The organism is Hymenobacter ruber, from assembly GCF_054783255.1.
This window is the reverse complement of sequence record NZ_BAAGQX010000004.1, coordinates 1771715-1828335: the sequence shown is the minus strand read 5'-3', so window position 1 is coordinate 1828335 and position 56621 is coordinate 1771715. Positions and strand designations below refer to the sequence as shown.

The window sequence follows — 56621 nt, the reverse complement described above, 5'->3', positions numbered from 1 at the left end:
GTGGTGGCGAGCAGCAGCTTATTGCGCCGCACGCTGGTGATGACGCCGCTGAGGGTGGGCCGGTCGGTGGCCGAACGGCCGGGCACGTTGCCAAACAGCGAGGCATTTTTGCCCACCTGAAACAGGTGCAGGCCCTGCTGGCCGGCGGGCCGCTCCAGCTCCAGCACCACCTTGCCGCCGAAGCCAATTTCTTCCTGCGAAATGGTGACGGGGTACCAGGTGAGGCCGCGCTGCTGCCGCTCCTGAATGCTGGCCTTGGCGTTTTTGAGCTTGAATTGCTCCAGGTCTTCCTGCTGCTCCAGCTTCATCAGGGCTTGCACCTGGCGCAGCTCTTTTTCGATGGCGTAGGGGTCGACGGGGGCGAAAGTGGGGGAGGTATCGGACAAAAGAAATCGGGTTGGGTTCGTTGTGAATGGTAACAACGAAATGGGGAAATGAGTGGCCAAAAGCGCTGGAAAGAAGCAGGAGTTTATTCGTCGGCTACTTTGCGAACATAACGTTTCAGTTCTTCAAGGTCTTGAAACGTGGGGCAAACTACTGAAGCGAATTCTTGGACTGCCTCTTCGCTGTCAGCATACATATCTACCTGAAATCCCTCTTCATCAAAGTCCATATGGTCAGCCAAATTCGGAGAACTGCTTTCAATAATCAGCGCCACTATATTAATAATAGAAATTAGTCCTACTGCTGGGCTATATTTTTCAAAAAGCGCCTTATAGGCTGTTAAGTCTGGCGAGTCAAAATCAGCCACAATCTGATACATCTGCTCTGGTGAACCATGCAATTTGCCATTCGCAAACATGATGCTGAAAGGGAAATATTTATCCATAATTTCTCAAGCTTCGGCCAGCAGCAATTTGGCTGGAATAATTGGCACGCTGGCAAAAGCATTGCCTGGCAAAGGTCGGCGTCTGCGCATAAACTTCGTGATTACCCCAGCTACCCTAACGTACACCATCATGACCCATCCCGAAATTGCCCGGCTCCGGCTGCTGAACCAACGCATTGCCGGTCGCAAGTGCGCCGACCCAGCCGCCGTGGCCCGCTGGATGGGAGCGCTGCAAGCCCAGGACTACGGGCAAGCCGTGTGGGCGGTGGGCCTGCGCATGCAACTTCCCGCGCTGGCCGCCGTGGAGCAAGCTCTGGCCGACGGGCAACTCGTCCTCACCTGGCCCATGCGGGGCACCATACACCTGGTGCCGGCCGAAGACGCCGCCTGGATGGTGCAACTGTTGGCGCCTCGGGTGCTACGCGGCCTCACCGCCCGCCTGCGCCAACTGGAACTTGACGAGGCCACCGTCGAGCGCAGCAAGACGGTGTTTTACGACGCGCTGTGCGGCGGCCGACGGCTAACTAGAGCCGAGATGATGCTGGCCCTGGAACAAGCCGGCATTAGCACGCAGGGGCAGCGCGGCTACCATTTGCTGGGCCACACGGCGCAATTGGGGCACATCTGCTTCGGGCCGCTATTGGAGCGGCAGCAAACCTTCGTGCTGCTGGACGAGAGGGCCCCGAATGCGCGACAACTCAACCGCGCCGAAGGCCTGGCCGAGCTAGCCGGGCGCTATTTCCGCAGCCACGGCCCGGCCACCGTGCACGACTTCGCCAACTGGGCCGGCCTCACCCTCGCCGATGCCCGGCAGGGCCTTGAAGCCGCGCAGCCCGGCTTGGTTTCAGAAAAAGTGGAAGCGCAACTGTATTGGGTTGCCGCCGGTGAAACCTCCACCACTTCGGCGGCCAATGCCGTGCAGCTGCTGCCGGGCTTCGATGAGTATTTGCTGGGCTACAAAGACCGGCGGGCGGTGCTGGCACCGGAGCGCGCGGCAAAAGTAGTGCCCGGCGGCAACGGCGTGTTCAAGCCCATGGTGGTGATGGATGGGCAAATAGTGGGCACCTGGCGGCGGGCCGTTAAAAAGGGGGCGGTGGAGGTAGTGGCGAGCTTCTTCGGCGAGGTGCTGGAAGCGGACGCTGTGGTCGATGCAGCCCGGCAATACGCCGGGTTTCTGGGTTTGCCGTTGGGCGGATTCCGGGTCGAAAAGGGCAGTTAGTCACGCTGAGAATAAATCCGCCCGGCAAGCAATTGGCAGAGCCGGTACGTCGTCCGGGCCATGCGCAGACTCGCAGCGTCCGCGCTACAGTACCTCCAGCTTCTGCCCTTGAATGGCCCTGGCCATCAGCTCCGGAAACCTGGCCGGGGTGCAGGCGAAGCTGGGAATCTCCAGTGCCGCCAGCTGCTCGGCCACGCGCCGGTCGAAGCTCGGGGCGCCGTCGTCGCTCAGGGCTAGTAGCACCACGATGTTGACGCCGGCGGCTTTGAGGGCGGCGGCGCGCTTTATCATTTCCTTTTCATTGCCGCCTTCGTAAAGGTCGGTGATGAGAACGAGGATGGTATCGGTGGGGCGCGTGATGAGCTGCTGGCAGTAGCTGAGGGCCAGGTTGATGTCGGTCCCGCCGCCGAGCTGTACGCCGAAGAGCAAATCCACCGGGTCGTGCAGGTTTTCGCTCAGGTTCACCACGGCCGTGTCGAAGACGACCATGTGCGTCTTCACCGCTTTCAGCGAAGCCAGCACCGCCCCGAACACGCCCGCATACACCACCGACGAGGCCATGGAGCCGCTTTGGTCTACGCAGAGCACAATCTCCTTCAGCGCCTGCCCGCGCCGGCCGAAACCCACCAGCCGCTCCGGAATAATGGTTTTGTGCGCCGCCTGGTAGTGTTTGAGGTTGGCTTTGATGGTCGCGCCCCAGTCGATTTCGTGGTAGCGCGGGCGCGGGTTGCGCACGGCCCGGCTCAGGGCGCCCTGCACGGCCTGGCGCAGCGGGTTGCTGAGCTTTTTTTCCAGCTCGCGCACCACTTTGGTGATGACCTCGCGGGCGGTGGCCCGGGCTTTCTGCGGCATCACCCGGCTCAGGGACATGAGGGTGCCCACGAGGTGCACGTCGGCCTGCACCGTGCGCAGAATCTCGGGCTCCAGCAGCAGTTGATTCAGGCCCAGGCGCGTCATGGCGTCCTGCTGCATAATGGCCACCACCTCGGTGGGAAAGTACTCCCTGATATCGCCCAGCCAGCGGCTCACGCGCGGCGCCGAGCCGCCCAGGCCGGCCTTGCGCTCGGCCTTGTCGCCGTCGTAGAGGGCGGTGAGCACGTCGTCCATGCGGCCGTAGTCGGGCGGCATTTGCACGTTGTTTTCCGCATCGGCGGCGCTGCCGAGAACGAGTTTCCAGCGGGTGGGGGTGGCGGACATATGGGAGATTAAAACTTAAGTGGCTTACTAGAAGAAGCTGCGGTCAAGTCTTTTGCCCCAACCGTGCATGTCGTCTTTTTAAAAGGCGAGCAAAGAAATTTTTCAATCGGAGGAAGGTGATAGCCCTTTTCAATCATAAATCGGACGATATGCATTGTTGGCGCAAGTGTGCATTCGCTATAACCAACCACCCCAGCATACAGATTTCCGCGGCCAACCTCAATTGTTTCATCAATGCAAGCAAGGAGTTTGGGAGAAAGAGCATAATAAACCTCTTTTAGTCGTTGAATCTGTGAGGGTGCGAGGTGAGTTTCAGCTTGGTCTACTAAAATGGATTCCGAATAAAAATCCACTGCCTTTTCTTCCCATCTGCTTAAATCCGGGTTGCTGGTAAAATCCCAGAGGCACGATAAAAGAGGCTGAACGTCGGTTAGGTTAATATTTTCGGCGGCGAAAGCCGTTTCCAGACAGCAAATGCAATAGGCAACCCTGCCCGTGATTGAAACTGTGCGAAGCTGTTGCTCCAATGGGCCCACCAGTGTCAGTTCGGGTCGCCCGAAAACGGTTTTAAAAAAATCAAACATGATTAACTCCTAACATTATTCCCAACTCAAACGCCCAGCAACACCCGTAGCCCCGGCAGCACCCGCGCCCCGCGCTCCCAGTCAAAATCAACCTCCGAGGCCGCTACCGGCGCGGCGGCATCTGAACTGGCAATTTCCAGAATCTGGCGCCGCTCGGGCAGCGAGAAGTCGGTGAACGCCCGGCGCAGCAGGGGCACGATTTCGCGGAACGTCTCCTCGTTCAGTTCACTCAGCCAGGAGTCGAGCAGGTCGAATAACTCGCGATGATGGATAAGCAGCAGGCCCGAGCCGCGCAGAAAGCCCTCAATCCAGGCGGTAGCGTAGTCGGTGGGCTGGGCGGGGGCCAGGGCCAGGCCGAGGGCCGTGGCGGTAGCTTCCGGGCCGGCTTGTTGGGCGTCGAAGAGCAGGCGGGCAGCGGCTCCGGCCAGCAGGCCGTTGGTGGCGGCGTGGCGTTGCACGGCGGCCAGAGCGGCGTACCAGTCGGCTTCATGGGCCTCGTTTTGCAGCAGCCTGATAGCCTGGTGGGTGGCTTCGATGCGGGCTAAAAGGGACTTGGCCGCCTCGTAATCCAGGCCGGTGCAGGCGGCGGGGAGGCCGATGCACAGGCGCGGCACTAACTGGTGCACCACCTGGGCCACCTGGGCGGTATCGGTGCGGCGCACGTTGCCGTAGCGCAACACCTGGGCCAGCGGGGGCAGGGCGGCCAGCAGGTGGGTCACGTCGCGGGTGTCGGCCCCGATGGTTTCAAGGCGCGCCACCAGCGCCGGAATGGCCGCCCCGAGGTCGGCGTGCAGTGCCTCTTCGAGCAGGGTGCTCACGGCTTCCAAAGTAGTCGCTTCGGCGGCGCGGGCGGTGGCGCGGGCAGCGGCGGCGGCCAGCACGGTGTTGCCCCAGCGGCCGGCCTCAATCACGGCCAGGGCCATTTCGGGCTCCCATTCCAGCGTCCAGATTTCGTGGAAGGTGCCGCTTTTGCCGGCCACTTCCTCGGGCTCGCCCCAATTAATGTCGAGCAGGCGCAGGCGGTGCAGCAGGTGGCTGCGGTCGAGCTGGGCGGGCTGGCGCAGGTCGAGGTCAAGCGGCTTGGCAATGGCTTCGGGCTTGAGACGCAGGGACTTTTGCTGCTGGGCCAGGTCCTGCTGCAATGGCGTCGCGGGCAGCCCGGCCGGCACCTCGCCCAGCTTCACGCCAATCACCAGCTCCTTGTGCACCAGGGCCAGCGGTTCGGCATAGCCCCCGCCCAGAATAGCCACGGCGGCTTCCTGCAGCTCATCAATACCTGGCAGCGCCAGCCCGCGCACGGCAGCCAGCGCCGCGGCCAGCCGCACGCCCTCAATGGCGTGGGCCGAGGAGGCGTCCACGTCCTGCCCGCGCAGCAGGCGGGTGGCCTGCACCATCCAATGCGTAAGGACTTCGGCCCGCGGCTGGGCAAACAACAGCTCGTACCAGGCCGGCGAGAGCACGCCCGCGCCGTAGCCGGAGCTGAATGACAGCCGCTCATAGGTCCACGGAATCCAGGTGGTTTCGGTGGCGACTTTCTTCAGGCCTTTCAGCCGGGCTTTATCTTCCTTTTTGAACAGGTCGGCCTGCAAAACAGGGGCGTGCCAAGCGCCGCACACCACCGCCACGCGCGGGTAGCCCTGGGCCAGCGTGGCGCGCAACGTTTCGCGCATGAATGCCTCGCGCAGCAGGGTTTCCTCGGTTTCGGGGTGGCGCAGCTCCTCACGCAGGGCGGTCATCATATCCAGCACCACGGCGAAGGTGTCGGCGTTGCCGGGCGCGTGTTCGAGGTGGGTTTCCCACCACTGCTCGGAGTCGGTATAGCCGGCCAGGCGGGCGATGTAGGCGACGGGGTCAGTGTCGGGCTCTACCTCAAGCGAAACCTCCCCCCCTGACCCCCTCTCCAAAAGAGAGGGGGCACCGGTATTGCTTTGGTCAGGTTCAGCATAATAATCGTTCTCGCGAGCCGGTGTTCCCCCTTTTTTGGAGAAGGGGTCAGGGGGGGAGGTTCCAGCGGGCGTCAGTTCCGCCACCTCATCCCGCATCCCAAACCGCAACGACATAGGCAAATCCATGCACCGCATGTGCGCCCCATTACGGGCGCACCACTGCACCGCCTGCCACTCCGGCGAGAACTCCGCGAACGGCAAAAACGAAGCCTGCCCTTGCTGTTTGGGATTATATACCAGCAGCGCCACCGGCGGCACCAGCTCCGGGTGGGTGGCGGTGGCCAGAGCGGCTTCGGCATCGGCGGGGCACTCCAGCAGCACGATGTCGGGCCGGAAGACTTCGAGGGCGGCCACGAGGCTGGCGGCGCTGCCGGGGCCGTGGTGGCGGATGCCGAACAGGCGGAGGTCGGTGGGCATGGTAGGTAATTAAGAAGCCTGTCCCGGGGCCTGCCACTTTGGCAAGACCTCGCACAACTGTTCGGCAAATTCTTTGGTCAATCTGTTTGGACCGCCTTCATCCGCAAAATGTTCTTCAATAAGTCGAGTGATTGCGGGGGAATAGCAAATTTTTGGTCGAAACCGCAAAAGCGTATTTACCCTCATCACTAACTTCATCAACTGTTTTGACTTTCGTTGGTGCCCTATCACTGTCACAGCATCACACATTCCTGGAAACCAGTCAATAATATAAACCTTTGCGCCGGGTTTGAAATGTTTGGTACCAGTTCGGATTTCTTTTCCCTCAGGACCATATAGGCGTTCAGCAACGACATTAGCTACCGCTGTCCAGTATAATTTAGGCACGGCGTCAAATTCTGGAGTCATCACCGAATAGAAATGCGTTTAAATTTTCAAGACAACCTTTTTGTAGATAAGTGACTGCACTTCCGTTTTTAAATTCCCCAACATATTTGGGAAAATTAACCCAGTCAGGCACTTGGAAATGTTGTGCGCCATGGCTCTTAGTGGAATAAGTGTATCGGCCTTCGATAACTCTAATTAATGCAATGCCATGCGCTTTCGCATATTTGCGGGCCCCCTCCTGAAAATCGCTAGTTGAGAATAAAATCCCTTTTTGCGCACCTATGGCCCGCAATTTATCATACAGTATTTGTATGGCTTCTCTCTTTATTCTAGATGAATATCTTTTGCATTCCACAAGCACTTTGAAATTAACTCCTAGGTATTCGAATTCTGCAAATACATCTATTTGGTATTCACCATCGGGCCCTTTCAGCTTTATATCGTGTGTCGCAACAAAGGATTTCAAAGGTTCTCCTTGCTGAATTAAATAATCTCTCACTAATTCTTCGAACTCACGTGGTGAGATGTCTGCGTTTATATCTTCTGGCACTATCATAGTCAACCCAGCCTTACTCCACTACCTCCCGGCACGCCCTATACAAATCCTTCCAGCCCTCGCGTTCCTTGGCTACGGTTTCGAGGTATTCGAGCCAGACCACACGGTCGGGCGCAGGGTCTTTGATGACGGCACCGGTGAGGCCGGCGGCCAGGTCGTGGGCGCGCAGGGTGCCGTCGCCGAAGTAGGCGGCCAGGGCCAGGCCGGAGTTCATCACGGAGATGGCCTCGCCGGTGCTCAGGGTGCCGCTGGGCGACTTCAGCTTGGTTTTGCCGTTGTCGGTCACGCCCTGGCGCAGCTCGCGGAAGATGGTGACGAGGCGGCTGATTTGCTCCAGCGCGGGGGCCTCCACGGGCAGCTGCAGGGCCTGGCCCTGCTTGGCCACGCGGGTTTGCACGATGTGGACTTCCTCGGCCAGGGTGGCGGGCAGGGGCAGCACCACGGCGTTGAAGCGGCGGCGCAGGGCGCTGCTGAGCTCGTTCACGCCGCGGTCGCGGTCGTTGGCCGTGGCGATGACGTTGAAGCCCTGCCGGGCCTGGATTTCGGTGCTGAGCTCGGGGATGGGCAGCACCTTTTCGGAGAGCATGGTGAGCAGCGTGTCCTGCACGTCGGAGGGGATGCGGGTGAGCTCTTCGATGCGGACGAGCTGGCCGGTTTCCATGCCTTTGTAGAGCGGGCTGGGCACTAGGGCAGTCAGGGAAGGGCCTTCGGCGAGCAGGCGGGCGTAGTTCCAGGAGTAGCGGAGGCTGTCTTCGGCGGTGCCGGCGGTTCCCTGCACCAGCAGGTTGGTGTGCCCGCTGATGGCGGCGGTGAGGTGCTCCGACACCCAGCTTTTGGCCGTGCCGGGCACGCCGAGCAGCAGTAGGGCGCGGTCGGTGGCGAGGGTGGCGACGGCAATTTCCATCAGCCGCCGCTGGCCGATGTATTTGGGCTCGATTTCAAAGCCGTTATCGAGCTTGCCGCCCAGCAGATACGTGACGACGGCCCAGGGCGAAAGGTGCCAGCCGGGCGGCTTGGGGCGGGTTTGGTCGGTGGCTTTGAGAGCGGCCAGCTCTTCGGCGTAGAGGTCTTCGGCGTGGGGGCGGAGCAGGGTGGGGCTCATGGTTTGGTTGGCATTTGTAGAGACGCGACACTTCGCGTCTCGTCGTTGCTGATGTTGTTTAAACTGTGTGGGTTTCGGTCGTTCAACGACGAGACGCGAAGTGTCACGTCTCTACTCGTTCAGCGACGATTCCAAACCGGCCTGGAAGCGCAGGGTATCGACAAACGTATGGAGCTGGGGCTGAAAAACCGAGTGGGCCTGCTCGATGGCTTCGATCTGCTGAATGGCCCAGGCGGCATCGGCCGGTGCGAGGCTGGGGGCCACGGTTTGGGGCAGCAGCCAAGCCAACTGGCGTAGGTTGTAGGGCGGCGCGTTGAATTCGTAGAGCACGGCCGTTTTGGTGAGTTGGCGGGCAATGGTTTCGAGCACGGCGGCACTGAGGGCACGGGGCCAGGGCGCGGGCACGAAGCTCAGGCCCAGGGCCCAATCGTCCTGCTGGCGGCGTACCCGTTCGATGGTAGGCGCGAGCAGGAGCGTGCGTTGCTCGGTCGCCGGCAGCAGGGCGGCCAGCCGGCCCCAATCGATGCTGCGGGCGCAGCTGGCTTTTTCCAAAGCGGGCAACTCCTCCTGCCACAGCTTCAGGAAGGCGCTGGCAAAAGCGGTGTCACGGTGCAGCAGGGTACTGTGCGCCCAGCTGGGTAGCAGGAGTAGTGCCCACTCGGAGGCCAGCGCGGCTGCGAGCAGTTCGCCGGGCGTGAGGCCCAGGTGGGCGGTCCAGCGCCGGGGTGGCAGCAGCCCCACTAGGTTGCCGAGGCGGCCGGCGGCCGGGCCCAACGTGGCTTGGTTGCCCGCATTGTTGCTGATGCGGTACTCGAAACGCCCGTTTTTTTCTTCAATGCCATCGAGTAGCCAGGATTTGTCCCAGGCGGTGGGCAGGGTGATTTCGAGCGTGGGTTTGCCCAGGCCCAGCAGCTTGCGTTTGGCCGTGATGAGTGGCGCGGCGCGGGCCCAGAGCCGCTCGGTAAGCGCCGCGCCGGGAATTTGCACCAGCAATTCAGTTGCCAGGCGGCGCACATCCTGCCCCCGGGCTTTTAGGAGGACTTCGAGCACGGGCTCCGCATCGGGGTGCAGGTGCCGGGCCAGAATATCAAGCAGGGCTTCCTGCATTTTGGCCGGCTCGGCGGGCAGGGCGGCCAGGAGCAGGGCACGGGCTTCGTCGGGCGATTGGCTGAAGCGCTCCGTGAGCCAGGCCAGTCGTTGGGGCGTCGTGCCGGTTTCCCAGATACTCACGCCGGTATCTGCCTGGGCAATGGCGGCCGTTTTATCAGCCAGCTTGGCCCACTCGGGGTTTAGGCCAGCCAGCCAGTGGCCGCGCGCGCCTAGCACCGGCCCCAGCGCGGCGCGGGTTTCGGCGGAGCGCGTGGCGTGGTGCAGCAGCGGCACGAGCAGTGCTGGCGGCACCAGCAAGTCGCGGCCGGCCAGGCGGGTGAGGTAGTCGGGCAGCAGCTCCAGGTGCAGCGAGTTGACCAGCATCTGGTGCAGGTGGCTGCTGCCTCTGGGGCCAACGGTCGGAAGCAGCTCGGGCGGCGCGGGCGCGAACTGCGGCCCTGTGGGCGCGGCCGGTTGGTAACCGGCTTTTTGCATCAGGGCCAGCGTGCCGGCGGCAAGTAGCAGCTGTTGTTCGGGTGTTTCAGCAGTAGTCGGGAAGGTGGGAATGGGCTCGCCGCTTTGCCGCGTACCGAGCAGGGCCACGCGTAGAAGTTGAGCCGATTGGGGCCAGGTGGAGGCGCCGTTTCTCGCTGCACCCTCCGGCCCCATTTCCATTGAATAGAGAGAGTCTGCTAATTCTTGAGCCGCGTGCGTAGATTCTTTTTCTTCGTCGGAAAGGGAGCCAGGAGAAGAAGCGAATGGTGAGGCGCTGGAAGCCCAGCTGCTGAGCGGCCGAAATGCCTGCCCGTCCCACTCGCCAAAGAGCGAAATCGGCTGGCCACCGCTTTCGGCCAGCAGCTGCCAGCCAAAATTTTCATCAACCAGGCGCAGCGGCAAAACGCCGGGCTCAATGGCGTGGTGCAGCAGCCAGCGGCCGTCGGGCAGGGGCGCGGGCAGCACCTGCGTGAGCGTGGCGGGCCATTCGCGCAGCCAGGGCTGGCGGGCGAGGGCATGGGCATAGTCGTCGAGCAGCTGGCTGATGGACTGGCCGGCAGGCACCACGCCCGCAGGCACCGTGCCATCAAACCTGACATTGACCGGCGCGGCCCGTAGCGGCAGCAGGCCGGGGTAAAAAGCCAATTCGCCCAGATAAGTGCCGTGGGGAATAAAGGGCGTGCTGAAAGGCTGGCCACCGAAGGAAAACTCCAGTACCAGCGCCGTTTGGCCAGTATTGCGGCCGTGGAGCCAGGTGCGGCGGGCCGTCAGGCGGTCCTCGTCCCAGCGAAACTGGCCCAGCACGCGCCAGGAGTCGGCCACGGGGGCGGCGGTGGCGAGCAGGTCCTCTTTTTTCAGGTTAATGCCGACTTGCTGAAGCACCTCGGCGCGGGCCTCGGAACCCAGCCCCTGCAGGTTAAGAAAAGCGCGGGCCAGCAGGTACAGCTCGCCCAGGCGGCCCAGCAGGCGCGTGGGCCAGTCGGCGTGGGCGTGGCGCAGGGTGGCCAGCTCGCGCACCGTGGCAGCTAGGCCCGGTAGTTGGTTATCAACCAGCCGGGCGGCCTGGCTTTCCCAGAAACTGGCCGGCTGTTTGTCGAGCGAAGCCAGGCCGGCGCGCATCAGGTCTTCGAGCCAGGCCACGAAGTCTTCGGCCCCGGCCCCCATGCGGGCCAGGCGCTTGGGGTCGACGGCCGGGGTGGTGGAAACAGCTGTTCCGGCGGTCTCGCCATCCGGCAGCGTTTCCGGATAAGCAGCGCCCGGAGAATCGGCACCAGCAAGCAGCTCCGCCTTTACAGCGGGTGTTTTGGGGGCTTTAGCAGCAGGTTTTTCTGCCTTTTTCTCCTGCGTTTGCTGGCGCTTTTCCAGCCATTCCTCCAGCCAGGCGGGTGGGGTGCTGCCGCCAAAAAGCTCCGGCTGGCGAGCCATGAGCAGCAGCAGGCCCGCACCGTGCTTACACGGGAAAACGCGGCTGGGGCAGCTGCATTTGAAAGCCGGTTCCGTCAGGTCGATGCCGGTGCGGTAGGGCTTGCTGCCGCTGCCGGCGCAGTCGCCCCAGGCGGCCGTATCGGTGCGGCCCAGGCTGGACCATTTGGCGGGTTTCAGCAGCTCCTGGCCTCGTTTGAGGGTGCCGGGGTCGGTGATGAGGGCGAGGGCCTGGGCTTCGGAGTAGGAAATCATGCGGGGCGGGGCAGGTCCCAAATGTATGTAGCACATGCTTCAGCTTGCGCATCCCGACGCAATTCAAGCACGGGCAATCAGGCCATGGCACAAGCTAAAGCACGTGCCACTGCCTACGCGAAAAAATCGCCCGGGTCGGCCTGGCTCAGGTACTTGCGCAGCAGCGCCAGCGAGCCGAAATACGGCAGCACGCAGGCCAGAAACTGGTCGGCCAGGGCCGGGCTGCTGGCGTAGGCCACAAACGTCTGGCCGCTTTCGGCAAATTCTATCTCATCGAGCAGCGCGGGGCAGTGCTCTTCCACAATGGTTTCGAGGTGCTCGGCCCACGAAGCCGGCGTGCCGCCGAAGCCGAAGTGCTGAAACAGCGCGTAGTAGTCCTCCAGCCCGCCCACATCGGCAAAAATCACCAGCTGGTATTCGGGCGAAATGGGGGGCGGGGCGGGAGCGAGCTGAAACGGAAAGGTGGCCGACATGCCCCGAAAGTACGCCTACTTGCGCCGCCGCAGCGCCACTACCAGCCCCACGCACAGCACGGCGAGGCCCGCAATGAGGGCATCGCGCACGAAATGGCCCTGCTTGGCTTCGGCCACTTCGGCTTCGAGGTCGCGCTGGCGGGCCAGCTGCTGCTTTTCGCGCTGGCGCAGGTTTTCGGTTTCGTTGCTGAGCTCCGAAAGGCGCTGGGCCGTGAGGTTGCGGTCGTCGCGCGAGCTGGTTTCGAGGTGGGTGGTGGTGGCGGCCAGGCGGGCCGACGTGGTAGTGGCCGCTTGGGCGGTGCGGTTAAGCACGTCCACAATCTGCTGGTCCTTGTCCACGATGCCTTGCAGGGCATCGACCACTTCCTGCAGGTCCTTTTTGGAGGGCTTGTTGCCGAACAGGCTGTGGCGCTGGGCGCTGGCTTCGCGGTAGCGGTCGGTCAGGGTTTTGCGCTCGGCCAGCAAGCCGGGCAGGGGCGAATCGGGCGTGAGGGCCGGAGTCTGGGCAGCCGTGGCTACGCTCAACATAAGGCCGCCACCGAGGGCCAGGGTGCGAAACAATTGGCGGCGGGTGGTTATTTGCAAACTGTCAACCCAGGAAAACAACAAGGAAGTACGCATGAAGGAAATTCAACTAATGAAAAAAGGCAGCCTCTTATTGCTCGGGGCGCTGAGCGTGTGGAGCTGCGAAACGGCCCGGCCGAAAACGCCGCCCACTTACGGCGGTGCGGCATCGGAAGGGCTCTACGAAAAAGGCGGCAGCGGCGTGCTGCCCTTCCTGATTCAGGCCACCAGCCAGGACGAAACCTACGGCTTTACGGCAAACAACCCGGTGCGGGTAGGAGGCGGGCGCGAAGCCGGCGTGCGCAACCAGCAGCGCTACCTCAATGCCCTGCTGGGGCCCCGGGGCGAAACGCTTCAGTACGAGCACGAAGGCAGCTGCTGCGCCTTCAAAATCGGGGACGGCGGTATTGACAACGAAGGGCAGCTCGACGTGTACTCCATCACCTGGAAAGGGCAAAAGCAGCCGCTTAAACTTTACCTGAACATGTACGAGGAAGGCCCGCTGGCATCGCCCGTGGGCCTGAGCGCGGCCCGCTAACCCGGCCGGCCAGCGGGGCTAAGCTCAACCAAAGTGCGGACGAGCTACGTAGTAACCAGCGCGCCGGCAAGGGGAGGACCCCGCCCCGCCGGCCGCCCGGTATGAAAAATATTCTGGCTATGCTCTCGCTCCTCACGGCTGGCTGCGGCACCTGCGAAGAGGTGAATCTGACTCCCGACGAGCGCGCCTGGTTCGCCCCGTACCCGGACGGCACCAAAGTCACTTTCCGCAGCAACCGGGGCACCACCAACACCATGCTGATGCAAAAGCGGCAGGAATGGCACGAAAACACCAACTGCAATATGCTGGAGGCGGGCGCGTTCCAACCCATTTTCGTGCAGGTGGTACTGCAGCCCGCCACCGAATACGACCCCCAAAACAAGGGCTTCACGTTCAGCATCCATAAAACCAGGCCGAACCAGCCCGGCGACCTCAAATTCTCCGCTGCGGGCCTCGACTATCCCCGGCCAGCCGGCCTGGGCGTGCGCCCCAACGAGCTGACTTCGGAGCCCTGCACCCTGAGTACTTCCGGCAAAAGCTACCCGGCCGTCTACGTTTTCCGCGAGGGCCAGAACGCCAAAAACTTCGGCAACGGCCACCTGCGGGCCATTTACTGGGACAAGCACGACGGCCTGATTCGCTACGACCTGGCCGATGGCGAGGTGTTTGAGCTCGTGGGGAAGTAGCTGCGCGCTAGCTACGTAGGCTCCTGCTGAGGCGGGCAGCCTACGGCCGTGGCGGAATTGGGTAAAGGTTTTTCCGTGCGAAATCGCGCCAATAGCGGTACTTTTAACCTACCTGCCGCTACCTATGTCCTCCCCGTACTACCTCCGCCTTGCTGCCCTGGCGGCCGACCCCGCCGCCGCACCCGCCGACCAGCTTCCCAAGCTGCGCAAGCTGCTCGAAGCCGTGCTGCGCAACGACTGCAAGGCCCGCGAGGTTCCGTTTATCGACCTCAACCAGGCCATTGGCCAGGCCGCTTACACGCACGAACTGCCCGCCGCTCTGCGCCAGCAGCTGCAGGCCCTGCGCCTGGCCGCCAACCTGGTGGTGCACGAAAGCTACGCCGGCACCCGCGCCGAAGCCGCCAACGGCTTTGCTGCAGTAGCGGCGCTGGTGCTGCACCTCACCGGCGCGGCCTACGCCGGCCCTGCGCTGCCCCAGCCCATTGCCGAAGCTGCCGCGCCCATCGAATCGGCTGAAATTGCCGTTGATGCCGGTGCCCATATTCCCGAAGCCGCCGCCAGCACCACCTGGCGCGTGCGGGTGCTGCACGCCGACCTGGCCACCGGCGCGCTCACCGTCGAGATGGCCGCACCCGCCGATGGCCGTCCCGCCGGCCCCTTCGCGCTGGTGTTGCCGGCAGCGTATGAAAACGTGCTGCCGCTGGCCGCCGCGCTGCACCCCACACTGCACCTCATCGGGCCGGTGCTGCTGGCCGATGGCAGCGTGCGCGCCCGCCGCGTGGTGCTCGAGCCCGACTACCTCATCAGCGTTACCACCATTGCCGAGTGTGCCCAGCGCGACGGCACCATCCCCGAATGGGCGCTGCTGAACGCGTTTCTGCCCGATGACATTTCGCGCCCGCTGGTGCTCGGAAACCTGGTGAACCTGCTGCTGGACGAAGAGGTGAGCCACGCCGGCCGGCAGGAAGAATCGAAAGCACGGCGGGAAGCCGCCAAAAAACGGCAGCAACTGGAGCGGCTGGCCAGGTTAGCCGGCCACGCAGTCGCCACTGCTGATGCGGGAGCTGACGAGAATGAAGAAGCAGAAGCCCCAGACAGCGAGCAGCCAACCGCCAAAGAATTCGACCTCGAAACCTTCTTCAAAGGCCGGCTTTTCCGTTCGGCGCCGCTTTCGCTCAGCACCTTACCCGAGTTTCAGACCCGGACCGGCGTGCCCGAGCTGCTAAACGACCTGCGCCGCCACCACCGCACCCTGCGCGAAACCCGCGCCCTGGGCTTTGTGGCTGCCAGCCGCACCGGCTACCAGCAGGAGCCCCTGCGCCTGGCCGACTGCTTCCTCGAACCGACCTTTCTTTCGGCCACCTACGGCTTGCAGGGGCGGCTCGATTTGCTGCACGAAAGCAGCACCGGCTATGACCTCATCGAGCTGAAAAGCTCGACCAAAGTGCCCCACGCCGAGCCCTGGACCAACCACGCCGCCCAGGCCCAGCTCTACCGCTTGCTGCTCGAATCGGTGTTTGGGGCCGATGGCGAAACCGCCGGCCGGGGCCGCACCAGCATCCTGTACTCCAACGCGGCCAGCGGCCAGCCCGCCGTGCGCCGCGTCGACCAGGACCAGGATTTGATTGACCGCCTGCTCTCGGCCCGCAACCAGCTCGTGGGTACCGAGTTGCAGCTGGCCCGCGCCACCGGCCCCCGCCAAACGGCCCACCTGCTGGCCCCCGTGCTGCATCCCAACCTCATGGCTCTGCCGCCCTTCGGCAAAACCAAAGCCGAAAAAGTAGCCAACGCCTGGGCCGCCGCCGACCCCGTGGAGCGCGCTTACTGTCTGGAATTAGCCCGCTTTTCGGCCCGCGAAATGCGTCTCACCCTGCTTGGCGACGAAGCCCGCCCCGGCGATGCCGGCGGTCAGGCCGGCCTCTGGCTGCTGCCCCAGGCCCGCAAGTACCAAAATTTCAGCCTTCTCGATGACCTGGAACTCGTCGAAGACCACAGCGGCGCGCCCGATGATGCCCGCGACGGCCTCGGCCCACACCTCATTTTCCAGCGCCCCGCCGGGGGGCGCGAAGTCAACTTTCGCGCTGGCGACACGCTGATTCTGTATCCACGTCGCCGTAGCGCCCGCGAAACTGCTGCCGCTGAGGCTTCCGAAGAAACAGCCGTTTCCACCTCAGCCGAAGGCAGTTCGTCAATTCACCAGTCCACCAGTCCACCAGTTCACCAACTTAGCGTCCTGGATGCGCAGGTGGTGAAAGTCGTCCTTGCCGAAGACCTCGGGGCTGATGGCCGCGTGGTGCTCAGCGTGCGCAACCGCCGCATGGCCCCGCGCTACCTGCTGGGCCACTCGCACTGGGCCCTGGAGCCCGATACCTACGACACCTTCCGCCGCGAGTGGGCCGGCCTCTCGTCCTTCCTCGGCCTGAGCCCCGAGCGCCGCAAACGCCTGCTTGCCCGCACTGGCCCGCGCGAGCCGGAGGGCTGGAGCCCTGCCGCTGCGCCTGCTACCACGGCCCCCGAAGTAGTGGCCCGCGCCCTGGCCGCGCCCGACTGGTTCGTGCTCTGCGGCCCGCCCGGCACCGGCAAAACCCGCAGCGTGCTGCGCGAGCTGGCCAAAAACCTCTATAAACAGGACAAGCAGGTGCTGCTGGCCGCCTACACCAACCGCGCCGTGGACGAAATCTGCGAGCAATTGGTCGAAGCGAAATTGCCTTTCATTCGGGTGGGCTCGCGGCTGGGCACTTCCCCGCAGTATCGGCCGTACCTGCTCGATGCCATGATTGCCGACTGCGCCAGCCGCCAAACCGTGCGCGCCCGCCTCACCGGCACGCCGTTTTATGTTGGCACGGTGGCCAGCCTGCTGGGCAAGCCCGAGCTGTTCATGCTCAAGCAGTTCGACGTGGCCGTGGTGGACGAGGCCAGCCAGGTGCTGGAATCGCCGATGCTGGCGCTGCTGGCCAAAGTGAAGAAGTTCATCCTCATTGGCGACCATCGCCAGCTGCCCGCCGTGGTGGCCCAGGAGCCCGAAACCAGCGCCGTGGCCCCCGAAGTGGCCGATTTGCTGCGCGAAAACCTCGGCCTCACCAACCTGCGCAACTCCTACTTCGAGCGCCTGTTCCGGCGGGCCGAGGCGCAGTGGCCGCACGCCCACGGCACCCTCGCCGACCAGTACCGCATGCACCAGGAGCTGGCCGTGCTCGTCAACCAAGACTTTTACGAAGGCCAGCTGCGCTGCCCGTTGCCCTGGCAGGCCGCCCCGCTCGACCGCGCCGCCTGGCCCGCGGCTTCCGATGATTTTACGGCTGCGCTGCGCCGCCAGCGGGTGGTTTTCGTGCCCACCCAGCGCCAGCCCGAAGATTTATCCATGAAGGAATCGGCCCAGGAGGCCGAGCTGGCGGCCCGCGCTGCTGCCTACGTGGCCCAGGGTTTTGGCGATAAATTCAATCCCGAAACTACCCTCGGCATCATCGCCAGCTACCGCAACCAGGCGGCCCGCATCCGCGCCCGGCTGGCCCAGCTGGCCCGCGAAATGTCTTTGCCCGCCTTGGCCCAAATCAGCGTCGATACCGTGGAGCGCTACCAGGGCAGCCAGCGTGAGGTCATCATTGTGAGCTTTTGCTGCCACCACGAGCACCAGCTGGAGCTCATGGTGTCGCCCGACGAAACCGGGCAGGTCGACCGCAAGCTGAACGTGGCCCTTACCCGCGCCCGCCAGCAGCTGGTGCTGCTCGGCAACGCGGAAATGCTGAGCCGCGCCCCCCACCACGCGGCCCTGCTGGCCCGGGTGCGGTAGCGCGGCTCCGCGTTATCTGCTGATGACCTGTTCTACTTGATGTCCACCACTTCTACTTCGAAGCGCAGGGCCGAGTTGGGAGTGATGCCACCGGCAGACCCTTGCACCCCATAGGCCAGCGCCGAAGGAATCAGGAGCTCGGCCTTGTCGCCTTTGTGCATCAGGGCAATGCCTTCTTCAAAGCCCGTAATCAGCTGGCCGCGGCCAAAGGTGAAGCTTATGGGGGTGTTGTTGTGCAGCGACGAGGCATCGAACACAGTGCCGGTCGCATCAAATAAGTGCCCGGTGTAAAGCACCGTTACTGTATTCCCGATGGCCGGCCGCACGGCGCTGGCATTGGTGGTTACGGGCAGAAAGTATAGTCCGGAAGCTTGTTTCTGGGCCGTGGTGATGCTTTTGGTGGCCAGATAGCTCGTAATCAGGTTGTCATCATACGTCGGCACGTCCACTACTTCCACCTCGAAGCGCAGCACCGAGTTGGCCGGAATGCTACCAACCGCCTTCGTGCCGTAGCCCAGCGCGGAAGGCAGCAGGAACTCTGCCTTATCCCCAACGTGCATCAGCGAAACCCCTTCGTCGAAACCCGGAATTATTTGGTTCGCGCCCGGCACGAAGGTCAACAACGGGTTGGTATGCTTCGAGGAAGCATCGAATACCGTGCCGGCCGCATCCAGCAAATGGCCGGTGTACAGCACCGCTACCGAAGTGCCGGCAGCTACTTTGGGTGCATTGGGGTTGGTGCTGACTGGCAGGAAATAAAGGCCGGATGGCTGCTTCTGAGCCGTAGTAATGTTGTTGGCCGCCAGATACTTCGTGATGGTTTCCTGGTCAACCCCGCTGTAGTCCACAACTTCCGGGTCGTCCTTTTTGCAGGCGGTGGTAAACAGGCCCGCGGAAGCCAGCACGGTTAACAGAAACAAACGCGTGAGCGCGGCGGAAAAATAAGATTTCATAGGCTGTTTTTTGGAGTAAAAATAGGGCATCGTGGCCGGCAGAACATGAATTTGCTATCCGGCGTTCGCGTTTTTTACCTGGCCAAGGGCGCTGGGCCCAGTAATTTTTCCCGAACTGATTGAACCCAAACCGGCCTCCATGCCCAGCACCAGCCCGATTCCCAGCGTGTAGGCCACCATATCAATCCACTCAAACTGGCTGCCCAGCACAATGCGCGCCACCCGCGAATGCTGCCAGCCCAGCCAGCTCAGCAGGTGTACATATTGCAATCCTTCAATCAGATAAGCCGTGAGCAACACGCCGAGGGCCACTTTTCCCGGAGCGGCCTTCAGCAAGCCCCGGGCGAGGCAATAGAGGAAGATGGTGGCCAGAAAATCGCCGGCGTAGGGCCGAATGATTTTATCGTGCACGAACAGGGCGATGAATACTTCCAGCAGGAATAATAAGCTGGCCGCCAATAAATAACGTTTGCGAATCCGAATCATGCGTTAATTAAAACCCGACACGAGAATCAGCCGTGGTGCATGGGGCACCGGCGGGCCGGCACAAAAGCCATAGCCGGTTCGGCCGGCATGGACGGGGCCAAATCCAGGGCCTGAATCCGAGCCCGGTATTCCGTCGGCAGCATGGCAGTCTTTGCCGACTGGCTCACTTGCCAGTGCCGCGTAAGACGGTAAAAAATCACGGCCGGGCTTATGAAAACACCGACTGGCAATTGCAAAAGCCGCCGCACGCGGGCCGGCACCACCAGCCCCTGCACCATGCGTAGCAGTCGGTAGCGTGGCCCGCCCAAATGCCGCCGGTATTGCTGATACAAATCGGACGTGTACGTGCTGGCAGCCGTGTCGCGGACCAAATGCTGCTCGCGGGCGGCGCGCCATTCCGGGTAGGAGGTGGGCAAATCGGGGACGCCCATGCGCTGTCCTACCCGGCAAAAAACGGTTACAATTTCCTCGCGCTCGGCATCGGTCAGGGGCCGTTCCAGCACTTCAAAGGCCCGCATGGAGTAGCCGATGAGCATGAACAGCACGTCGCGGTAGGCCCACGCCGGAATGGCGCGCCCACGCTTGGCCTCCACCGCCGCATGAATAGCGGCAATGCTGTCAATGGCCCGCTCGGCCCCGGCCCGGTCGGCAAACACGATGCGGCGGGCGTAGTCCACCGTAGAAAAGAGCCGCGCCAGCGGGTCGGCGGGCAGGCGGCCGGTGAAGTAGAGCCAGTCCACGGCCTTGTTGAGCGCGAACTCGGCCGCCGCCCCGGCAAAGATGAACAGCACCGTATCGGAAGTGCCCCAGATGCGGCGCACGATGGAATTGGGGGCCACGAAGTAATCCATAACGTTTTTCTAGCGGAAGCGAAATCAGAACACCAAGCTGCAGGCCGATAATTCTGCTGCAAATTTATAAAGAACTTTGTAATTCAAAGTTAATATCGAGAATTAGTTTCGTTGAGTAGGGTGCGGGGCTTGCCCCCGCCCGTCGTTGAACGGAATAATTGTAACAGTGCGAACGACGGGCGGGGGCAAGCCCCGCACCCTACATTTTTCGTTGCAAATGGGCTACTTGGGTAGCAAATCCGGCACCACCGTACCAGCCGCCACCTTTGGCCGCTTGTAGAAATACAGAATCAGCAGGGGCAGCAGCGTCAGCTCGGCCACTACGCCAAACAGCAGCGTGAGGCCAATGAGCAGGCCGACGTAGAACGTGCCGTCGAACTTCGAAAACAGCAGCGTGGAGAAGCCGCCCACCAGAATGAGCGAAGTGGTGATAACGGCCTTGCCGGCCAGCAGGTAAGTGTAGCGCACGGCCTTGAAAATATCTGGCTCCTTGCCCAGCGTGAGGCGCAGCTTGCTGATAAAGTGGATGGTATCATCGACCGCGATGCCGAATGCGATGGTAAAAATGATGCTGGTGCTCACCTTCATGTTCACACCGGCCAGGCCCATCACGCCGGCCACGATGATGATGGGAAGCAGATTAGGTATGAGCACCACGAGGGTCATGCGGAAGGATTTGAACAGCGCCAGCACGATGAGCGTGACCATCGCCACATCAATAGCCATGCCCTGAATCATGTTCAGGGTCAGGTTTTCGTTGTTTTTGTCGATGAGGTTGGACGAGCCCGTGAGGCGGGTGCGCAGCACTGTGCTGTCAGAGCCAGTGCGCAGGTAGCGGCGCAGGGCGGCGTTCAGCTTGTCGGCCCGGATGCTGCCCACGTCGGCCATGCGGCCGGTGAGGCGTCCGGCCGAGCCATCGGGCAGGGCCAGGGCGCTGAATTCGGGCTTTTTGCGGAACTGCCAGAGCTTGCCGCGCAGGCTGCGCATTTCCAGCGTGTCGGTGGGCAAGCGGTAGTCGGCCAAGCCGCCGCCGTGCAGGGCCTTGCGCACCGATTTTACCAGCGTGACGGGCGAGGCGGCGAAGCGCAGGCCGTAGGTATTCGCCAGGTAGCCTTCGATTTGCTCGGTCTGGCGCAGCACGGCCAGGTCGTAGATGTCGCGGCCGCCGGCCGGTTTCAGCTCCAGCTCGAAGGGCCGCACGCCAGCAAACTGCCGGTCAAAAAAGGCGAAATCCTGGCGCACGGGGTCGCTTTTGGACAGGTCATCAAGCAGCGAGGAATTGATGTGGACCCGCGTGGCCAGCCCGATAGACGCCGCCAGCACCAGCCCGCTCAGCGTGAAAATCAGCCGCCGCCGCACCAGCACCTGCCGGAACAGCCGCCCCAGCACGCCGTCCCAGCTGTGGCCCTGGCGGCGTGGCTCGCGCAGCTGGGGCTTGCCCAGCAGCACCAGCATGGCCGGCAGCAGCGTGAAGCTGAGAATAAACGCCAGAATAACCGCAATGCCCGTGAACAGCCCGAAGTTGTGAATGGGCCGAATCGTACTCGTCATCAGCGTGAAAAAACCCAGGCTGGTGGTGAGCGCCGACAGCCCCGACCCAAAGCCCGATTCCTTGATGGTAACGCGCAGTGCGTCTTTCTTGCTGGCCCCGTAGCCCAGCTCGCTCACGTAGCGGCTGATGATGTGAATGGTGTCACTCATGCCCACCACGAAGAGCATGAGCGGGAGCAGGGCCGTCATCAAATCGATGCTGACCCCAAACGCGGCCATGATGCCCAGGCCCCACAAAATGGCCCCCAGCACCACCACCAGCGGCAAAACCACGCCCCACCACGTCCGAAACGTGAGCCATAGCAGCCCCGTTACCAGCAGCACCGACAGCGACATGAACACCACCAGCTCCCACTTCAGCCGGTCCACAAACACGGACTGCGCCACGATGCGGCCCGCGAAATGCACCCGCTCCTCGGGGATGTGCAGGCGGGCCAGGCCGGCGCGCAGGTCGGCGAACAACGTGTCGCCGGGCGGCTTTTCGAGGTCGGGCGTGAGCTGGAGCACCAGGGCCAGGGCGCGGGCATTGGGGCTGAACACGTTGCCGGCGAGGCCGGGCGTGCGGTAAATCAGGGTCGAGTCGGCGGCGCGGCGGGCGGGGTCGGTGCGGTAGGTGGCGGGGTGCAGGTAGGGGAGGCTGAACACGCCCAGGCCCTCCACCACTGTATTGTTCAGCGTGGTGGGCGAGGTAACGTGGAGCACGTTCTTTTGCCGCTCGGCCAGGTGAGTCAGGGAATCCACCTGGGCCAGAAAAGCGGGGTCGAACACAGTGCGGCCAGCGGGAGCTTCCACGCCCAGCAGCAGGTAGTCGTTGTCGTTGCCGAAGCGCTGGGTGTAGCCCTGGTAATAGTCCAGGTCGGGGTCGCCGGCGGGATAGAAGTCGTTGAAATTGTAGTTGAACCGCAGCTGGGCGACAAAAAACGCGCTCAGGGCGGTGAGCAGGCCCAGCACGAGCAGGGTGGTATGGGCGTAGCGGCGTAGGGACATAAGAGAGCGGGCACGGACACGGCCGCAACGGCCGCCTAATCTTTTCAGCAACGCCGGCCGAACTGCTGAACCGTAGCCCGGCCGCGCAAGCGTCGCAGCTACCAGCAACGCCCCGGTTTCGTCAATTGTTTCGGTTCCCACGCCTTATTAAAACGCAAGGCCGGCTCATCTCCGGCGGGCGGCATCGGCCATGCGGGTGCGCCCGTGTTACTTTTTACACAAGGACTTTGACTTATTGTAGCAACAACAATTTGGGCGCAATTACCGGCCCCGGCCGGCCCATCTTTGTGGTTTCGTTGTCTCCAAATCTTTGCATTTATAGCATATATGAGAAGAACATTATTCCTTGCGGTTGCCCTTCTTAGCTTCGTTTTTACCACCCACGCCCAAACCCCAGCGCCGGCCCAGGCCCTGAAAAAAGCCATTCTGAAAAACGATGCCGTCGCCGCCGATGCGCTGCTCACCGCCGGGGCCAACCCGAATGCCGTGATTGAAGTAGTGCCCGGCTTCGCCACCACCTACCTCATCACCGCCGCCGCCAACAACAGCCTCGCCCTGGTGCAGCTGCTGCTCAAGAACAAGGCCCAGGTCAACCAGCCCGATGCCTTCAAAGGCACCGCCCTGATGGCCGCCGTCGGCAAAGGCAACAAGGCCCTGGTCGAGCTCCTGCTCAGCAGCGGGGCCGATGCCCGTGCCAAAGACGACGACGGCAAAGACGCCCTGGCCCTGGCCAAAGAGAGCGGCAACAAGGAAATCGTCACACTGCTGGAGCAGAAGCTGAAATAACGGAACAGCTTTCTGGAAAAGCGCCGCCATTGTGTATCTTAGGGCCTGCTAATCGTTGCATTACTTTCATCCCCTCACTCCACCTCGTTTCCCATGAAAAATACCCTGCTCGCCCTCGCCCTGTTTGCCTTCGCCGGCACCACCGCTTTCGCCCACGACGGCCACGACAAAGACGGTAAAAAAGGCAAGAAAGAAACCTGCACCAAAGGCATGGCCGGCGGCCACTCGTGCTGCATGAAAGGCGGCAAAACCGCCAGCGTGAAGCCCTCCGCCAAGCCGGAGGCTGCCGTTAAGCTGTAATTACTCCGGCTTCGGCCGCCACTAAGAAACAAAAAGCCGCTTCGGAAACGAGGCGGCTTTTTTTATATGAAGAACCCATTATTTGGTTTGCTGTGGGTAATAGACTTTGACGGCTTGTGGCAATTCCATTCCATCTTTTTCATACAACAGTGTCAGGGTGGTTTCGAAAGCAGGTGAAGCAATATCAATGCACCACTTTGGGTCTATGGACGGAAACTGTCCAGCCAGTTTACTATTGAATTGATACCATCCAGCCGTTTCTTCCGTCAGGCGAAGCACCGTTTCAGAGTTGTGAATATCCATGCATATCAAATCAGTGGTAAATAAGTCCGCCTTATACCCAAAAATTGCTCGAATATCTTTCCAGTCAATGTGAATATTTTGACTGTTCAATAAAGCATCGAAACCACTTGTAGAATAAGTGAAACTGCCCAAATCATTATAGATGAATTTAAAGTCCTTTTTAGTTTCTGCTTTAAAGCCTTCGATACCTGTGAAAATGCTTTTCTGCTTTGAGTTTAGCAGGGGGTAGGTTAAGACAAGCGCGCACAACCCAAAGAATATGAGTCCACTTGTGAATTCAGTCCAATAGCAGGCAACTACAAGTACCCAACTAATGAGCGGCAGAAAAATGTACTTAACTCGGCTTTTATAGTTTGCTTGCTGATGACGTTCATTATTCATGTTTGAATAGCATTAGGGGAGTAGACCACACTCTTACAAACCTAGCCTGAAAATGCTTGGGCAAGAATGCCGCTGCGATTATCCACTATTTTTACCCCTGATTTCGTTTATAGAATTCTCCGTCCCATGCGCCAATACCAAGCTCTGCTCCGCCAAATCCTCGACACTGGCACCGTGAAAACCGACCGCACGGGCACCGGCACGGTATCCATTTTCGGCCCCCAAATGCGGTTCGACCTGGCCGAGGGCTTCCCGCTGGTGACCACCAAAAAGGTGCACTTGAAGAGTATCATCCACGAACTGCTGTGGTTCCTTAAGGGCGACACCAACATTGCCTACCTCAAGGAGCACGGCGTGAAAATCTGGGATGAGTGGGCCGATGCCAACGGCGACCTCGGTCCCGTGTACGGCCACCAGTGGCGCTCCTGGCCCGACGGCCACGGCGGCCACATCGACCAGATTGCGCAGATTATCCAGCAGCTCAAGACGCAGCCCGACTCGCGCCGCATCCTCGTTTCGGCCTGGAACGTGGCCGAACTGCCCGACATGAAATTGCAGCCCTGCCACGCCCTGTTCCAGTTCTACGTGGCCGATGGCAAGCTCTCCTGCCAGCTCTACCAGCGCTCGGCCGACGTGTTTCTGGGCGTGCCCTTCAACATTGCCAGCTACGCGCTGCTCACCCTCATGGTGGCCCAGGTGGTCGGGCTGCAACCGGGCGAGTTCATCTGGACCGGCGGCGACACGCACTTGTATTCCAATCATCTGGAGCAAGCGCGTTTGCAGCTGGAGCGGGAGCCCAAAGCCCTGCCGCAGATGCGCATCAACCCGGCGGTGACCGATATTTTCGGGTTTCAGTACGAGGATTTCAAGCTGGAGAATTATGAGCCCTGGCCCGCAATAAAAGCGCCGGTTGCCGTTTAAACGGCAGCATGAAACACGGACTACTAACGGCTTTCTGTTGCGGTCTCTGCGGCCTGGCGCATGCGCAAACCTATTCGGCACCGGGAATGCCGCTGCATATGCAACGCCGCCCGTCCACGGCCCAGGAAGCGGCTGCTGAAACGTCGCAATCCTATACCGCGCCCCGCTTCTGGAAGCTGAAAGATTCGGCGTATGTGAAAGCCGCCGCACCTTTCTATCAGTACGTCGGCCGCCGTTTTACGTGGCCAAGCTCGACTTTCAAAGCCGGCATAGAGGGCCAAATCACGGTGCGCCTGATACTGCGGCCGGATGGTACCGTCAGCCAGGCCGAAATTGCCCAGCGGGCCTTGAAACAGGCAGCGGGCTACATCCCGGAAGAAGGTTTGGAAAAAGGAACCGCTGCACTTGAAGCCGAAGCCCTGCAGTTCATGAAGAAGCTTCGGTTTGAGCCAGCTGCCACCACCGACACCATTACGGTGCCGCTCAGTCTCCGAATGCAATAAGTGTTTCCCGGATAGCTGAGGACATGCTGTAAGCCCGTTCGGCCACGCTGCTTAGGGAGCGAACTGCCGCCACATTGGCCGTAAAAACGGCATCGGCAGCCAGCAGCGCTTCCCGCCCGAATAGCCCTTCCCGGCATGCCATTCCCGCCGCCCGGGCTGCCCGCAGCACCTGCGCCCGGCGCACGCCTGCCACGCAGCCCGTTTCGAGCGCGGGCGTAAACAACACTTCGTCCTTCACCCAGAAAATAGCCGCCGCTCCGGCTTCCGCAATGTGCCCAGCCGCATCGCAGAGGATGATTTCATCGAGGCCGCGCTGCTGCCGCTCGTGCGCCGCCCGCACGTAGAGCCACGCCTGCGGGCCTTTGCAAAAGCTGAGCGGGGAATGGATGGAATGCGTTTCCCGCGCGAAATCAGCTTTTTCGATGGGCGTTTCGTCCGGCACGAAGGCTTCGGCGGTGGCCAGCCATTCGGTGGCCTCGGTGGTGGGGGTGTAGCGGCCGCCGCCGGCGCGCCAGAGCTGCAGGCGCAGGCGGGCGACAGGCAGGTTGTGGGCGGCGGCGAGGCGGGCCAGGGTGGTTGCGAGGGCTTCGGGCGTGGCGAGCTCGCGGGGGAGCGTGAGGTAGAGCGCGGCGGCGGCCCGGTGCATGCGCTGGCAATGCTCGGCGGCAAGGCGCAGGCGGTTATCGGCGAAAATCAGGGTTTCAAAAAAGCCGTCGCCGAACGCCAGGCCGCGATTGGGCAGGGGCAGGGTGGTAGCGGGCAAAAGGTGGTTATTAAGCAGCAGCATGAGGTGCAAGGTAGGGCCGGCCGCTGGCCCAGGCTCACAAAAAAACGGACGAGCCAGCGGGCCCGTCCGTTTTTGGTTACTACCAGCCGGAATGTTTACTGCACTTGCACGCGGCGGGTCACGGTGCCTTCGGCATAAGACACGCGCAACAGGTAAGTGCCGGCCGGGAGGTTGTCGAGGGCCAGATTGGCCGGCGCGGCATTGCTAAGCTCCAGGTGGCGCACGGCGCGGCCGAGCACGTCGAGCAGGTCGAGGGCCTGGGGGTGGGCGCTGGCGTCGGGGGCCACGGTGAGGGTGGCGTGGGCGGGCACGGGCCAGGCCTGGGTGCGCTCGGCCACGGCCTGCGGGGCCTGCACGTGCAGCACATTGCTGGCTGTGAGGCGGGCCAGGGCCATGGCCGACTGGCCGCCGATGGTGGTGAAGTAGCCGCCCACCATCAGCGTGCCGTCGGGCTGCACCAGCAGCGTACGAACGGAGTTATTGGGGACTGCGCTGGCTGCATAGGTGACATCGGCGGCGCCGGTGGGCAGCAGGCGGGCCAGGTTGTTTGGAACGCCGCCGCCGTTAAAGGAGCCTCCCACCAGAAGGCGGTTGTTGGGCTGCACTACCACTTTGTAAAGAGTGCCGCCAAGCGTAGGCGGAGTAAAGCCGGTATCGTGGGTACCATCGTCGTTGAGGCGGGCTATGCTGCTGCGGGAAAGCCCGCCCACCGACGTAAACTGCCCGCCAACTACAATTTTGCCATCGGCCTGCACGGCCAGCTCATTTGCACCGAAAGTGGGGGAAAGGGTGACGATTGGCGTTTGAGCGAAACTGGCATCCTGCGTACCAGTGCTGTTCAGGCGAATAACTGTGCGGTAAGCGGCCCCACTGCTGGGAATGTAGTGGCCAGCCAAAAGTAGCTTGCCATTGGGCTGCAGGGCCATCGCCTGCATATAAAGGAACTGGCCCGAGCTGAGCGTTGGCGCAAAAGAAGCGTCGGCCGAGCCATCGGCCTGCAGCCGCCACAGGTTACCGCTGAAGTTATTGCCCGAATTGCTACCGACCAACACCCGGCCATCGGGCTGGAGCAGTATCTGATTGATGGGGCGACTAATGGCCACAGCAGCCGCATTAAAGCTGTTGTCGAGGGTGCCGGTGGTCAGGTAGCGCTGCACCAAGTTTGGGGTGGCCACCAGCAAGCGCCCATCGGGCTGCAAGGCCAGCCGCACGACGGAGGAAAGAATGGGCGCACTCAGGGCGAAAGTGGCATCGAGTGAGCCGTTGGTATTGAAACGCGCCAGCTTCCGCGCGGTCTGGCCATTTATCTCACTGAAGTTTCCGCCCACGAGCAGCTTGCCATCGGCCTGTCGCACAATGGAACTGACACTGCCCGACAGCTGAATCAGGGGTTGGAAGGAAGTATCGAGCGCCCCGGTGCTGGTAAGCTGCACCAGGGTCTGGTCGAGGGCACCATTAAAGTCCATGAAGCTGCCGGCTGCCAGCACACTGCCACTGGCTAGCAGGGTAAGCGACTGCGGCCGGGTGCTGGGGCCGGTACCGGTCTGAAAAGAAGCATCAACGGAGCCATCAGAATTGAGACGCGCCAAGCCGGAGCCTGATGTGCTGCTGACTGTGTTAATTACCAATATTTTCCCATTGGGTTGCGGTATCACCGCATCGCCAAAATAGGAGTAGACGTAGCCGGTGGCGAAGGTGCTGGGTGGGCTAAATGAATTGTCGACGGCCCCATCGGCGAGCAGCCGCGCCATGTTGCCGTTGCCGTTGGGTAAGGTTAGCACACCGGTTACCAGTATGCGGCCATCGGCCTGCACGGCGATGTTGATTACCTCATCGTTTTGCGCCAGGGGCGAAACGAAAGTAGGGTCGAGGCTACCATCGGCGTTGAGACGCGCCAGGCTGTTGCGCGCCACCCCATTATATGACGTAAAAGTGCCGCCAATCAGGAACTTGCCGCTGGGCAGAGGGACCACGGTTACGATTTCATTGTCGGGCCCGGTTCCCCCGCTGTTGAAAGTTGCATCTACCGTGCCGGTTGTGCTGAGGCGGGCGATGTAATTGGAGGTGGCCCCGTTGAAGTGGTCGAAGTAGCCCACCACCAGCGTCTGGCCTGTGGGCAGCGGCAGGGCCTGGTCGACGGCGCCCGCGAAGCCGGTGAGTTCCGGTCCCGTACCGGGGTTAAAGGTAAAGTCGCCCGTACCGTCGGCATTGAGGCGCATGAGCCCGTTGCGGGTGACCCCGCCCGCCGTCACGGTGGTGGTATAGCTGACCAGCAGCAGCTGGCCGTTGCTTTGGCGGCTCACGCGGTACACCTGCGAGGTGGTCCCGAGGTTCTGCTGGAAGGCGGCATCCACGGTGCCATTGGGGCTGAGGCGCGTCAAGTAGTTGGCGGGCGTGCCGTTCACGCGGGTGAAGGCACCCACCACCACGCGCTTGCCATCGGGCTGCTCCAGTGCCGAATACACCGTGCCCGGAGCATAAATGGCGGGCGGCGCGAAGCCCAGGTCCAGGCTTTGGGCGGCGAGGTGGTGGCCGGAACCTGCGACCACGAGCAGCATAGCCGCCATTGGTAGATTTTTTTTCATCATGTTAAAATGTGGTTTTGGAAGGGTTAATTAATGAGCATGCTACAGTAACTCTGCTCCTAGGATTAGCTAGCCCTTGTGTCCGAGCTAGCCAGGTATGGAGAAATGTAGCTTACCCGGTAAAAGCATAATGCCTGATTGGAGCAAAATTCATACGCACCCGCATGCATTGATTCAGGTTAATCCAATCGAAACTTCTTGCCCGGCAGCGCCCGCACCACGCCCCGAAACTCCAGTGCCAGCAGCAGCGAGGCCACGGTATGAATGGCCAGCTGGGCTTTCCAGGCCAGCTCGTCCATGTGCAGTTCGCGGCCCGGCGCGGCAGCCAGCACCGTTATCAGGCCATATTCATCGGCCGTAAAATCGGCAGCAGAGTAGGAGGGAACAGGCTTGAATTTGCCCGATTGGTGCAGGGCGGCGTCCCAGTTCAGCAGTTGCTCCAGGTCGCGCGGTTCGGCGTAGAGGGCGGCTTTGTTGTCCCGGATGAGCGCATTGCAGCCGGCTGAGGCCGCAGAACTCAAGTTGCCGGGTACGGCCAGCACGTCACGGTCGTAGCTCAGGGCCAGCTCGGCGGTTATCAGCGCCCCGCCTTTTATGGCGGCTTCCACCACCACGGTCCCATCGCTCAGGCCGGCGATAATGCGGTTGCGGGCCGGGAAGTTGTAGCGGTCGGGCGGCGTGCCGAAGGGAAATTCGGTGAGCAGGCCGCCCTGCTCGCGCATTTTATCGGCCGTTTTCTGGTGGGTATGCGGGTAGATTCTGTCCAAACCCGTAGCCATCACGCCCACCGTTTCGAGGCCTTCCTGCAAGGCCGCGCGGTGCGCCATAATGTCGATGCCATAGGCCAGGCCGCTCACCACCAGCGGCCGGTGCGGCAGCAAACCGGCAATGATGCGCTCGGTTTGCTCGCGGCCGTAGTCGGTGGCCTGGCGCGTGCCCACCAGGGCCACGGTTTTGGACGCGTTGAGGTCGGCCGTGCCCTGGTAGTATAGGATGGCGGGCGCGTCGGGAATCAGCTTTAGGCGGCTGGGGAAGCGCTTGCTGGTGTAAAACAGGATTTCGACGCCGTCCTTTTCGGCTTTCTTTAAGTCGGCTTCCGCTTTGCGAAAAGCCTTTTCGCGCTCCGCCCCAGTCAGGATTTTAATGGTCGCGTCACCTACGCCGGGAATGCGGCGCAGCTTGCCGGGCGGCATCATCAGCACGTTTTTGGCCGCGCCGCCGTAGCTCATCAGCTGCCGCGTGAGCTGTGGGCCGATGCCGGGCAGCAGCGTAAGGGCGAGTTCGTGGAAAAGGGTGTCGTTGGTAGAATCGGACATGGAAGGATATGAGGCGGGACTATTCCGAATCGGCTTTCCCCGCCGCTTCCACTTCCTTCTTCAAACTCAGCAGAAACGCCCGCACCTTCTCCAGGCTCTGCACCACATCAATTTTGTCCTTGAGCTGCGGGCCTTTCTGCTTAAGCATGTCGCGCGCGCCGGGAATGGTGTAGCCGCGCTCCTTCACCAGGTGGTAGATGGTGCGGAAAACCTCGATGTCCTGCGGGGTGTAGAGGCGGTTGCCCTTCTTGCTGCGGCGGGGCCGGAGCTCCTCAAACTCGGTTTCCCAAAAGCGCACCAGCGACTCGGCCACCTTGAACTGGGCGGCCACTTCGCCGATGGTGAAGTATTGTTTTTCGATGCTGCGCTCTTTGTAGGGCATGGTAGTTGGAGCCGATATCGGGTTACTCAACCCGGTATTTCCGGCTGATTTCGTCGTAAATTAACAACAAGTCGTTGGCCTTTCCCTGTTTGTCGAAAATGGATTCCCAGGTGTTGAGCGGCTCCCAGATGAAGCTGCCCTTGCCTTTGCCGCCCGGCAGGTTGAAGGCGATGTCGTTGACCTCGCGCTTGCGCTCCGAATATTCGACCACCACAATGTCCTGCGGGTATTTTTTGGCCAGCGCCGTCAGGTTGTTCTTAAGGTCCGGTATGGTGCCGTGCCACTTCGGATAATAGGACTCACCAATCACATCGAATTCAACTTTGCGCGCCAGCATGTGGTCGAGCCACAGGGTGGATTTCAGGTTCTGGCCGCCCAGGGCAATGTGCATCATCACCAGCGCGGTGGGCGTGGTTTCGCGCACGGCGCGGGCCCCGGCTTTGGCCAAGCCGGCCAGCACATCGAAGCGGGCCAGACTGTCGGCTTTATCCACGTCGCCATCGGGCCACACCATGCCGTGGTTGATTTCGTTGCCCACCTGCACCATGTCGGGCGGCGTGCCCTGGGCGTTCAGGGCCTGCAATACTTCTTTGGTGTAGTCGTGCACGGCGGTTTCCAGCGCCGCGCCGGTCAGGTTTTTCCAGGCCAGCGGCTTGAACTGCTTTTGCGGGTCGGCCCAGGTGTCGGAGTAGTGGAAATCGAGCAGCAGCTTCAGGCCCGCTTGTTTCACGCGCTTGGCCATGGCCAGTGTGTGGGGCAGGTCGCAGAAGCCCTTGCCGGGCGAGTAGCCGCTGTCGGCTGCCGGGTTATTGAAAATCCGCAGGCGGATGTAGTTGAAGTGGTGGTCTTTCAGAATCTGAATGGCATCCTTTTCCACGCCCTTGTCCGAGAACTTGACGCCCCGGGCTTCCAGTTGCGGCAGAAAGGAAATATCGGCCCCTAGGACTTTGCCCAGCCTGGGCTTGCGCGGAGCAGGAGGTGTTGCAGCAACTGCGCTCAAACCAGCTAATACCAGCAGGCCAATGCTGGCCGAGCGGCGCAGAATATTCAAACGAAACGACATAGCAGCGGAAGCAAAATGTGCGGCTTGAACCAAGCCGGGGAAGGACTCGCAAGATACGGGCAGCCGGGCAACCGCGTCAGGGGGGCGTTTTGTTACCTTTGTGGCACTGGCCCCGTGGCAAAACCAATTCCTTGCCGGGTGCGGGCCGTATTCTTCTGCTTCCTATGTCACTCCCCACCGCTTCCGCTGTCCGTCAGCAGTTCCTCGATTTCTTCGCCTCCAAAGGTCACCACATCGTGCCCTCGGCCCCCATTGTGGTGAAGGACGACCCCACGCTGCTATTCATCAACTCGGGCATGGCCCCGTTCAAGGACTACTTCCTGGGCAACAAGCCCGCGCCCTACAAGCGCATTGCCGACACGCAGAAATGCCTGCGCGTGAGCGGCAAGCACAACGATTTGGAGGAGGTTGGCTACGACACCTACCACCACACCATGTTCGAGATGCTGGGCAACTGGTCGTTCGGCGACTACTTCAAAACCGACGCCATTGCCTGGGCCTGGGAGTTGCTGACTGAGGTGTACAAGCTGGAAAAAGACCGGCTCTACGTCACCTATTTCGAAGGGGACAAAACCGACGGCACCGGCCCCGACACCGAAACCCAGAACCTGTGGCGGAAATACACTTCCGACGACCGCATCCTGCCGGGCAACAAGAAGGACAACTTCTGGGAGATGGGCGACACCGGCCCCTGCGGCCCCTGCACCGAAATCCACATCGACCTGCGGTCCGACGAGGAACGCGCCGCCACCCCCGGCCGTGAGCTGGTGAACGCCGACCACCCGCAGGTGGTGGAAGTATGGAACAACGTGTTCATGGAATTCCAGCGCCTCGCCGACAAGTCCCTCATCAAGCTGCCCGAGCAAAGCGTGGACACCGGCATGGGCTTCGAGCGCCTGATGATGGCCGTGTCGGGCGTGAAGTCGAACTACGACACCGACGTGTTCCAGCCGCTCATCCAGTTCATTGCCAAGGAAGTAGGAGTGGAGTACCACGGCACCGCGCCCGCCAAGGTGACGGACCAGCCCGCCACCGAAAACGAAAAGACGGACATCGCCATCCGCGTGATTGCCGACCACATCCGCACCATCGCCTTCACCATTGCCGACGGCCAGCTGCCTTCGAATGTGAAGGCTGGTTATGTGATTCGCCGCATCCTGCGCCGGGCCGTGCGTTACGCTTTCTCGTCGCTGAATCAGAAGCAGCCCTTCCTGTATAAGCTGGTGCCCGTGCTGGCCGAGCAGATGCGCAACATCTTCCCCGAGCTGAAAGCCCAGACGGCTTTTGTGCAGCGGGTGATTGAGGAGGAGGAAATTGCCTTCCTGAAAACGCTGGAAACCGGCCTGCGCCGCCTCGACGCGCTGGAAGAAAGCACCCGCGCCAACGGCGGCGTCATCGACGGTAAAACCGCGTTTGAGCTGTCCGATACCTTCGGCTTTCCGCTCGACCTCACCGCCCTCATCGCCCGCGAAAAGGGCCTGACGGTGGATGAAGAAGGCTTCAAAAAGGAGTTGGAGCAGCAGAAAAGCCGCAGCCGCAACGCCCAGGAAACTGAGCAGAGCGACTGGGTGACCGTGACCGAGCACGACGCCCCCAACGTGTTTGTGGGCTACGACCAGGACGAGGCCACGGCCCGCCTGCTGCGCTACCGCAAAGTCGACAAAAAGGGCAAAACCGAGTACCAGCTGGTGTTCGACCAAACGCCGTTCTACGCCGAAAGCGGCGGCCAGATTGGCGATACCGGCTACCTGGAATCGACCCTGAGCAAGGTGCGTGTGATTGACACGAAGAAGGAAAACGACCTCATCATCCACACCACGCTGGAGCTGCCGCAGGAGCTCACCGAAGAATTTCTGGCCCAGCCCGATGTTGCCCGTCGCACGCTTATTCGCAACAACCACACGGCCACCCACCTGCTGCAAGCCGCCCTGCGCGAGGTGCTGGGCAGCCACGTGCAACAGAAAGGCTCTTTGGTGAATGAAAAGCTGCTGCGCTTCGATTTCTCGCACTTCACAAAAGTTTCCGATGAACAGCTGCGCGAGATTGAGCAGCTGGTGAACGCGCGCATCCGCCAGCAAATCCCGCTCGATGAGCGCCGTAACGTGCCCATTGCCGAAGCCAAAACCCTGGGTGCCATGGCCCTGTTCGGCGAGAAGTACGGCGACTTCGTGCGCGTCATCACCTTCGACCGGGACTACTCGGTGGAGCTGTGCGGCGGCCTGCACGTAGCCAACACGGGCAGCATTGGCTACTTCAAAATCACGACGGAAAGCGCCGTGGGCGCGGGCGTGCGTCGCATCGAGGCCGTAACGGCCGGCGCGGCCGAGGCCTTCGTCGACCAGCAGCTCGACCTGCTGACTCAGGTACGCGAGACGCTGGGCAACCCCCAGCACCTGCTCACCAGCTTGGAGAAGCAGAACGAGGAGATTGCCAACCTGCGCAAGCAAATCGAACAATTCGCGCAGCAAAGCATCAACCAGCAAAAAGACCAGCTGGTGGGCCAGGTGAAGCCGTTGAATGGCGTGAATTTCTTGGCCGCCCAGGTGCAGGCCAGCTCGGCCGACGCGCTCAAAACCCTCGCCTTCAACCTGCGTCAGGCCGTGCCCAACCTCGTGCTGATACTTGGCGCGGAAGTGGACGGCAAGCCGCAGCTAGCCGTGATGCTTGCCGACGAAATTGCCCAGGCCAGCAAGCTCAACGCCACCACGCTGGTGCGCGAGCTGGCCAAGGAAATCCAGGGCGGCGGCGGCGGGCAGCCGTTCTTCGCCACGGCCGGCGGCAAGAACGTAGCCGGGCTGGGTGCGGCCATTGCCAAGGCGGAGGCGGCTGTTGCAACAGCGCTATAGCGGCTACCATTTGATTGCAACGCCAGAAGCGGCGGCTCCGAAGCATTGGAGCCGCCGCTTTTTTGTGCCTACATGTCCCCCAGCAATAATTGAGGAAAGCCACCGACTGCCGCGAACTCATGATTTTTCAACATCTTTGATGCGTTGCATCCAGCCTATGCCGTTTTTTATATCGGCATGGCCTTCCACGCACCCAACCACGTTTCTACCCGATGAACAGATTTTGGGCTGCCTGCCTGGCGCTGCCTGGCTTAGTTGTGGGGGCTATGCCGGCCGCCGCGCAATCCGAGCCGGTGGCCGCCGTTGCGCCCCGGCCCAAAACGATAGAATACTTCAGTGCCGAGCACCGGCTATTGCCAACGGCGGAGGGTGCCAACTACCGGCTGGAAATCACTTACCGCGACAGCGTAGCAGGGACCGTGCGTAAATACGACGCGGCCGGCAAACTAAAATGGATAGATGCCTACGGGCACTTGCGGCTAAAAATCCGCCACGGTGCCAGCACCACTTGGTACGATAATGGGCAAATGCACACCAAAGAAGATTACCAAGCCGGCCGGCAACACGGTGAGTTCCTGGTGTACTATCCTGATGGCACGCTGCGCCGCCGCGACCAGTTTGTCCAGGGTAAGCGCACGGCGGGCGAATGCTTCGGCCCTGATGGTCAGCCCGCTGCCTACTTCGAGTACCGCATCAAACCAGTGTACAGCGAGGGCGATGGCAGCAATGCCGCAGTGGTTCATGCTATCTGGCGGCAGGTGCAATACCCCACGGAGGCGTTGCGCCTGGCGCTGAATGCCCGCATCATCATCGGCTTTACAATCGACCAGCAGGGCCGCGTGAACGAGGTACGCGTTGAAAAGGAACCCCCGATAGACCAAATTGCGCCGAACCTGCGGGACGCTTTTGTGCTGGTGAAAAAATCGGCCCTCGATGCTACCCGGAAACTGAAGCCCTTCCAGCCGGGCCAGATTGATGGCGAAGCCGTGCCGGTAAACTACTCCGTGCCCATAACCTTCCGTACCGAGTAGCGACAACGCTGCCAACAACCGCTCCGCCACGCCTTTGGGGTGCTGCCTGCCGGTGAAAGAACCCCGAAACCTGAACGTGCGGTGTAATACTTAGGCCCAATCGGCGATGCATTGTTCGATGCTGCTGCGTCATCGTCGTGTCGCTGGTTAATTATTGCGCTTTTTTAACCGACATTTCCGCTCACTTTCACCTTTTCTCCTGCTTTACCGTCATGTCCACCTTCGCCCTCGCGCTGCTCATTCTCGTTGGCCTCACGCTGTTTTTATGCTACGTCATTGTGCCGCAGGGCACGGTAGCGGTTGTCACGGTATTCGGCAAATACCGGCGCATCATGCTGCCGGGCCTGAATTTTAAGCTGCCGTTTATTGAGACGGTCTACAAGCGAATTTCCATCCAGAACCGCTCGCTGGAATTGAATTTCCAGGCCATCACCGTCGACCAGGCTAATGTGAATTTCAAGGCCATGCTAGTGTATGCGGCCTTCGACCAGAGCGAGGAAGCCATCAAGAACGTGGCCTTCAAGTTTGTGGACGAGCAAAGCCTGATGCAGGCGCTGGTGCGCACCGTGGAGGGCAGCATCCGGGCCTTCGTGGCCACGCAGCGCCAAGCCGCCGTGCTGAGTTTGCGCGGCGAAATCGTGCTCCACGTAAAGGACCAACTCGATGCCACCCTCGAAAGCTGGGGCTACCACCTCATTGATTTGCAGCTCAACGACATTGCCTTCGACGAAGAAATCATGCGCTCCATGGCCAAAGTAGTGGCCTCGAACAACCTGAAAGCCGCCGCCGAAAACGAAGGCCAGGCCCTGCTCATCACCAAAACCAAAGCTGCCGAAGCCGAGGGCAACGCCATCAAAATCGCGGCCGAGGCAGAAAAAATCGCGGCCCAGCTGCGCGGTCAGGGTGTGGCACTGTTCCGTGAGGAGGTGACCAAGGGCCTGGCCCACGCCGTGGAGGAGGTCACCAAAAACAACCTTGACCCCTCGCTGGTGTACTTTTCGATGTGGACCGAAGCCATCAAGCACTTCGCTGAGCAGGGCAAAGGCAACGTCATTTTCCTCGACGGCTCGAACGAAGGGATGAGCAAAAACCTGGAGCAGATGATGGCTATGCAGCAGCTCCAGCGCCCACTGAAGTAAGCTGGGGCAGCCATTTCGGCATCCGGTGCGTAATTTGGGGAGTTGGAAGTCTGGGACTGTTTCCAGGGCTTTCAACTCCTTTTTTCTTGTCCGGTGAAAACACGTTTACTGTATCTGGGGCTTTTATTGGCGGGGCCGCTGGCCGGCCGGGCGCAAGCGCCCCGAGCCGTTACGCCCGGCCCCATCAGTAGCTTTTTTACTCCCGATTATCTGCCTTCCACCGCCTCCGATTCCACGGCCTTGTGCGCCGAAACTACGTTTCGCGACAGCCTGAGCGGCATCACGCGGGTGTATTATCCTTCGGGTAAGCTCAAGCAGTACATTCCGTACCTCAACGTGGCGCGGGGCGTGCGCTACGGCAGCGTCACGACCTGGTACGAGAACGGCCAGATGTGCACCAAAGAGGACTACGTGCGCGGCGTGCGCCACGGCGACCTGCTGACCTATTATCCTGACGGCACCCTCAAGCGGCGCGAGCACTGCCTGGACGGCCGCTGCGGTGTGGGTACCTGCTACGACGCCAACGGCTACCCCGTTCCCTACTTTGCCTACGAGCAGCTGCCGCTGTACCCCGGCGGCGAGGAGCGCCTGCTAAAGGAACTCACCAAAGCCGTGCGCCTCAACAGCCAGGAGCTGGCCGCCGCCCGTCGCGCCACTCGCCATATGCCCGACATGGTGCAGTATGGCTGGCGGCGCGAGGTGGACGTGGAGCTGGCCGTGGCCGCCGACGGCCGCATCACCGATGCCCGCGTGGTGCAGTCCACAGCCGGTTTTTTGAACAATGCCGTGCTGCGGGCCGTGGCCAAGCTGCAGCGGCAATTTGTGCCCGGCCGGCGCGATGGCCAGGTGATGACCAGCTTTCTCACCGTGCCGCTGTTTTACACCCTTGAGGCGCCCAGCCGCCAGCCGTACCCGGGCAGCTATGGCAGCCCCCGGATGCGCCGCTAGGTCCGGCTGACCGTAGCGGCACGGGCCAATTCAGCTACCTCTGAGCCGAAAATCGACCATTGGCGGCTCCGTCATGCGGGCTGGCTTCCGCCTACCCGTTACCTTTAAGGCTGAATACCCAGTAGGACCCCGCGTTTTTACAGAATATGGACGAAGCCACCCTTGCCAAATACCAGCCCGTTATCGGCCTGGAAGTTCACGCCCAGCTGCTCACGCACAGCAAGATGTACTCTTCCGATGAGAACGAGTACGGCGTTGCCCCCAATACCAACCTGTCGGTCATTACCCTCGGCCACCCCGGTACCTTGCCCAAGGTGAACCGCACGGCCGTGGAATTTGCCATGAAAATGGGCCTGGCCACCAATTGCCAGATTCGGCGCGACAACCTGTTTGCGCGCAAAAATTACTTTTACCCCGACCTTCCCAAAGGCTACCAGATTACGCAGGATAAAACCCCGATTTGCTACGACGGCCACCTCGAGGTACGCGTGGGCGAGGAGGTAAAGCGCATCGGCATAACCCGCATTCACATGGAGGAGGATGCCGGTAAATCGATGCACCTGGCCGGCGAAACCGAAACCCTCGTGGACCTGAACCGCGCCGGCGTGCCGCTCATTGAAATTGTGAGCGAGCCCGACATCCGCACCGGCGACGAAGCCTACGCCTACCTCACCGAAATTAAGAAGCTGGTGGAGTACCTCGGCATCTGCGATGGCAACATGGAGGAAGGCTCGCTGCGCTGCGACGCCAACATCTCGGTGATGCTGAAAGGGGCCGATAAGTTCGGCATGAAGGTGGAGGTGAAGAACATGAACTCCTTCCGCAACGTGCAGCGCGCCATTGCCTACGAAATCGAGCGGCAGATTGCCATCATCGAAGCCGGCGAGGAAGTGGACAGCGAAACCCGTGGTTTCGACGCTGCCAGCGGCACCACCAACGGCCAGCGCAGCAAGGAAACCCTCAACGACTACCGCTACTTCCCCGAGCCCGACCTGCCGCCACTGGTGATATCGGACGAGTGGCTGCACCGCGTGGCTGCCGAGCTGCCGGCCCTGCCGCAGCAGCTCTATTCGCGCTTCACCGGCGAGTTGGGCCTGAGTGCCTACGACGCCTCGGTGCTCATCGACCAGAAAGAAGTGGCGCTGTTTTTCGACGACCTTTCGCGCCTCACGCCCAATGCCAAAGCGGCGGCCAACTGGGTGATGGGCCCCGTGAAATCGTATCTGAACGAGCGCGCCCTCACCATGGCCGACTTCCCGCTCGACGCCGCCCAATTGGCCGGCATCATCGACCTGATTGACGCCGGAAAAATCAACTATTCCGTGGCCAGCAAGCAGCTGTTTCCGCACCTGCTGGAGCACCCCACCGCCAATGCCACCGGCGCGGCCGAAAGCCTGGGCCTGCTCACGCAGGCCGACAACGGTGAGCTGGCCGGCCTGGTGCAGCAGGTGCTCGACGCCAACCCCGCCAAAGTAGCCGAGTACCGCGCCGGCAAAAAGTCGCTCACCGGCATGTTCATGGGCGAGCTCATGAAACTCACCGGTGGTAAGGCCGACCCCAAACTGGCCAACCAGCTGCTCCGCGCCGGGCTGGACGGGTAAGGGCTTCGGCTTTCGCCCGTCTGTCCCACCGGCTCCGGCTTTAGCTGCCGGAACAATCCTCTAACGGCCCCGCGTTGGCCATTTCGATTCACAAGTTCACGCACATGCCTCACCTCATGATAAAATCTGTTTTCCTGGCTGCCACCGTGCTGGGCATGGCCAACGCCTGCCAGAATGCCGCCGCCGCTGATGGCTACGAAATTTCGGGCCAGCTGAAAAATGCCCCGGCCGGCACAGTGCTGCACCTTTCCGAACTCAACTCCAACCAGTTTGTGGAGAAGACCACGGCTAAAACCGATGCCGCCGGGAAGTTTTCTCTGAAAGGCGCAGCGGTAGCCCCCGGCATCTACCAGCTCAAGGTGGACGACGCCAACCAGGTGCTGCTGCTGCTCGACAATAAAACTCACGTAGAAGTGAGCGGCGACGCCAAAAGCCTGCCCAACTCCTACAGTGTGAAAGGCAGTAAGGATGCCGAAGTGCTCCGCCAGCTCACGCAGGTGATGGAGGGCAGCAAGGGGCAGCTCGAAGACATCAGCAAGCGCTACGGCGTGGCCGGGCAGGCCGGCAAAACCGAGGAGATGAAGGCCATTGAGAAGGAGTATTACGCCATTCAGGGCCGCAACACGGCCAAAATGAAGTCGCTCATTCGGCGCAATGTGACGTCCGTAGCCAGTGGATTTGCCGTGGGCACGTTCATCAATCCCGAAGAAGAATTTCTGTTTGCTGATTCCGTTGCTGCCATTCAGCGCAAGGCCAACCCGAATTCGCCCTTCACCAAGGAGCTGACGGCCCGTCTTGAGCCAATGCGCGCCACCGCCCAGGGCGCTATGGCTCCCGAAATCAACCTGCCCCAGCCCGATGGTTCCAAACTGGCCCTGAGCAGCCTGCGCGGCAAATACGTGCTGATTGACTTCTGGGCCAGCTGGTGCGGCCCCTGCCGCCAGGAAAACCCCAACGTTGTGAAGGCTTACAACCAGTTCAAGGACAAGGGCAAAGGCTTCACCATTTATTCCGTGTCGCTGGACCAGGAGAAGGGCAAATGGGAAAAAGCCATTGCCGCCGACGGCCTCACCTGGCACCACGTGTCGGACCTGGCTGGCTGGCAAAGCGTTGCCGGAGCTGCCTACGGTGTGAAAGCCATCCCGCAGTCCTTCTTGGTGGACCCGCAAGGCAAAATCATCGCCAAGAACCTGCGCGGCGAAGCTTTGTCCGCCAAACTGGCCGAGGTGCTGAAATAGTGGTTAGTGATAAACGGTTAGCGGTTAATTTCCGCTTAATCAGTTGAGTAAAAAAGCCCGCCCAATTGGGCGGGCTTTTTATTTGCCTATTATTTCGGCGTTAGCCACTACCCCAAAAACATGCGCTGCAAGCCGGGCCAGAGACGCTTTTTCAAACTAACATCGTACTCGACCAAATCGACGGTGGCCGATGCCAGATAGGCGAGGCCGAGGGTGGGGAACAGCACGGGCTCGTAAATCTGAGTGTTGCGGATGGTGGTATCAAGCAGGTTTTTGCCGAAGGCCACAATGTGCGTAGCCGCCAGCTCACGGCGCAGGTTGGCCAGCGCCACGGGCAACTCCGATTCCACATTCACCAGCAGCACGTCGGCCATCACCAGGTTCAGGGCCTGGAGCATTTTGTTCAGAAACACGTTGCGGTGCATCTTGAGAAACTGGTCCGACGGCAACCGGAACAGCAGGATTACGCCCTGCGCGTTGTCGCCCATTACCGTGAACGGCGTGAGCATGACCGGCGGCACGGCTGGCTCCAACGGTACTGCCGCCGGCGCGGCCTGGGCCGGGCGCGGGGCCGTCGGCTCTGGTGGCCCCGCCGCTACCGGGTGCAAGGCACTCGAAGTAAGGCGTTCCAGGCCTGCCGAGGGCTTGCTGTAGGCCATCGGCGGCATGCTGGAAACGCGGGGCGGCGCCACCGGCTCTGGCTTGGGAGCCGGCAGTGGGGCGGGCGCGGCTTGGGCAACCGCCGGGGCTGGCGGTGCAGTGGCCGGCTCCTCAGCCGCCGTGTCGGCAGGCACATAGAGCGTCACGTCGGTATAGAAATTTTGCAGAAAGGCCAGCTTTTCGGCAGACATGGCGCGACGGTTAGGGTGAGAAAATTTGGCTGATTTATGGGAGTAATTATACCGATTATTTCAAATCGAACAAGGCTTTCAGCTCCTGGGCTTCGGCGGGCTGCATGCGGCCGGCCAGCACCAGGCGCAGCTGCCGACGGCGCAGGGCACCTTCATAGAGGCTAATTTCGGCTTCGGTTTCCGGCACGGCTTCGGGCACGTCGATGGGCCGGCCGCTTTGGTCCACGGCCACGAAGGTGAAGAACGCCTCGTTGGTTTTGAGCTTCGTACCGCTCGGGATATCCTCGGCCCATACGTCGATGTGCACTTCCATGCTGGAGCTGAACGCGCGCGTCACCTGCGCCTGCAGCGTGACCACGTTGCCCAGTCGGATGCTGTCGCGAAACGACACGTTGTCAACCGAAGCCGTGACCACGATGCGGTTGGAGTGCTTCTGGGCCGCGATGGCGGCGGCAATGTCCATGAGGTGCATCATGCGCCCCCCCATGAGGTTGTTGAGGGTGTTGGTGTCGTTGGGCAGTACCAGCTCGGTCATGATGACGAACGAGTCGGCGACGGGTTTTTGCTTGCGCATGGAGAAAAAGTAAAGCGGCCAGCGGTAGGCCAGGAAAACTGCCGCAAAGGTACGGCCCCAGGGCAGCGGTGGCCAGCGCCAAAAAAAAGCCCCGTCCGATTTCGGACGGGGCTTTTCTCAATCAGCAATGAAATGCCGGGCGCGGGACTATTCCACGTTGAGCTTGCTGGTGAAGGTTTCGCCATCGAGCGAGATGTGCACCACGTACACACCAGCTTTCAGGGCGTGGCCGGCGCTTTGCAGCGACACGGTCTGCTGGCCAGCGCCATACATTTTGGCGGGCTGCGAAACCACGTTGCGGCCCAGCACGTCGGTGAGGCGCACCGCCACGTTGGTGGCAGCCGTCAGGTTGAGGTGCACAGCCGTTTCGTTGGTCATCGGGTTCGGGTACACGCTGATGCCGCGGCTGGCGAGGGCGTCAGCTTTGGTGGCCAGCGGGCCGGCAATGCGCAGGTTATCGAAGAAGAAGTTGTTGCCGGCCGTGGTACCGTTCACCATCTGGAAGCGCACTTTGAACAAGCCGCTGCCCTGGAACTGGGCCGGAATGGCCACCGTGGTGTTCTGCCAATCGGCGCTGCTGGTGGGCACGAAGCCATCGATAGGAGTGAGGCCCTGGGTGGTGAGGTCCGTCACGTTGAGCACGGCGGGCGTCGACCAGTTCACGCCGCAGTCGCTGCTGAACGAAATGCGCAACTGCTCGTTGCTGGCCAAAGTGCGCAGGGCGAAGGACCGCGAGAAGCTCAGCGAGGCCGGGCGGGGCACCGAAGCGAGATTGATGTTGGGTGTGATGAGCTGGCTGGTGGCGCCGGTCGGAATAACCCGGTCCTGCACAATCAGGTAGCCGGTGCCGGTGGCGGCAGGCACGTTTGCCTGGCGAACCCAGCGGTAGTTGGGAGCTGCCACCCCGGCGCTGGTGAAGCCTGAAGAGGTGTAGTTGCGCAGCGTAGGGTCGGCAAACAGGTTCGGGAAACTGGCGTTTTCAAACGACTCCGTGTACGGAGCCGTTTCGCCGCCCGTCGGGCCTTCTACCCGAATGAAGTTGGTCACGGTGCTGGTGCTATTGCCCGCGCTGTTGCTCACGGTTTCGGTCACTGGATAGAAGCCGGCCGCAGCATAAGATACCGAAACAGTAGAACCGGTGGCCGTGGCAGGCGTACCGCCGGGGAACGACCAGGAATAAGTAAGTGCGCCGCCGCCCGACGAGAAGTTATAGGAATAGTCGTTCAGCGTGACGGGCGTGTTGATGCAGACGCTGGTGCTGGAGCCTGTGGCAACCGCGAAGGCCGCAACCGGGGCGCAACTGGCGGGAGCTACATAGCCGTCATTGGTGCCGGTGGCAATCAGGTTGGCCTGGGTGGTAAGGCCGGTGCGCTCCGGGCGGGTAGCCAGTACGTTGCGCATCAGGGTTTTCTGGCCCTGCGTGAACATGGTGGGGCAAGCCGCGTAGTCCATGATGTTCTGCACGTTGGCCAGAATGCGCTGGCCCGTAGCTGGGTCAGTGCAGGGCGAGTACGTCAGGTCGCAGTTGAAGGTGCCGTCGGTGGTGGGGGTATCGGCCACGCCGTCGTCGCCGCTGCAGTTACCGGTGCCGGGGTTGTTGGTCTGGCCCCAGGGGTGGCTCAGGCCGAAGTAGTGGCCGATTTCGTGGGTAGCGGTGCGGCTCTGAGCACGGGCGGGCGTACTGGTACCGGTGTTGCCGAACCAGTCGCCACGGGCTACAAAGCCGTCGCGCTGAGCAGTAGAATTCTGGGGCAGGTTGGAGTAACCCAGTACGATGCCGCCAGCCGAGGGCGTACCGATGCTGCTAACAATCCAGATGTTGAGGTAGCGCTGACGGTCCCAGATTACGAGGGATTGCACCGCTCCGCTCTGGTCATCGTTCACCAGACTAGGCGCGTAGTGACGGGTGATGCCATTGGTGCAGTTGCCGTTGGGGTCCTTTTTGGCAAGGCGAAACCGGAAGCCAATGGCCGCCGCCCGCGCCCGGAAAGCGGCCACCGTATTGGCTGTGTCCGCATTCAGTTTTTGGTAATCGATGTTCAGTTGGTCGATGGCGCTGTTAATCTGCCGGTCGCTGATGTTGTCGCTCCCGCCGGCGTGAATGATGTGCACAACCACCGGAATGGTTACATCGGTCACGTAGGACGTTTTATTTTGCTGGGTAGCGGCCATTGCCTCCAGCTGCTTGTACATGGCGCGCTGGGCTTCGCGGGCACCGGGGTGCTCGGCGAAATATCGCTCCTGCTCGGCCACGGCACCACACCAGTTGGGGCTGCGTTCGCTAACGATATTTTGAGCGCTGGCACTCAGGCCGTTCAGGGCCAGTGCCAAGGTCAGCGCCGTGGGTATTAGTTTTTTCAACATGAGAAGAAATTAGGAGAAAATTTGGGTTTTTTAGAAGCGAGGAAAGAAAATGGCGGCTGGGGCCGCAAAAAGAATTTGCTCCAAACGCGGGGCTTTCAAATTTACCGAAAAAACTTAATTCTGCTACGTCCCGGTGGCGTATCAGCAGCGCTGCAATCAAGGAATTACAACTTTGTTGGTCGAACGCGCATTGGCAGTTTGCAGTTCAACCAGATAAATACCGGAGGCCGGGCGGGCGGTGTCGGCCGGTACCAGGGGCAGCGTTTGGACGCCGGCCCGGCCGGTCGCCCGCGTGGGGGCGCCTACCGGCCGGCCCAGCAGGTCGGTCAGTCGGAGCTCGATAGGGCCGGGGGCAGCCAGGCTAAATTCCACCACCGATTCCGCCGTGAGCGGGTTAGGATACACCCGGGCCGCAGTGCTGCCGGCCCCCGGGCGTGTGGCCAGGAGCGGGGAAGTTCCCACGGCCAGCTTGTCGAGGTAGATGTAGTTGCCGCCGTTGCTCAGCATCGTCAGGCGCACCTGGAAGTGGTTGGTCAGGTAGCTGGCCGGGATGTCTACCCGCAGGCTTTTCCACTCCGAGGCAGCCAGGGGCGTGTAGCCGAAGGTGCGCAGCGTATCGCGGGTATTGAGCACAAGCGAGAAAAAGCTGCGCTGCGTGGCCCAGGTAAGGCCGCAGTCGTTGCTGAACTGCACGGCCAGCGACTCGTTGGCCTGGCCTGTGCGCAGGGCGTAGGCCCGGTCAAAAGTCACCGCCGGCTGGTCAGCAGTTGTGAGGCCGCTCAGGTTGATGTTGGGCGACGTGAGCATGGTTTGAGTGCCGGCCGTCAGTACCGAGCTGGGCACCAGCACGCAGGCGGTACCGTCGCTCACGGCTAGGCCGCCGGGCGTGCTGGTCCGCCGAATCCACCGTGCCGCCGTTGAGGCTGCATTCGAGGAGCTGGCCCAGTTGCGCAGGTCGGGGGCCGTGAAGTTGGCCGGAAAGCCCGGCGCTTCGAATGACTCAACTACTGAACTCGCCGTGCCTATCAGTCCGGAATTCCCTCCAACTACTTGCACGAGGCCCGTGCGCGTAGCCGTGCCCGTGGCACCGCCGGCCGTCACGGTCAGCGTAGCATCAAAAAGGCCGCCCGAGGGATACGTCACCGTGGGGTTGCGCAGGGTGGAAGTGCTGGGCACGCCACCCGGGAACTGCCACGCATAGGTGGCTGCCGTCAGGCTGGCGTTGTAGGAGTAATCGGTAAACGTCACCGTCGAACCGTCGCAGATAGTGGTGGCCGAAGCCTGAAACGCCACCACCGGGGCACAGTTGGGGGCCACGTAGCCGTCGTTGGTGCCGGTGGCCACCAGGTTGGCGGCGCTGGTGAGCACCTGCCGGCAGCCGAGCTGCAGCGAAGCCCGCATCACGGCGCGCTGGCCCAGGGTGAACATGCGCGTGCACGAAGAGTAGTCCATGTAGTTCTGCACGTTGGCCAGCGGCCCACAGGGGTTGAAGCTGGTGAGGACAGTACCCGTGCCATACGCCGCCGAACAGCTGGTTTGCGAGCCCGTAGTATTGGGCGTGTCGGCAATGCCGTCGTCGATGCTGCAGTTGCTGGCCAAGCCCGGCGTGTTGCCGCCGCCCCAGGTGTGGGGCAGGCCAAAATAATGGCCGATTTCGTGGGTAAGGGAGCGCACCGCCAGGTTGCTGCCGCCCGAGGTGCCGATGCTGCCAAACTGCGCGTTCCGAATCACAATACCATCGCCGGTGCCGCCCGAGCAGGGCAGGTAGGCGTAGCCGCCGGCCCCATTGGCGCTGGTGCATACCCAGATGTTGAGGTACTTGTCCTGCGGCCACACAATCAGGCTTTTCACCCGGTCGTCGCCAATGTTAGTATCGGTCGAATACGTGCGGGTGATGCCGGTGGTGCAGTTGCCGTTGGGGTCCTTTTTGGCCAGGCGAAACCGGAAGCCGATGTTAGCATACAACGACTGGAAGGCCGGAATCACGTCGGCCGTGTCGCGGTTGGTTTTGCTGTAGTCTTCGTTGATAACCCGCAGGGCATCATTCACCTGCGCATCCGAAATATTATCGCTCCCGCCGGTGTGAATGATGTGAATCACGACGGGCACCGTGACATCCGGGGCGGCCAGCAGGCGCGCCTGGGTGGCGGGCATGCGAGCCACGTTCTGGAGGAAGGCGCGGTAGGCAGCCGCCGCGCCCGGCTGCCGGGCAAAAGCCGCCTGCTGGGCGCTGTCGAAAGCACAGCGGTAGCCGGTTTGGTGCTCGGGGTATTTCCGCACCACGCCTTCCGGCGTTTGGGCCGTGGCCACGAGGCTGCCCAGAGCAAAGGCCGCACTGAGCAGCCCGCCCTTAAAATGGCGTAACATTTTCATCATAAGCAGGAAAACGGGTGGAGAAAATGGGGGAGAAAAAGGGGAGGAGAAAGTATACCCGGCCGGCCTTTCGTCTGGGGGAAGCAGGCAACCGGGATAATCGCAGGCAAATTACACCTGATAAATGGGTATAGAATGAAGTGGGCTGCTACGAGCGCCAGCCCCCGGCCCCGAGCAGCGGCACGAACCGGAAATCCTCAAATTCTTCGCGCACAAAGGCCTCGTTACCTTCACGGGTCACGCGCACCATGCGCTGGGTATGGTTGCCGCCCACGGGTATCACGAGGCGGCCGCCCACGCGCAGCTGGCGCAGCAGGGCCGGAGGCAGACCCGGCGCCCCGGCCGTGACGAGAATTGCATCAAAAGGGGCGCGGTCGGGCAGGCCCACCGAGCCGTCGCCGCAATACAGCCCCGCCCCGCCAGCCCCCAGTGACCCCAGCAACTGCCGGGTGCGGGCAAACAGCACCTCGTTGAATTCGATGCTGTCGACGTGGGGCGTGAGCTGGAGCAGCACGGCGCACTGATAGCCCGAGCCGGTGCCCACCTCCAGTACCCGGTCGGTGGGCTTCAGGTTGAGCAGCTGGGTCTGGTAAGCCACGGTGTAGGGCTGCGAAATCGTCTGGCCCTCGCCGATGGGAAACGCCTTGTCCTGGTAGGCATGGGCCTCGAAAGCGGGCGCAAAAAAGAGGTGGCGCGGCACGGTAGCAATGGCCTGAAGCACCCGCTCGTCGTGAATGCCGCGACGCTGCAGCTCGCGGGCCAGCGCCCGCCGCTGCCCCTGATGGCGATAAGTATCCTGAAGCGGTGAGATGATAAAACGCTAAAAAGAATGAATAAAAGCCGGACCCTAGGGCTTGGGGGACATTGGCCGCCCCCAAAAGAAGCCGCCGGACAACTACCGGCCGTCCCTACCTTTGCCGGGAGCGGTACGTCTCCACAGACCGCGAAAATACTACCCCGCCCACCGTTTTGCAGCTAATTCGTCGCTTTCAATATATCAAGCTGGTTGCCGCCGATTTTGGCGCGGCGCTGGTTGCCTGGATGTGCTTTTACCTCGTGCGCAAATATTTGCTCAACGAGCTGACCGGCTACCACTTCACTGAAGGCGTGTTATTCGACCTCACTGGGTCGGCCGTGTTTATTGCCATCTTCTGGACGGTGCTCTACGCGCTGGTGGGCGAGTACCGCGACATTTACCGCAAGTCGCGCTTGGGCGAAATCCTGCGGCTGGCAAGGGTAGCCATGCTGGGCGCGGTGGTGATTTTCTTCACCCTGCTGCTCGACGACCAAGGCGTAGTGAACTATCGGGCTTATTATAAGACATTTACCGCCTACTACTTACTGCATTTCCTAATCACGGCCATTCTGCGCACCGTGGCCGTGAGCAGCGTGCAGCGCCAGATTCGCAAGCAGCGGATTTTCTTTCCCACACTGTTGGTTGGTTCCAATGCGCTGGCGTTGAATACCTTTCATGAGCTTTCGCGCACCAGCAGACACCTGGGACTGCGCATTGTGGGGTTTGCGCCCGTAGGCGACACCATCGACCCCGCCCTGGCCGCCGAGCTGCCCGCGCGCGGCTCCTACCAGCGCCTGCCGGCCCTGGTGCGGGCCCTCAAAATCGAGCAGGTCGTCATCGCCATCGAGCCCAGTGAGCACCTGCTCATCCAAGATATTCTGGCGCTGCTGGAAGGCACGCCGGCCCGCGTCAGCATCCTGCCCGACCTTTATCAGATGCTGTTAGGCTCGGTGAAAGTCAATCACTTATTCGGCACGCCGCTCATCGAAATCAAGCAGGACCTGCTGCCCGTGTGGCAGGTCATGCTCAAGCGGATTATCGATGTGGTGGGTTCGGCGCTGTTCCTGCTGCTGGCCTCGTGGGTCTACGCCTTCACGGCCGTGATGGTGAAATTATCGTCGCCCGGGCCGGTGTTTTACCGGCAGGAGCGCATCGGGCGCGACGGCCACCCGTTCCGCATCATCAAGTTCCGCTCGATGTTCACCGACGCCGAGAAGATGGGCCCGGCCCTGAGCTCCGACCACGACCCGCGCATCACCAAGTGGGGCCGTTTCATGCGCAAGGTGCGGCTCGATGAGCTGCCTCAGTTCTGGAACGTGCTGAAGGGCGACATGAGCATCGTGGGCCCGCGCCCGGAGCGCCAGTTTTTCATCGACCAGATTGTGAAAATCGCGCCCCACTACCGCCACCTGCACCGCGTGCGGCCGGGCCTCACCTCGCTGGGCCAGGTGAAATATGGCTATGCCGAAACCGTAGCCCAGATGGTGGAACGGCTTAAATTCGACATTCTGTACATCGAGAACATGAGCCTGGCGATGGATTTTCGGGTGCTGCTCTACACGCTCAAAATTATTGTGGAAGGACGGGGGAAGTAGTGGTTAATGGTTAACGGTTAGTGGTTAATGCAGGAACGAGATGGCTGAAAGTCACTTATCACTGACCATTAACCACTAACCACTAATCGAAGCCGTACCTTTGCAGTTGCCGGCCGGAACCATTAAAGCTCCGGGTGAATTGCACCACTAATATGAATACCGAAGTAAAAGGAAGAGTCCTCGTCGCCATGAGCGGCGGAATTGATAGCAGCGTGGCCGCCGTGCTCCTGCACGAACAAGGCTACGAAGTGGTCGGGATGACCATGAAAACCTGGGACTACGCCAGCGCCGGCGGTTCCAAAAAAGAAACCGGCTGCTGCTCGCTCGACAGCATCAACGACGCCCGCGACATTGCCGTGACGCTCGGCTTCCCGCATTATATCATCGATATCCGCGACGAGTTTGGCGACTTCGTAATCGACAACTTCACCGACGAATACCTCGCCGGCCGCACGCCCAACCCCTGCGTGCTCTGCAACACCCACATCAAATGGGACGCCCTGCTGCGCCGCGCTGACCAGCTTGGCTGCCAGTACATTGCCACGGGCCACTACGCCAACATCCGCAAGGACGAGGAAACCGGCCGTTTCGTGGTAAGCAAAGGCCTCGACGAAAACAAAGACCAAAGCTATGCGCTATGGGGCGTGAGCCAGGAGAGCCTGAGCCGCACGCTGTTTCCGCTGGGCGGCATGCGCAAAACCGAGATTTACGACGAAGCCCGCCGGCGCGGGTTCACCGAGCTGGTGAACAAGCCCGAGAGCTACGAAATCTGCTTTATTCCCGACAACGACTACCGTGGCTTCCTGCGTCGCCGCGTGCCGGGCCTGGAGGCCCGCGTGGCCGGCGGCAACTTTGTGACCAAAAATGGCCGCGTTATCGGCAAGCACGAGGGCTACCCATTCTACACCATTGGGCAGCGCAAGGGGCTGGGCGTGGCGCTGGGCTACCCGGCGTTTGTGCTCGAAATCCGGCCTGATACCAACGAAGTGGTACTCGGCAACTACGACGAGCTGGCCAGCACAGCCACCGTGGTAGGCAAGCTCAATATGGGCAAACTGGCCAGCCTGCAAGGTCTTGGCCTGGTGCCGGCCGTGGTGAAAGTGCGCTACAACCACGATGGTTCGCCGGCTTTCCTGGAAGAAGTGGACGGTAAAATCCGCGTGTATTTTGAGGAGGCGGTGCATGCCATCACCCCCGGTCAGGCCGCTGTATTCTACGACGGCAACGATGTGCTGGGCGGCGGCTGGATTGAGCGTCACGTAATTGGCGAATTTCCCTTACCTTTTGCCGCTACGGCCACGGCTGAGCAATAATTCCTTTCCACTTACCCGCCGCGCACTACTCATGCAACAACTGTTTTCTTTTTGGAATTTGCCGGCAGCTACCCGCCGGGCCGGCTTGGTTTTGGCAGCCGGCGCACTAGCCCTCAGCGCTGCCGGCTGCAAAGAAAACACTGTGGAAATCCTGCCCGATGCGGGCCTGGGCTATTACCCGGTAGCCGTCGGTAATTACTGGATTTACGCTGTGGCGGATACGTCATGGAGCACGGCCAGCGGCCAGGGCTCCCAGGTAACGCCCAGCGTAGCGACGGTAAACGCCTTTCAGTTTCGGGAAACCATTGCCAGCACCTTCACCGATGCAGCTGGCAAAACGGCTTACCGCCTGGTGCGCTCCAAGCGCATGACGCCCACCGCGGCCTGGGTCGATGATAGTGTGTTTACCCTGAGTCCGTCGGCGCAGTCCGTCATTCTCAATCGCAACAACCTTCGCACACTGGAGTTGATTTTTCCGGTGCGCGAAGGCCGCTTGTGGAATTTCAATGCCTACAATAACAACTCCGAAGACACCGTGACGGCCGAAACCCGGCGCTACCGCCGGGTAGGAGAGCCGTTCAGCACCACCGTAAGCGGCACCACGACAGCCTACCCGGCCACCGTGACCACCACTAACGAAGGCACGGCGCAGGCCGATGACGCGTATTATGTGAATACCTACCAGCAGGTATTTGCAAAGGGCGTGGGGCCGGTGTTTCGGCGTAAGCGGCGCTTTTCCAATTACTACTACATAAGCTCTGTTGGGGGCAATGTCGTTTTCGTCCCGAAGTCGTACACCTTCGGCTATTCGCGCCGCGAAACCCTGATTGAGTACAAAGTGAATTAGGCTACCCGCCGCTGATTTTATTCCCCTCGCTGTTCACCGCAATTTATGGTGCCTTCTACGTTTAAATGGGTGAGCCTGGCCCTGGTGGCCGGTGCGTTGAATGCCCTGGCAGTTGCTCCGGCCGCGGCGCAGGGCACCGTGCGTCGCCATCTAATTTATTTCCGGGATAAGGCCGGCACGCCGTTTTCGGTGGCGCAGCCGCAGGCTTTTTTGTCGGCCCGGGCGCTGGCCCGGCGCACCCGGCAGGGCATCGCCGTGCTGCCACGCGACCTGCCCGTAAACCCCGCCTACGTGGCCCAGATTCGGGCCGTGAGCGGTGGGCCGCAGGTGCTCTACACGTCCCGCTGGTTCAATGCGGTCGTGGTTTCCTGCGATTCCCTCACGCTGGGCCGCATCATGGCCCTACCTAAGGTGAGCCGCGCCAGCACCCTCAACCGGAGCGCCCGCGTGCCCGGACCCTTCACCGCGCCCACACAGCTGCCCGCACCCGCCGCGCAGAAAACGGCGGCCACTCGCGCCCAGTATGGCCCGGCCTACCGCCAAAATCAGCAGATTGGTGCGCTGGCGATGCACGATGCCGGCTTCCGGGGCGAGGGCATGCAAATTGCCGTGTTCGACGCGGGTTTTCCCGGAGCCGACCAGATTTCGGCCTTGCAGCCCCTGTTTCTGGAGCAGCGCCTGGCCAGCACCCGCAACTTCGTGGACGGCGGCACCAGCGTGTACGGCCGCAGCGACCACGGCACCAACTGCCTGTCCACGATGGCCGCTAACCAGCCGGGGTTCTTCGTCGGCACCGCGCCCAAAGCCACGTTTCACCTGTGCATCACGGAGGACGTGTATTCGGAGCACCCCATTGAGGAAGCCAACTGGCTAGCTGCCGCCGAATACGCCGATTCGGTGGGTGTCGACGTTATTAGTTCTTCGTTGGGCTACACCGATTTCGATGCACCTTCCGTGTCGTACACTTATGCGGATATGACCGGCCGCAACGCCATCAGCTCGCGGGCCGCGACTATGGCTGCCCGCGTGGGCATGCTGGTGGTGAGTGCCGCTGGCAACGAAGGCAACCATGCCTGGCACTACATTTCGGCCCCCGCCGATGCCGATTCCATCATGACCGTCGGGGCGGTGGATTCGCTGGGCAACCACGCGTTTTTCAGTTCCTATGGCCCCACGGCCGATGGCCGCATCAAACCCACGCTGTCGGCCATGGGGCTGGCTACGGCGGTGATTTCGCCTAACGGTGGCGCTTTCCGGGGCAACGGCACCTCGTTTGCCTGCCCCGTACTGGCGGGTATGGCGGCCGGTTTCTGGCAGGCTAACCCCACGCTCACGGCGCAGCAGGTAATTGTGGCCCTGCGCAGCACCGCCACCCAATCGGCCAACCCCGACAATACGCTGGGCTACGGCATTCCCAATTTTGTGACCGCCTACAATACCCTGCATCCGAGCGCGCCATTGGACACCGTCTCGCCGGCTGCAGCGGGTGCGTTGGGCCTGTACCCCAACCCAACCGGCAGTGGCCCGTTGATGCTGGTAGTCCCGGCGGTGCTGCGCGGCCAAGCGCTGCGCGTGCGCGTGCTGGATGTCCGGGGCGCGGTGGTAGCACAGCAGCAACTGCCGGCTGCCATCGGCGACGAAGTTCCGCTCCGCCTTGGGCCGCTGGCGAAAGGGACCTACATCTGCGAGGTAAGCTCAGGTAATACTCTGCGAACGGTAAAATTCGTGCAGCAATAAGCAGGTTTTCAGCTACTAAAGGAAGGTGCTTCACGGCACCTTTTTTTATGTGTTTATTTTGAGGTATCAGCTTGTTTTTGAGGATGATAATTCGTACTTTTAAAGTATCAATTAACCCCTTTTAGAGCAGTATAATGTTGCAAATGATGACGACCAAGCGCATCGGGCGCCGCCAGTTTCACTTTACCGTGCAAGGCAATAACTTCCACGAAACGGTGGCCGAATATGAGCGTTTGAGCTTTGCCGATGTGGCGGCCTGTGGCATCTGCGGGTCCGATAACTTGGACCTGACCAGCCGCGTGGCGCAGGGCAAATTTAAGTACACCTCGGTGCGCTGCCTGGAGTGCCGGGCCGATGTGACCTTTGGCAAGCGCGAAGACGACGACCAGACCGTATTCCTGCGCAAGAAAACCGGCGGCCTGCCCGGCGAGCTTGACTGGCGGCCCTTCGAGAAGGGCGACAAATAACCTCCGCGCCGACTGCGCGGTTATCACCCCACCAACGGCACTCTGGCAGCAGGGTGCCGTTCTTTGTGTGCAGGAAGCGGCAGAACCCATATTCGGTCTGCCCCTGACCGCAAAATCTGACCAATCTGCTTAACTCCGCCATTCATGTTTACTGGAATTATTGAAGCCCTGGGTACCATCGTAGCCGTTGAGGACCAAGGCAGCAACCGTCATTTTACCGTGGCCTCGCCCTTTGCGGCCGAGCTGAAAATTGACCAGAGCGTGGCCCACGACGGCGTGTGCCTGACGGTGGTGGCCGTGGACGTGGCGGCCGGCACGCACGTGGTCACGGCCATTGATGAAACCATGCGCGTGACCAACCTAAGCCAGTGGCAGCCTGGCCGCCACGTCAACCTGGAGCGCTGCCTGTCCGCCAACGGCCGTTTCGACGGCCACATCGTGCAGGGCCACGTCGATGCCACCGCTACTTGCCTCAGCGTGACCGACCAGGACGGCTCCTGGCTGTTCCGCTTCGGGCACGAGGCCGGCCCCGGCCGCCTCACCGTGGAGAAAGGCTCCATCTGCGTGAATGGCACCAGCCTTACCTGCTTCGAAAGCACCGATACGGGCTTCACGGTGGCCATCATTCCCTACACCTACGAGCACACCAGCTTTCAGCAATTGAAGGCCGGCGAAACGGTGAACCTGGAGTTTGACATTGTGGGCAAGTACGTGGCGAAACTGCTGGGGAAGTAATCCGGCAACTTGGCGGGACTGGGTGCGTAGGAAGTACATATTTCCACGTAACCCATTTGCAATCATGTCGAAACGTGAATTAAACGAGCCGAACCCGGGCGATAAGCGCTACATTCGACGCGGCGAGGACGGTGAGATAGAGCAGTCTGTCGATTTGAACCGTTCGCTCTCGCAGGACGACCAGCACAACTCCAAAAAGACCAGCAAGCCTGGGCAGGGTGACAAAGGCGACGGCCACACCGGCAACCGCAAGCCGGCCGAATAATCATAGCCAAAAAGCCCTGCTGCTTATTCAGCGGGGCTTTTTTGAATGCCAGCTGCCGGTGGATTCGCCACCGAAACCTCATTGTTCGAGACGGCGAAAAAAGACTTCGCCCGGAGCAGTGCCGAGTCATCGAGCTGAATGTCGTTGGGGCGCGAGCCCGTGCCGAAAAGGATGCCGCCCCAGCGCATTTGCAGGTAGTTGGCCGTCAGGGTCAGGGAGTCTTCCAGGGGCTGGGCTTCGGCGCGCTCGCCGCTGCTGACGGTAATGACCCACAGGGTTTTACCCTTCATGCGGTCGCGGAAATTCACGCCCGGGGTGCGTAGCCAGGCGCTCCAGTGGTCGAGGTAGAGCTTGGCGGGCGCGGGCAGGCTATACCAGTAGAGCGGGGCCACCAGTACCAAATCGGTGGCGTGGAGGGTGGCTTCAAGCAGCAACTGGGCATTGCCGACGGGTGGCTGGAAAGGGCCGCTGTGCCGCAGGTCAACAAAATCGGGGAGCGGAAAATCGAGCAGGTGCATCCACTTTAGTTCGGTGCCCGGTGGCAGCGGGTGCGCGGCGCAGTAGGCTAGCTGTTCGCTGTTGCCGAGGCGGCGGGTGCTGGATAATATGAATAGAAACCGCCGTTGTGACTGGCTCATAGTTTACAATAGCTACGCCTGTGCGGGCCACCAATGGGGGGCCCAGCGCCGAAAAGCCGCTGCTGCCAGCCAGCCCATGAGGGCACCCACCGCGGCCCCGCCCAGTACGTCGGTGGGGTAGTGAGCGCCAAGATACATGCGGCTGTAGGATAACAACAGAAACCAGGCGAATACCCCGATTTTGAGCCCGCGGAAACGACCCGAGGGTAGAATTATTGCCAAAAAAACCGCCAGCGCCATGGAATTGGCGGCGTGCGAGGATAGGAAACCGAATTGCCCGCCGCAACCATCGGGCAGGTGCAGCAAGTGGGCAAGCGAGGTGTCGTGGCAGGGGCGGGGCCGCCCGAAAAATGGCTTGAACAGCCGGCTGGTGATGCTGTCGGCCAGGCCCACGGCCGCCACGACCAACGGCAGTAGCAGGGCCGCCCGCCAGCGAAAGTGATATATCAGCCAACCAATCAGGACGGCATAGACCGGAAACCACACGAGGCGGTTGGAGGCAAAAACCATCACCGCATCCAGCACAGGGCTGTGGGCATGGTTGATGGCCAGCAGCAGCTGCCGGTCGAGCTGTTGGATGGCCTCAAGCATCGGCCAACCAGTCTACGCCCTTGCGAAGCCAGGCCAGGGTACGGGCCTCCGGAGTGCCGGGGGCTGGCGGGGCGGGGTTGTAAGCCCAGCCGGTGCGCGGGGGCAGGCTCATGAGGATGGATTCGGTGCGGCCGCCGGTTTCGAGGCCGAAACGGGTGCCACGGTCGAAGGCCAGGTTGAACTCGGCGTAGCGGGCGCGGCGCTGGCTTTGCCAGGCTTCTTCGCGCTCGGCGAAGGGCAGGGCATGGTTTTCGGCCATGAGCTGCGTGTAAAAAGGGCCGAAGAGTTCAGCTACATCGCGCATGAAGGCGAACAGCTCCTCGGCGGTACCGTCCTGGCCCACGGTCAGTCTATCGTAGAAAATGCCGCCCACGCCACGGGTTTCCAGGCGGTGCGGGAGGTAGAAATAGTCGTCGGCCCAGCGCGTGAACTTGGGATAGTAGGCCGGGTTGTGGCGGTCGCACACGGCTTTCAGCTGCTCATGGAAGCGGCGGGTTTGGGCTTCGTCCACATAAATCGGGGTCAAATCGATGCCGCCACCAAACCAGGCTTCGCCGTTGCCGGCCTCAAAATAGCGCACATTCATATGGATGATGGGCACACGTGGGCTGCGCGGGTGCAGCACTACGCTCACGCCCGTGGCATAGAAATGCGGGTCGGGCATGTGCAGCTGCCGGGCGGCGGCCTCGCTCATTTCGCCCCACACGGCCGAAAAACCTACGCCGCCTTTTTCGAGGATAGCGCCGTGTTCCAGCACTTTGGAGCGGCCGCCGCCGCCGCCTTCGCGCTGCCAGGCATCGGTGAGGAAAGTAGCCGAGCCGCCGTCGGCGGTTTCGAGCTGCTGGCAGAGACGGAGCTGGAAATCAGCCAACCAGGCTTCAATTTCGGGGCGAATGGTGGGGGAGGGCATCGAAGGAGTTAGCAGTTATGGGCTAAGAATTAAAGTGAACAGTTCGTAATCAACCCTT

General features: G+C 61.5%; 50 protein-coding genes (1 of these 50 cut by a window edge). 21 read left to right on the top strand and 29 right to left on the bottom strand.

The features are described 5' to 3' along the window. A protein-coding gene (locus ACYVM5_RS18355; RefSeq protein ID WP_460619547.1) for a DEAD/DEAH box helicase crosses the window boundary here: on the bottom strand, nucleotides 1–386 show its 5' portion. It extends 1606 nt beyond the left edge of the window; 386 of the gene's 1992 nt are visible here — the first part of the coding sequence; it begins with the start codon at nucleotides 384–386; its stop codon lies off the left edge, out of view. An 83-nt stretch (nucleotides 387–469) separates the two neighbouring features. After that, a complete protein-coding gene (locus tag ACYVM5_RS18350) occupies nucleotides 470–829 on the bottom strand; it encodes a hypothetical protein (RefSeq protein WP_460619546.1) in 360 nt (119 codons plus the stop codon). Nucleotides 830–959: 130 nt separating this feature from the next. Between ACYVM5_RS18350 and ACYVM5_RS18345 the strand changes: the two genes are divergently transcribed. Next, nucleotides 960–2048 (top strand): winged helix DNA-binding domain-containing protein, encoded by a 1089-nt coding sequence (locus ACYVM5_RS18345; RefSeq protein WP_460619545.1) that lies wholly within the window; start codon nucleotides 960–962, stop codon nucleotides 2046–2048. 84 nt (nucleotides 2049–2132) lie between these two features. Here the strand turns inward: ACYVM5_RS18345 and ACYVM5_RS18340 are convergent, their stop codons facing one another. From ACYVM5_RS18340 to ACYVM5_RS18300, 9 genes are all read right to left on the bottom strand, one after another. Beyond that, nucleotides 2133–3245, bottom strand: a complete 1113-nt coding sequence (locus tag ACYVM5_RS18340) for a vWA domain-containing protein (RefSeq protein ID WP_460619544.1) — start codon at nucleotides 3243–3245, stop codon at nucleotides 2133–2135. Nucleotides 3246–3253: 8 nt separating this feature from the next. Beyond that, nucleotides 3254–3829, bottom strand: a complete 576-nt coding sequence (locus tag ACYVM5_RS18335) for a hypothetical protein (RefSeq protein ID WP_460619543.1) — start codon at nucleotides 3827–3829, stop codon at nucleotides 3254–3256. 26 nt (nucleotides 3830–3855) lie between these two features. Beyond that, the gene (locus ACYVM5_RS18330) at nucleotides 3856–6192 is read right to left on the bottom strand and encodes a DUF5682 family protein (protein WP_460619542.1); all 2337 of its coding nucleotides are present in this window, start codon (nucleotides 6190–6192) and stop codon (nucleotides 3856–3858) included. 9 nt (nucleotides 6193–6201) lie between these two features. Further along, complete coding sequence (locus ACYVM5_RS18325; RefSeq protein ID WP_460619541.1) at nucleotides 6202–6600, bottom strand: hypothetical protein; 399 nt, start codon at nucleotides 6598–6600, stop codon at nucleotides 6202–6204. Continuing rightward, entirely contained in the window at nucleotides 6584–7135 is a 552-nt protein-coding gene (locus tag ACYVM5_RS18320) for a restriction endonuclease (protein ID WP_460619540.1), read from the bottom strand. Before ACYVM5_RS18320 ends, ACYVM5_RS18325 begins: the two co-directional genes overlap by 17 nt. 13 nt (nucleotides 7136–7148) lie before the next feature. Beyond that, nucleotides 7149–8237: an ATP-binding protein gene (locus tag ACYVM5_RS18315; protein WP_460619539.1), complete on the bottom strand. Its 1089-nt coding sequence runs from the start codon at nucleotides 8235–8237 to the stop codon at nucleotides 7149–7151. 111 nt (nucleotides 8238–8348) lie between these two features. After that, the gene (locus tag ACYVM5_RS18310) at nucleotides 8349–11498 is read right to left on the bottom strand and encodes a DUF5691 domain-containing protein (RefSeq protein WP_460619538.1); all 3150 of its coding nucleotides are present in this window, start codon (nucleotides 11496–11498) and stop codon (nucleotides 8349–8351) included. Between the two features lie 113 nt (nucleotides 11499–11611). Continuing rightward, complete coding sequence (locus ACYVM5_RS18305) at nucleotides 11612–11971, bottom strand: hypothetical protein (RefSeq protein ID WP_460619537.1); 360 nt, start codon at nucleotides 11969–11971, stop codon at nucleotides 11612–11614. Between the two features lie 15 nt (nucleotides 11972–11986). After that, complete coding sequence (locus ACYVM5_RS18300; RefSeq protein WP_460619536.1) at nucleotides 11987–12592, bottom strand: hypothetical protein; 606 nt, start codon at nucleotides 12590–12592, stop codon at nucleotides 11987–11989. 16 nt (nucleotides 12593–12608) lie between these two features. Between ACYVM5_RS18300 and ACYVM5_RS18295 the strand changes: the two genes are divergently transcribed. From ACYVM5_RS18295 to ACYVM5_RS18285, 3 genes are all read left to right on the top strand, one after another. Next, nucleotides 12609–13073: a hypothetical protein gene (locus ACYVM5_RS18295; protein WP_460619535.1), complete on the top strand. Its 465-nt coding sequence runs from the start codon at nucleotides 12609–12611 to the stop codon at nucleotides 13071–13073. Between the two features lie 101 nt (nucleotides 13074–13174). Further along, nucleotides 13175–13759, top strand: coding sequence for a hypothetical protein (locus ACYVM5_RS18290; RefSeq protein ID WP_460619534.1), 585 nt, complete (start codon nucleotides 13175–13177; stop codon nucleotides 13757–13759). 124 nt (nucleotides 13760–13883) lie between these two features. Next, nucleotides 13884–17549, top strand: coding sequence for a DEAD/DEAH box helicase (locus tag ACYVM5_RS18285; RefSeq protein ID WP_460619533.1), 3666 nt, complete (start codon nucleotides 13884–13886; stop codon nucleotides 17547–17549). A 32-nt stretch (nucleotides 17550–17581) separates the two neighbouring features. Here the strand turns inward: ACYVM5_RS18285 and ACYVM5_RS18280 are convergent, their stop codons facing one another. From ACYVM5_RS18280 to ACYVM5_RS18265, 4 genes are all read right to left on the bottom strand, one after another. Next, complete coding sequence (locus tag ACYVM5_RS18280; protein ID WP_460619532.1) at nucleotides 17582–18502, bottom strand: FKBP-type peptidyl-prolyl cis-trans isomerase; 921 nt, start codon at nucleotides 18500–18502, stop codon at nucleotides 17582–17584. A 54-nt stretch (nucleotides 18503–18556) separates the two neighbouring features. Continuing rightward, a complete protein-coding gene (locus ACYVM5_RS18275) occupies nucleotides 18557–18988 on the bottom strand; it encodes a ribosomal maturation YjgA family protein (protein WP_460619531.1) in 432 nt (143 codons plus the stop codon). 26 nt (nucleotides 18989–19014) lie between these two features. Then, the gene (locus tag ACYVM5_RS18270; RefSeq protein WP_460619530.1) at nucleotides 19015–19839 is read right to left on the bottom strand and encodes an oxygenase MpaB family protein; all 825 of its coding nucleotides are present in this window, start codon (nucleotides 19837–19839) and stop codon (nucleotides 19015–19017) included. A 222-nt stretch (nucleotides 19840–20061) separates the two neighbouring features. Then, nucleotides 20062–22377: an efflux RND transporter permease subunit gene (locus ACYVM5_RS18265; protein WP_460619529.1), complete on the bottom strand. Its 2316-nt coding sequence runs from the start codon at nucleotides 22375–22377 to the stop codon at nucleotides 20062–20064. A 327-nt stretch (nucleotides 22378–22704) separates the two neighbouring features. Here ACYVM5_RS18265 and ACYVM5_RS18260 point away from each other — a divergent pair, with 327 nt between their 5' ends. Continuing rightward, a complete protein-coding gene (locus ACYVM5_RS18260) occupies nucleotides 22705–23163 on the top strand; it encodes an ankyrin repeat domain-containing protein (protein ID WP_460619528.1) in 459 nt (152 codons plus the stop codon). 93 nt (nucleotides 23164–23256) lie between these two features. Further along, nucleotides 23257–23463, top strand: a complete 207-nt coding sequence (locus ACYVM5_RS18255; RefSeq protein ID WP_460619527.1) for a hypothetical protein — start codon at nucleotides 23257–23259, stop codon at nucleotides 23461–23463. A gap of 78 nt (nucleotides 23464–23541) precedes the next feature. Here ACYVM5_RS18255 and ACYVM5_RS18250 read toward each other — a convergent pair whose 3' ends face one another. After that, nucleotides 23542–24147, bottom strand: a complete 606-nt coding sequence (locus ACYVM5_RS18250) for a hypothetical protein (protein WP_460619526.1) — start codon at nucleotides 24145–24147, stop codon at nucleotides 23542–23544. 126 nt (nucleotides 24148–24273) lie between these two features. Between ACYVM5_RS18250 and ACYVM5_RS18245 the strand changes: the two genes are divergently transcribed. Both ACYVM5_RS18245 and ACYVM5_RS18240 read left to right on the top strand, forming a co-directional pair. Further along, entirely contained in the window at nucleotides 24274–25068 is a 795-nt protein-coding gene (locus ACYVM5_RS18245; RefSeq protein ID WP_460619525.1) for a thymidylate synthase, read from the top strand. An 8-nt stretch (nucleotides 25069–25076) separates the two neighbouring features. Next, on the top strand, nucleotides 25077–25571 hold the full coding sequence (locus ACYVM5_RS18240) for an energy transducer TonB family protein (RefSeq protein WP_460619524.1): 495 nt from the start codon (nucleotides 25077–25079) through the stop codon (nucleotides 25569–25571). Here ACYVM5_RS18240 and ACYVM5_RS18235 read toward each other — a convergent pair. The 5 genes from ACYVM5_RS18235 to ACYVM5_RS18215 all read right to left on the bottom strand — a co-directional run bounded on the left by ACYVM5_RS18235 (nucleotide 25552) and on the right by ACYVM5_RS18215 (nucleotide 31704). Next, the gene (locus ACYVM5_RS18235; RefSeq protein ID WP_460619523.1) at nucleotides 25552–26358 is read right to left on the bottom strand and encodes an aminotransferase class IV; all 807 of its coding nucleotides are present in this window, start codon (nucleotides 26356–26358) and stop codon (nucleotides 25552–25554) included. The two genes, ACYVM5_RS18240 and ACYVM5_RS18235, sit on opposite strands and share 20 nt — an antisense overlap. A gap of 95 nt (nucleotides 26359–26453) precedes the next feature. After that, nucleotides 26454–28943, bottom strand: a complete 2490-nt coding sequence (locus ACYVM5_RS18230; protein WP_460619522.1) for a T9SS type A sorting domain-containing protein — start codon at nucleotides 28941–28943, stop codon at nucleotides 26454–26456. A 179-nt stretch (nucleotides 28944–29122) separates the two neighbouring features. After that, on the bottom strand, nucleotides 29123–30259 hold the full coding sequence (gene dprA, locus ACYVM5_RS18225) for a DNA-processing protein DprA (RefSeq protein WP_460619521.1): 1137 nt from the start codon (nucleotides 30257–30259) through the stop codon (nucleotides 29123–29125). 19 nt (nucleotides 30260–30278) lie between these two features. Next, nucleotides 30279–30641: a MerR family transcriptional regulator gene (locus ACYVM5_RS18220; protein ID WP_198068328.1), complete on the bottom strand. Its 363-nt coding sequence runs from the start codon at nucleotides 30639–30641 to the stop codon at nucleotides 30279–30281. Nucleotides 30642–30663: 22 nt separating this feature from the next. Continuing rightward, nucleotides 30664–31704, bottom strand: a complete 1041-nt coding sequence (locus ACYVM5_RS18215) for a glycoside hydrolase family 53 protein (protein WP_460619520.1) — start codon at nucleotides 31702–31704, stop codon at nucleotides 30664–30666. A gap of 164 nt (nucleotides 31705–31868) precedes the next feature. Here ACYVM5_RS18215 and alaS point away from each other — a divergent pair, with 164 nt between their 5' ends. The 6 genes from alaS (at nucleotide 31869) to ACYVM5_RS18185 (ending at nucleotide 40507) form a co-directional block, all read left to right on the top strand. Next, entirely contained in the window at nucleotides 31869–34550 is a 2682-nt protein-coding gene (gene alaS / locus ACYVM5_RS18210; RefSeq protein WP_460619519.1) for an alanine--tRNA ligase, read from the top strand. A gap of 212 nt (nucleotides 34551–34762) precedes the next feature. Beyond that, complete coding sequence (locus tag ACYVM5_RS18205; RefSeq protein WP_460619518.1) at nucleotides 34763–35581, top strand: hypothetical protein; 819 nt, start codon at nucleotides 34763–34765, stop codon at nucleotides 35579–35581. 212 nt (nucleotides 35582–35793) lie between these two features. Beyond that, entirely contained in the window at nucleotides 35794–36720 is a 927-nt protein-coding gene (locus tag ACYVM5_RS18200) for an SPFH domain-containing protein (RefSeq protein WP_460619517.1), read from the top strand. 93 nt (nucleotides 36721–36813) lie between these two features. Next, nucleotides 36814–37668 (top strand): energy transducer TonB, encoded by an 855-nt coding sequence (locus ACYVM5_RS18195; protein WP_460619516.1) that lies wholly within the window; start codon nucleotides 36814–36816, stop codon nucleotides 37666–37668. A 146-nt stretch (nucleotides 37669–37814) separates the two neighbouring features. Next, nucleotides 37815–39269: an Asp-tRNA(Asn)/Glu-tRNA(Gln) amidotransferase subunit GatB gene (gene gatB, locus ACYVM5_RS18190; RefSeq protein ID WP_460619515.1), complete on the top strand. Its 1455-nt coding sequence runs from the start codon at nucleotides 37815–37817 to the stop codon at nucleotides 39267–39269. A gap of 116 nt (nucleotides 39270–39385) precedes the next feature. Next, the gene (locus ACYVM5_RS18185; protein ID WP_460619514.1) at nucleotides 39386–40507 is read left to right on the top strand and encodes a redoxin domain-containing protein; all 1122 of its coding nucleotides are present in this window, start codon (nucleotides 39386–39388) and stop codon (nucleotides 40505–40507) included. Nucleotides 40508–40614: 107 nt separating this feature from the next. Here ACYVM5_RS18185 and ACYVM5_RS18180 read toward each other — a convergent pair whose 3' ends face one another. The 5 genes from ACYVM5_RS18180 to ACYVM5_RS18160 form a co-directional block, all read right to left on the bottom strand. Beyond that, complete coding sequence (locus ACYVM5_RS18180) at nucleotides 40615–41358, bottom strand: hypothetical protein (protein WP_460619513.1); 744 nt, start codon at nucleotides 41356–41358, stop codon at nucleotides 40615–40617. A 55-nt stretch (nucleotides 41359–41413) separates the two neighbouring features. After that, entirely contained in the window at nucleotides 41414–41932 is a 519-nt protein-coding gene (locus ACYVM5_RS18175) for an acyl-CoA thioesterase (RefSeq protein ID WP_198068335.1), read from the bottom strand. Nucleotides 41933–42079: 147 nt separating this feature from the next. Next, nucleotides 42080–44296 carry a M43 family zinc metalloprotease gene (locus tag ACYVM5_RS18170; protein ID WP_460619512.1) on the bottom strand — a complete coding sequence of 739 codons (2217 nt, stop codon included), beginning with the start codon at nucleotides 44294–44296 and terminating at the stop codon, nucleotides 42080–42082. A gap of 156 nt (nucleotides 44297–44452) precedes the next feature. After that, nucleotides 44453–46672, bottom strand: coding sequence for a M43 family zinc metalloprotease (locus ACYVM5_RS18165; RefSeq protein ID WP_460619511.1), 2220 nt, complete (start codon nucleotides 46670–46672; stop codon nucleotides 44453–44455). Nucleotides 46673–46817: 145 nt separating this feature from the next. Continuing rightward, nucleotides 46818–47480 (bottom strand): protein-L-isoaspartate(D-aspartate) O-methyltransferase, encoded by a 663-nt coding sequence (locus tag ACYVM5_RS18160; RefSeq protein ID WP_460620199.1) that lies wholly within the window; start codon nucleotides 47478–47480, stop codon nucleotides 46818–46820. 158 nt (nucleotides 47481–47638) lie between these two features. Here ACYVM5_RS18160 and ACYVM5_RS18155 point away from each other — a divergent pair, with 158 nt between their 5' ends. From ACYVM5_RS18155 to ACYVM5_RS18125, 7 genes are all read left to right on the top strand, one after another. Continuing rightward, nucleotides 47639–49060 (top strand): sugar transferase, encoded by a 1422-nt coding sequence (locus tag ACYVM5_RS18155; protein WP_460619510.1) that lies wholly within the window; start codon nucleotides 47639–47641, stop codon nucleotides 49058–49060. Nucleotides 49061–49212: 152 nt separating this feature from the next. Continuing rightward, nucleotides 49213–50373, top strand: a complete 1161-nt coding sequence (gene mnmA, locus ACYVM5_RS18150; protein ID WP_460619509.1) for a tRNA 2-thiouridine(34) synthase MnmA — start codon at nucleotides 49213–49215, stop codon at nucleotides 50371–50373. A 31-nt stretch (nucleotides 50374–50404) separates the two neighbouring features. Then, complete coding sequence (locus ACYVM5_RS18145; RefSeq protein ID WP_460619508.1) at nucleotides 50405–51220, top strand: hypothetical protein; 816 nt, start codon at nucleotides 50405–50407, stop codon at nucleotides 51218–51220. Between the two features lie 45 nt (nucleotides 51221–51265). Beyond that, nucleotides 51266–52957: a S8 family serine peptidase gene (locus tag ACYVM5_RS18140; protein ID WP_460619507.1), complete on the top strand. Its 1692-nt coding sequence runs from the start codon at nucleotides 51266–51268 to the stop codon at nucleotides 52955–52957. A 143-nt stretch (nucleotides 52958–53100) separates the two neighbouring features. Next, entirely contained in the window at nucleotides 53101–53424 is a 324-nt protein-coding gene (locus tag ACYVM5_RS18135) for a hypothetical protein (RefSeq protein WP_216688795.1), read from the top strand. A 144-nt stretch (nucleotides 53425–53568) separates the two neighbouring features. After that, nucleotides 53569–54159, top strand: coding sequence for a riboflavin synthase (locus tag ACYVM5_RS18130; protein WP_460619506.1), 591 nt, complete (start codon nucleotides 53569–53571; stop codon nucleotides 54157–54159). Nucleotides 54160–54223: 64 nt separating this feature from the next. Further along, nucleotides 54224–54424, top strand: a complete 201-nt coding sequence (locus ACYVM5_RS18125) for a hypothetical protein (protein WP_460619505.1) — start codon at nucleotides 54224–54226, stop codon at nucleotides 54422–54424. 23 nt (nucleotides 54425–54447) lie between these two features. Here the strand turns inward: ACYVM5_RS18125 and ACYVM5_RS18120 are convergent, their stop codons facing one another. From ACYVM5_RS18120 to hemF, 3 genes are read right to left on the bottom strand one after another with little or no spacing between them, the layout of a single operon-like run. Then, nucleotides 54448–55062 carry a flavodoxin family protein gene (locus tag ACYVM5_RS18120; RefSeq protein WP_460619504.1) on the bottom strand — a complete coding sequence of 205 codons (615 nt, stop codon included), beginning with the start codon at nucleotides 55060–55062 and terminating at the stop codon, nucleotides 54448–54450. Nucleotides 55063–55074: 12 nt separating this feature from the next. Further along, nucleotides 55075–55653 carry a phosphatase PAP2 family protein gene (locus ACYVM5_RS18115; RefSeq protein ID WP_460619503.1) on the bottom strand — a complete coding sequence of 193 codons (579 nt, stop codon included), beginning with the start codon at nucleotides 55651–55653 and terminating at the stop codon, nucleotides 55075–55077. Further along, nucleotides 55646–56563, bottom strand: a complete 918-nt coding sequence (gene hemF, locus ACYVM5_RS18110) for an oxygen-dependent coproporphyrinogen-III oxidase (RefSeq protein WP_460619502.1) — start codon at nucleotides 56561–56563, stop codon at nucleotides 55646–55648. The genes ACYVM5_RS18115 and hemF overlap by 8 nt, the downstream gene beginning before the upstream one ends. Nucleotides 56564–56621: the final 58 nt, after the last annotated feature.

Coding starts and splice junctions, on each gene's coding strand:
- ACYVM5_RS18245 (WP_460619525.1), top strand. CDS start 24,274: ATGCGCCAATACCAAGCTCTGCTCCGCCAAATCCTCGACACTGGCACC.
- ACYVM5_RS18310 (WP_460619538.1), bottom strand. CDS start 11,498: ATGATTTCCTACTCCGAAGCCCAGGCCCTCGCCCTCATCACCGACCCC.
- dprA (WP_460619521.1), bottom strand. CDS start 30,259: ATGTCCGATTCTACCAACGACACCCTTTTCCACGAACTCGCCCTTACG.
- ACYVM5_RS18170 (WP_460619512.1), bottom strand. CDS start 44,296: ATGTTGAAAAAACTAATACCCACGGCGCTGACCTTGGCACTGGCCCTG.
- alaS (WP_460619519.1), top strand. CDS start 31,869: ATGTCACTCCCCACCGCTTCCGCTGTCCGTCAGCAGTTCCTCGATTTC.
- ACYVM5_RS18340 (WP_460619544.1), bottom strand. CDS start 3,245: ATGTCCGCCACCCCCACCCGCTGGAAACTCGTTCTCGGCAGCGCCGCC.
- ACYVM5_RS18135 (WP_216688795.1), top strand. CDS start 53,101: ATGATGACGACCAAGCGCATCGGGCGCCGCCAGTTTCACTTTACCGTG.
- ACYVM5_RS18345 (WP_460619545.1), top strand. CDS start 960: ATGACCCATCCCGAAATTGCCCGGCTCCGGCTGCTGAACCAACGCATT.
- ACYVM5_RS18205 (WP_460619518.1), top strand. CDS start 34,763: ATGAACAGATTTTGGGCTGCCTGCCTGGCGCTGCCTGGCTTAGTTGTG.
- ACYVM5_RS18165 (WP_460619511.1), bottom strand. CDS start 46,672: ATGATGAAAATGTTACGCCATTTTAAGGGCGGGCTGCTCAGTGCGGCC.
- ACYVM5_RS18215 (WP_460619520.1), bottom strand. CDS start 31,704: ATGTCGTTTCGTTTGAATATTCTGCGCCGCTCGGCCAGCATTGGCCTG.
- ACYVM5_RS18330 (WP_460619542.1), bottom strand. CDS start 6,192: ATGCCCACCGACCTCCGCCTGTTCGGCATCCGCCACCACGGCCCCGGC.
- ACYVM5_RS18240 (WP_460619524.1), top strand. CDS start 25,077: ATGAAACACGGACTACTAACGGCTTTCTGTTGCGGTCTCTGCGGCCTG.
- ACYVM5_RS18280 (WP_460619532.1), bottom strand. CDS start 18,502: ATGAAATCTTATTTTTCCGCCGCGCTCACGCGTTTGTTTCTGTTAACC.
- ACYVM5_RS18230 (WP_460619522.1), bottom strand. CDS start 28,943: ATGAAAAAAAATCTACCAATGGCGGCTATGCTGCTCGTGGTCGCAGGT.
- ACYVM5_RS18145 (WP_460619508.1), top strand. CDS start 50,405: ATGCAACAACTGTTTTCTTTTTGGAATTTGCCGGCAGCTACCCGCCGG.
- ACYVM5_RS18180 (WP_460619513.1), bottom strand. CDS start 41,358: ATGTCTGCCGAAAAGCTGGCCTTTCTGCAAAATTTCTATACCGACGTG.
- ACYVM5_RS18185 (WP_460619514.1), top strand. CDS start 39,386: ATGATAAAATCTGTTTTCCTGGCTGCCACCGTGCTGGGCATGGCCAAC.
- ACYVM5_RS18285 (WP_460619533.1), top strand. CDS start 13,884: ATGTCCTCCCCGTACTACCTCCGCCTTGCTGCCCTGGCGGCCGACCCC.
- mnmA (WP_460619509.1), top strand. CDS start 49,213: ATGAATACCGAAGTAAAAGGAAGAGTCCTCGTCGCCATGAGCGGCGGA.
- ACYVM5_RS18250 (WP_460619526.1), bottom strand. CDS start 24,147: ATGAATAATGAACGTCATCAGCAAGCAAACTATAAAAGCCGAGTTAAG.
- ACYVM5_RS18270 (WP_460619530.1), bottom strand. CDS start 19,839: ATGGATTACTTCGTGGCCCCCAATTCCATCGTGCGCCGCATCTGGGGC.
- ACYVM5_RS18200 (WP_460619517.1), top strand. CDS start 35,794: ATGTCCACCTTCGCCCTCGCGCTGCTCATTCTCGTTGGCCTCACGCTG.
- ACYVM5_RS18255 (WP_460619527.1), top strand. CDS start 23,257: ATGAAAAATACCCTGCTCGCCCTCGCCCTGTTTGCCTTCGCCGGCACC.
- ACYVM5_RS18120 (WP_460619504.1), bottom strand. CDS start 55,062: ATGAGCCAGTCACAACGGCGGTTTCTATTCATATTATCCAGCACCCGC.
- ACYVM5_RS18305 (WP_460619537.1), bottom strand. CDS start 11,971: ATGTCGGCCACCTTTCCGTTTCAGCTCGCTCCCGCCCCGCCCCCCATT.
- ACYVM5_RS18295 (WP_460619535.1), top strand. CDS start 12,609: ATGAAAAAAGGCAGCCTCTTATTGCTCGGGGCGCTGAGCGTGTGGAGC.
- ACYVM5_RS18335 (WP_460619543.1), bottom strand. CDS start 3,829: ATGTTTGATTTTTTTAAAACCGTTTTCGGGCGACCCGAACTGACACTG.
- ACYVM5_RS18290 (WP_460619534.1), top strand. CDS start 13,175: ATGAAAAATATTCTGGCTATGCTCTCGCTCCTCACGGCTGGCTGCGGC.
- ACYVM5_RS18300 (WP_460619536.1), bottom strand. CDS start 12,592: ATGCGTACTTCCTTGTTGTTTTCCTGGGTTGACAGTTTGCAAATAACC.
- ACYVM5_RS18350 (WP_460619546.1), bottom strand. CDS start 829: ATGGATAAATATTTCCCTTTCAGCATCATGTTTGCGAATGGCAAATTG.
- ACYVM5_RS18325 (WP_460619541.1), bottom strand. CDS start 6,600: ATGACTCCAGAATTTGACGCCGTGCCTAAATTATACTGGACAGCGGTA.
- ACYVM5_RS18275 (WP_460619531.1), bottom strand. CDS start 18,988: ATGATTCGGATTCGCAAACGTTATTTATTGGCGGCCAGCTTATTATTC.
- ACYVM5_RS18260 (WP_460619528.1), top strand. CDS start 22,705: ATGAGAAGAACATTATTCCTTGCGGTTGCCCTTCTTAGCTTCGTTTTT.
- ACYVM5_RS18175 (WP_198068335.1), bottom strand. CDS start 41,932: ATGCGCAAGCAAAAACCCGTCGCCGACTCGTTCGTCATCATGACCGAG.
- ACYVM5_RS18320 (WP_460619540.1), bottom strand. CDS start 7,135: ATGATAGTGCCAGAAGATATAAACGCAGACATCTCACCACGTGAGTTC.
- ACYVM5_RS18130 (WP_460619506.1), top strand. CDS start 53,569: ATGTTTACTGGAATTATTGAAGCCCTGGGTACCATCGTAGCCGTTGAG.
- ACYVM5_RS18140 (WP_460619507.1), top strand. CDS start 51,266: ATGGTGCCTTCTACGTTTAAATGGGTGAGCCTGGCCCTGGTGGCCGGT.
- ACYVM5_RS18220 (WP_198068328.1), bottom strand. CDS start 30,641: ATGCCCTACAAAGAGCGCAGCATCGAAAAACAATACTTCACCATCGGC.
- ACYVM5_RS18115 (WP_460619503.1), bottom strand. CDS start 55,653: ATGCTTGAGGCCATCCAACAGCTCGACCGGCAGCTGCTGCTGGCCATC.
- ACYVM5_RS18315 (WP_460619539.1), bottom strand. CDS start 8,237: ATGAGCCCCACCCTGCTCCGCCCCCACGCCGAAGACCTCTACGCCGAA.
- gatB (WP_460619515.1), top strand. CDS start 37,815: ATGGACGAAGCCACCCTTGCCAAATACCAGCCCGTTATCGGCCTGGAA.
- ACYVM5_RS18265 (WP_460619529.1), bottom strand. CDS start 22,377: ATGTCCCTACGCCGCTACGCCCATACCACCCTGCTCGTGCTGGGCCTG.
- ACYVM5_RS18125 (WP_460619505.1), top strand. CDS start 54,224: ATGTCGAAACGTGAATTAAACGAGCCGAACCCGGGCGATAAGCGCTAC.
- ACYVM5_RS18235 (WP_460619523.1), bottom strand. CDS start 26,358: ATGCTGCTGCTTAATAACCACCTTTTGCCCGCTACCACCCTGCCCCTG.
- hemF (WP_460619502.1), bottom strand. CDS start 56,563: ATGCCCTCCCCCACCATTCGCCCCGAAATTGAAGCCTGGTTGGCTGAT.